We start from the raw sequence: 54,881 nt of genomic DNA on the forward strand, positions 1-54,881 counted from the left end.
CGCCAGATTTCGCCCCAACTGCAAGCGCCGATGTGATCACGCGCCCAACGCAGGATCGGCGCTTTAAGAAACATCCGTTCACCGATGAAACGATTGAAATATTCCGGATCGTGGTTGTTGAGGAACACGGCGTCTTCGAAGTCGCCCAGCGCGCCGGGCTTGCCGAAGCGGGTGTAGCCGTAGATCAGGCGATCGAAGCCGAAATCGGCCATGACAGCGCAATGCAGTTCCCAGACTCGGCGCACCGACGAGGCGCGTGCGAGTCCGTCAAGGTAGTCCAGAAGGTGAGCATCTCGACGCAAGCGTCCGCATCCAATTCTTATTTTGAAAAAGGTGTGCCACTTAATGCGGAATTCCCCATGCCGTGTCTAGGTGTTTGGCGAGCCCAACGCGGCGGGAGCTATGCGACACAGCGTCCGACTACCGTCCAAACGACTACCGTCCAAATATTACATAATACTGATTATGCGCAATACGTGGCCCATGTTGCAATCCCCCGGTGCGCCGCGCCTGTCACCCCGTCGGAAGGAAGACCGAGAAAGTGCTGCCCTGGCCCGGCTCGCTCTCGATCCGCAAGCGGCCGCGGTGACGATTGACGATATGCTTGACGATGGCCAGGCCAAGACCGGTGCCGCCCATACCGCGCGAGCGGTGGCTGTCGACCCGGTAGAAGCGTTCGGTGAGCCGGCCAAGGTGGCGCGCGTCGATCCCTTCGCCCTCGTCGCGCACGACGATCCGCAGGCCCGGACCGCGCAACAGCTGCGCGTGCTCGAGCCGCTCGAGCCTGACCTCGACCTGACCGGCCTCGCGGCCATACTTGATCGAGTTCTCGATCAGGTTGGTGAAAACCTGGGTGAGCTGATCGGGATCGCCCGGGGCCATGGCCACGGTGTCGCAGCCAATGACCGAGAGCCGCACCGCGCGTTGCGCGGCCTGCGGGGCAAGGCCGGTGACGGCACGGTTGAGCAATGCGGCCACGTCGACATCCGCTTCCGGCCGCATCCGCTCGACATCCTCGACCCGCGCGAGCGACAGGAGATCGTCGACCAGCCGGTTCATCCGCCCGGTTTCGCGCGCCATGATCTCGAGAAACCGGTCGCGCGCCTCGGCATCGTCGCGCGCCGGGCCGCGCAGGGTCTCGATGAAACCGGCGATCGCGGTCAGCGGCGTGCGCAGTTCGTGGCTGACATTGGCGACGAATTCCGAGCGCCGCTCGCCGGCTTCGGCCAGGTGGGTGACGTCTTCGAAGAAGACCAGCAGCCCCGCCCCCTGCCCCTCGGCGGCGCCCCCGATCGGCGAAATCGTCACCTTGTGCGTGGTGTCGCGCCCGGCGGCCCGGCCGATGAATTCGCCCACGGTGCGGCGTGATTCCCGGCTGGCGACCTCGATCCGGTCGATCAGCGTCGGCTGGCGGAAGACCGTGATGTAATGCCTCCCGAGGCAATCGGCGCCGAACAGCGCGGCGAGCCCCTCGTTCAACGCCATGATCCGCCCCTCGGCGTCGACATGGGCGCAAGGGATCGGGATCGCGGGGACGATATCGGACGGTGTGGTCATCGCTGGCTCCAAACTCGGGCAGACCATCGCCTCGGTTCGGGGGGCTGTAAAGCCTCGAATGAAAGGCGGCCGTCTGCTTCACTTTTGCGATACTTGTTCCACATCAATGTCGCTTTCTGATTGTAGTGCGATGAATGTGGCACAAAGAGCAGACACCCGCGACAGGACCGATGACCCAAGGGCGAAGAACACCAAGCCAGAGCAACCACGCAGGCAACTTCACAATGGCGGAACCAGCTGCCAGAACGCGGGTCGTGATCATCGGCGATGCCCTGCCCGGCGCGTGGCGGCATGACGATGCGCGCGATCCCGTCTTCGTCGCGTTCGACCAGATCCGCAGCGAGAGTTTCACCGCGCTCCGCCCCGACCTGATCCTGACCCCGCTCATGGACGAGGGCTTTGATTGTTTCGATGTCGCGATCGCCTTGCGCGAGACCGGCTACCGCGGCCGGTTGCGGGCGGTGGTCCGCTTCCTGCCCGATCCGGCGCTGGTCAGGCGCGAGATCGCCGCGATCTGCCCGGGTCTGGATTTCGACATCATCGTCACCGACCGGCCCGGCCCCAACCCGGTGCAGGGCGACCCAGATCAGTAGATCAGGTCGTCATCTCCGGAGCCGTGCTCGGCATAGTGCCGATGCAGCGTGCGCAGCGCGATCCGAAGCACGATCTTGCCCGACCGGGCCGGAAAATCGAGCTGGTCCTCGATCTCCTCCATGCCCCGCTCATGGCAGACCGCGAGCAGCACGCTCTCGGCAAGGTCGGGCCCGAGCGCGCGAATCGCGGCGGCGAGGCTTTGCTCGGCTTCGAGCCGGCGGGTCGGGCCGGCGCCGTTGACAACCCGGCCGGATGCGGTGCGCCCGGACACCAGCCGGCCCCAATCGCGGGTGAGGCCGCCGCCGATGCGAGCCAGTTCGTAACTCTCGCGAAACTTCAGCGCGGCGGCGATCAGCTCGGGCGGCAGGAAGGCGCTGCCGTCGGTCCTGCGGCGGCGGGCGAGCACGTGCAGCGGCGCGTCGGCGCCCACGGCCCGCTTGCGGGGTTCGGCGCGGCGCCGGGCCTGGGGGCGCGGCACCGGAGCGGCATCGGCGTCTTCCGCCAGCCCGGTGCCCGCGGCGCGGCGCGATTCGGCCTCCGCGATCCGGCGGATGGCTTCGGCCCGGCCCGCCGCGGTGATCGTGTACCGCGCGATCCGCCCCGAGGGTTCGCCCGCGATCAACTCGCGCAGAACCAGCGCCTCGGCGACCGGCCGGCCCACCACCGCCCGCCGCACCGGCCGGTCGCCGCCGGCATTGTGAACCACCACCGCATCCTCGACCCCTTGCGCGATCACCATCAGCGTGCGCGGCTCGAGCAGCGCCTTCAGGGCGCGCAGCATGTCGCGGGCGAGCGTCTCGTCGTCGATCGGGTCGAATTCGGGCATGGGGCTGTGATCCTGTGCTGGGAACGGGCGTGAAACTGCCCCCGCCCAGGTCCGCCACTGTCGGCCCAGCCGGGCCAGCGCGGTGTCCGTGAGCGGGTCGTCGCGCAGGGTTTCGGTTCGGCGGACCTGTCTCAGCACGGTGGAGGGATGGCATCCCGCGGCGCGGGCAAGGGCACGAATGCTCTCGCCGCCCTCGGTGTGGGCAAGATAGAGCCGCACCGGCCGTGGCAGCCAGTTCGGCAATCCGTCCCAACGGAGCGCACGCGTCGCGTTCGCCATGCCCTGTCCATCCCCCTGCTGGGCGCGCGCCTCGCGCTGTGCTGCCACACAACCTAAAGGCGAGTGCTCATCTTTCCTTAAGCCGATAATGGTTACCGATACGTTAACCGCAGACGATCCAACCGAGACTGGGGCCAATGTCCTAAGGGCGGATCAAGCCGGCGCACGGTGGAGGGCGGTTGCCCGCAACACCCGCTCAGGTTGTGCAATATGAGGCGAATCAACGAGAAAGGACCAGCCATGACCGATGTCACCGCCCTCCTCGCCGCGCTCCGCCGCCCACGCCTGCTGATCCGCGCCGCCCGGTTCGGACTGGCCGACTACAACCGCGAGCGCGACCTCAAGCGCCTCATGCATCTGCCGGCAGCCCCCGGCCCGCGCATCGCCGTCGACCGGCTTCTGCGGGCGGAAGCCGAGATGGAGACGCGCCGCAAACAGGGCGTGGCCGCCTATTCGCCGGCCCGCCACGTCGAGATCCTGATCGCCCTGATGGCCGAGGCGCGGCTGCTGCCCCGGCCCGGCCACGAAGCCTGAACCGCTCAGCTGAAACTGTCGGGCATCGAGGCCTTCTTCTCCTCGACGTAAGCCCTGAGCGCCTCGCGGATCCCCGGGTCGATCGCCGGCTCTTCGTAGTCAGCGAGAAGCTTCGCCACCCGCGCCGAGGCCAGCGTCATCGTGTCGGGCGCCCCGTCCTCGTACCAGGTCTCGTAGGGGCGATAATCGAGCAGGTCGGAGCGCCAGAACGCGCTCTTGAAATTGGCTTGGGTATGGGCGCAGCCGAGGTAGTGGCCGCCCGGCCCCACCTCGCGGATCGCGTCCATCGCCTGCGCCTCTTCGTCGACGACCACGCCGGCGGCCATCTTGTGCAGCGTGCCCAGCTGATCGGCGTCCATCACGAACTTCTCGAAGCTCGCCACCAATCCGCCTTCGAGCCAGCCGCAGGCGTGCAGCATGAAGTTCACCCCGGCGAGCAAGCCCATGTTGAGCGAGTTCGCCGATTCGTAACCGGCCTGCGCGTCGGGCAGTTTCGAGCCGGTGAAGCCGCCGGCGGAACGGTAGGGCAACCCGAGCCGGCGCGCGAGCTGGCCCGCACCATAGGTGATCTGGCTGGCTTCCGGTGTGCCGAAGGTGGGCGCGCCCGAGTTCATGTCGATCGAGGTGACGAAGGCGCCCATGATCACCGGCGCGCCGGGGCGCACGAGCTGGGAATAGGCCACCCCGGCCATCACTTCCGCAAGCACCTGGGTCAGCGTGCCCGCCACGCTCACCGGCGCCATCGCGCCGCCGACGATGAAGGGCGAGATGATGCAGGCCTGGTTCGCCGCGGCGTAGACCTCGAGCGCGCCCATCATGGTGGCGTCGAAGGTGAGCGGCGAATTGATGTTGATCAGGCTCACCATCACCGTGTTCTGGTCGACGAAATCCTCGCCGAACAGGATCTTCGACATCGCCACGCTGTCGGCGGCGCGCGAAGGCTCGGTGACCGAGCCCATGTAGGGCTTGTCGCTGAGCGTCATGTGGGCGAACAGCATGTCGAGGTGGCGCTTGTTCACCGCCACGTCGGTGGGCTCGCAGACCGTGCCGCCGGAATGGTGCAGCCATTTCGACATCTGTCCGAGGCGCACGAAGGTTTCGAAATCGGCCATGGTGGCGTAGCGCCGCCCGCCATCGATATCGCGCACGAAGGGCGGTCCGTAGACCGGGGCGAGCACCAGCCCCCTGCCCCCGATCTCGACCGATTTCGCCGGGTTGCGCGCGACCTGGGTGAAGCTCGAGGGTGCCGTGGCGCAGAGCTTGCGGGCCAGACCGCGCGGGATGTGCACCCGCTCGCCGCGCACGTCGGCCCCGGCCTGCCGCCAGCGCTCGAGCGCGGCGGGGTTCTCGGTGAAGACCACGCCGATCTCCTCCAGAATCGTCTCGGCGTTGTGCTCGATGATCTCGAGCGCGGCCTCGTCGAGGATCGGCAGATCGGGGATGCGGCGCAGGATCGGCGGCGTGCCGTCGATCCGCTTGGAGGTGCGCTCGGCCCGCCGCGCGGCCCCTCCGCCGCCTCGTGTCCGCTTGCGTGCTGCTGCGGTGTCGGTCATGGCTCACTCTCCCCGTGCCTGTCGGGAAAACATAACCCCGACGCGCCCCGTCGGTGCGGCGGGATTGCGGCATCTTGGGCGCGAAAACGACATGGGGGCAGCAATGACCAGGCCGGTGCGCCTGCGGCGGGCGGGGCAAGGGGGTCTGTCCGCCCCCCTCTGGCTGCGCCATTCACCCCCCCGAAGGTATTTCCGGACCCAAGAAGACCTGGGCCGAGAAGACACCCCCCGCGCCGGGGCACGGGGGGCTTCTCGGGTCACGGCCATCGGCTCCTCAGCCTGTACCGCGGCGCCAGAATGGCCCGTCGAGGTTAAGGTTTCGTTGCTTCTTGGGTCGAAAAATACCTTCGGGGGGTGAGCGCGTCAGCGCGAGGGGGGCGGACAGCCCCCCTTCCACCCTTGCCACGCGCCGCGCACGGCCCTAATCAGCGCTCATGACCCAGCATGATCGCCTCCTCATCATCGACTTCGGCTCCCAGGTGACGCAGCTCATTGCCCGCCGCCTTCGCGAGCTCAACGTCTACTGCGAAATCCATCCCTACCAGAACGTCACCGACGCCTTCCTCGAGGACTTCGCCCCGAAAGCGGTGATCTTCTCCGGCGGTCCGGCCTCGGTGATCGACGAAGGCTCGCCCCGTCCGCCGCAATCGGTCTACGATCTCGGCGTGCCGATCCTCGGGATCTGCTATGGCCAGCAGGTGATGATGGCCGACCTCGGCGGCAAGGTCGAGCGCGGCCACGGCACCGCCGAGTTCGGGCGGGCCTACGTTGCGCCGAAGAACGGCGAGATCGACCTGTTGTTCGGCTGGTTCCTCGAGGGCCGCGAGCAGGTCTGGATGAGCCACGGCGACCACGTGAGCGCCATCGCGCCCGGCTTCGAGGTCTACGGCACCTCGCCGAACGCCCCGTTCGCGATCACCGCCGATCTCGACCGGCGCTTCTTCGCGGTGCAGTTCCACCCCGAGGTGCACCACACCCCGAACGGCAAGACCTTCTACGAGAACTTCGTCCGCCTCGCCGGCTTCACCGGCGACTGGACGATGGACGCCTACAAGGAGGAAGCGATCCGCGCGATCCGCGCGCAGGTGGGCGACGCCCACGTGATCTGCGGCCTCTCCGGCGGCGTCGATTCCTCGGTAACGGCGGTGCTGTTGCACGAAGCGATCGGCGACCAGCTCACCTGCGTTTTCGTCGACCACGGTTTGCTCCGGCAGAACGAGGCCGAGGACGTGGTGCGGATGTTCCGCGATCACTACAACATGAAGCTGATCCATGCCGACGAGGCCGAGTTGTTCCTCGGCGAGCTGGACGGCGTGAGCGACCCCGAGACCAAGCGCAAGATCATCGGCCGGCTGTTTGTCGACGTGTTCCAGAAATACGCCAGCGAGATCGAGGGCGCCGCGTTTCTCGCCCAGGGCACCCTCTACCCCGACGTGATCGAGAGCGTGAGCTTCTCCGGCGGGCCGAGCGTGACGATCAAGAGCCACCACAACGTCGGCGGTCTGCCCGAGAAGATGGGGCTGAAACTGGTCGAGCCCCTGCGCGAGCTGTTCAAGGACGAGGTGCGCGCGCTCGGCCACGAGCTGGGGCTGCCTGCGAGTTTCATCGGCCGCCATCCCTTCCCCGGCCCCGGCCTCGCGATCCGCTGCCCCGGCGAGATCACCCGCGAGAAGCTCGAGATCCTGCGCAAGGCCGATGCCGTCTACATCGACCAGATCCGCAAGCACGGGCTCTACGACGAGATCTGGCAGGCCTTCGTGGCGATCCTGCCGGTGCGCACCGTGGGCGTGATGGGCGACGGGCGCACCTACGATTACGCCTGTGCGCTGCGGGCGGTGACCTCCGTCGACGGGATGACGGCGGATTACTACCCGTTCAGCCACGAGTTCCTCGGCGAAACCGCCACCCGGATCATCAACGAGGTGCCGGGGATCAACCGGGTCACCTACGATATCACCTCGAAGCCGCCGGGCACGATCGAGTGGGAATAAGCGGGCCTGACGGCGGCGCCAAGAAGTCTTTACCGAAGGAGAAGCCTATGAGCAGCCTCCGCAGGGTCGCCAACGTGCTTCGAACAGAGGGTGCAGCGGGCATCGGGAAACGGCTGCGTCGCCGCTGGCACCGGCTCATGCCCCCGAAAGTCGTCAAATCGGCCTATGGTATCGATCTATCGCCACGCTGGGGCGACAAGACGTTCGAGCTCTATGTGCGCGGCGCCTACGGACGGTTTCTTGCCGACCTCATTGAAAGGATCGACGAACCTTTCGTTTTTGTCGATATAGGTGCGAATCAGGGGCTCTATTCGATCCTCGCATCGCGCAATCAGAATTGCCGCCACGTCTATGCCTTCGAACCCGTCGACGACGTGGCCGGGACGTTCGACCGCAATATCGCGCTCAACAAGTGCCGCGGCATTACGCTCATCCGGAAGGCGATCTCCGACAGCGTGGGAAGCATCAACGTCGTCATGAAGCCCGGCCACTCAGGTGTCACGACGCTCCGCCGGGGGGAACAGAAAGATTCCGGCGCCGGAAAAGCCGTCGCCATCGCCACGATAGACGCCGAGGTGTTGAATGCGATTGTTCCGCGTCAGAATGCGCGGGTCGTGACGAAGATCGACGTCGAGGGTCACGAAGGCGTGGTGATCGAGCAACTCGCAGCCTGTGACGTGTTCGAAGATATCACCGATGTTTTCTATGAAGTCGACGAAAGATGGGTCTGCCCTGATACTCTGCAGGGATTCCTGACGGCCCGGGGTTTCACGCGGTTTCAGCAGATTGGCAAGGGTCGGCACTTCGATGTGCTGGCATCGCGGCCCGGACCCGATGCCGACATGCCGACATGACGCCGCGCTTCAGCCTCACCGGGCATTTCGATGTGCCTGCCGGCCGGGCCGATGCTATCGCGGCTGCCCTGCCCGGGCGTATCTTGTTCACCCGGGCCGAGGCGGGGTGCCTTGCGTTCCATGAGACGCCCGACCAGGAAGCGCCGGGATGCTACAAGGTCGCCGGGTTGTTCGAGAGCCGCGCCGCCTTCGAGGCGCACCAGGCCCGAACGGCGGCGAGCGACCGGAGGCGGATCGGCCAAGGCCTGCCCCGCGCATACGAAACCCGAGAAATCACCCCATGACCCCGACCATGCGCGCGGCGCTGTGGATGTCCGGGGCGATCGCCTCGTTCACCACCATGGCGTTGGCGGGGCGGGCCGTCAGCCTCGATCACGACACCTTCGAACTCATGCTCTACCGCTCGCTCGTGGGGCTGTTCATCATGATCGTGGTGATCGGTTTCAGGGGTGGGCCGGCGCGGATCGGGCGGCGGCATCTCGGGCTGCACCTGGTGCGCAACATCAGCCATTTCACCGGCCAGAACCTGTGGTTCTACGCGATCACCGTGGTGCCGCTGGCGCAGGTCTTCGCGCTCGAGTTCAGCGCGCCGCTGTGGGCGCTGGTGCTCGCGCCGATCTTCCTCAACGAGGCGATCACCCGCAGCCGCGCGCTGGCCGCGCTGGTGGGATTCGTCGGTATCCTCGTGGTCACCCAGCCGTTTTCGGCGCCGCTTACCCCGGGAGTGCTCGCGGCCGCCGGGGCGGCGATCGGCTTTGCCGGCTCGGCGATCTTCACCCGCCGGCTGACCCGCACCGAGAACGTGCTGAGCATCCTGTTCTGGCTTACCGCGATGCAGGCCGTGTTCGGCCTTGTCATGGCCGGGTGGGACGGCGACCTCGCCGCGCCGACCGCCGCCGCCCTGCCCTGGCTGGTGCTGATCGGCTTCGCGGGGCTGCTCGCGCATCTGTGCCTGACCTCGGCGCTTCGGCTCGCTCCGGCGGCCGTGGTGATGCCGGTGGATTTCGTCCGCCTGCCGCTGATCGCTGTGATCGGCTGGGTGTTCTACGACGAGGGGTTCGAGGCGGCGGTGCTGCTCGGGGGCGCGCTGATCATCGCCGCGAACTGGATCAACCTGCGCGTCGAGGCGCGGCGGCGATGAGGCGAAACCGCAGGTTCCGGGTCGCGCCCGCGCGCGCCGCGGGCTAGTCATTGCGCATGATACAGATGGCTCTCTCCCCGCGCGCCTGGGCGCTGCTTCTGGCGCTGTCGCTGATCTGGGGGTCCAGCTTCCTGACCACGACGGAACTTCTCGACGTGATGGCCCCGCTGCACGTGGTCACCCACCGGGTGCTCTGGGCCGCGGTGCTGCTTTGGGGATACGTGCTCCTGCGCCGGTTCCCTCTGCCGCGCGATGCGCGCACGCTGGGGGCGCTGTTCCTCATGGGCCTTGGCAACAACGCGGTGCCCTTCGCGCTTCAAGCCTTCGCCCAGACCACCATCGAGTCGGGCCTCGCCGGAATTCTCAACGCGACCACGGCGATCTTCGGCCCGCTGGTGGCGGCGATCTTTCTCGCCGACGAGCGGCTGCGCCCGGGCCGGGCCGCCGGGGTCGCGCTCGGGTTCGCCGGCATCGTCGTGGTGATCGGTCCGGCGGCGCTCTCGGGGATCGACCCGCGCTCGCTGGCGCAACTGGCCATGCTCGCCTCGACGTTGTCCTACGCGCTCTCGTCGGTTTGGGCGCGCCGGCATCTCGGGCATCTGCGCCCGGAGGTGGCGGCGCTCGGGATGCTCACCGCCTCCGCGCTGACCCTGCTGCCGCTGTCCTGGCTCGTATCGGGGCCGCTGCCGCTCGCCCTGCCCGGCCCGACCCTGGCAGCGATCGGCTATTACGCCGGCGTGGTCACCGCGCTTGCCTACCTGATCTATTATCAGCTCATCCGCACCGCCGGGGCCGGCAACACCATGCTGGTGACGCTCCTGATCGTGCCCGTCGCCGTCTCGCTCGGCGCCGTGGTCCGCGCCGAGGCCCTGCCGCTGTCCGCCTACGCCGGCTTCGGCCTGATCGCGCTGGGGCTGATCCTGATCGAGGGCCGGCTGCTGCGACGCCGCGCGCCCGGAAGGGTTTGACCACCTCGCGCCCGCCCGCTACTCAGGCGCGCAAAGGCATGGAGGCGGGGATGATCTACGAAAGCGCCGAGAACTGGCGCGCGGCGGGCGAGAAACGGGTGCTGTTGTTCGGCATGTCGGGGCTGGGCAAGACCTACCTTGCCAACCTGCTGCGCGACTCGGGCGGCTGGTTTCACTACTCGGTCGATTACCGCATCGGCACGCGCTACATGGGCGAGCACATCGCCGACAACTTCAAGCGCGAGGCGATGAAAAACCCGTTCCTGCGCGAGCTGCTGCTGACCGACAGCGTCTATATCGCCTCCAACATCACCTTCGACAATCTCGCGCCGCTCTCCACCTATCTCGGCAAGCCGGGCGATCCGGCCAAGGGCGGGTTGGCGTTCGACGAATATATGGCGCGCCAGGCGCTGCACCGCGAAGCCGAGGTGGCGGCGATGCTCGACACCACCCGCTTCATCGACCGCGCGCGCGAGATCTACGGCTACTCCAATTTCGTCTGCGACACCTCGGGTTCGATCTGCGAAGTGGTCGATCCCGAAGACCCGGCCGATCCGGTGCTCACCGAGCTTTCGGCGCATCACCTTATGATCTGGATCGAGGGAAGTGAGGCCCATACCGAGGAGTTGATCCGCCGCTTCGCCAAGGCGCCCAAGCCGATGTATTACCAGCCCGCCTTCCTCGAAGCCGCCTGGGACGATTACCTTGCCTCGCATGACGTGCGGCCCGACAAGGTTGACCCCGACGACTTCATCCGCGCCACCTACGCCCGCGCCCTGGCCCATCGCCAGCCGCGCTACGCCGCCATGGCGGACCACTGGGGCGTGAAGGTCTGCGCCGACGAGGTGGCCCGGGTCAAGACCGCCGAAGACTTCACCGAGCTCGTTGCCCGCGCCCTTGAGGCGCGCTGACCAAGAGCCCATTTCCGCCCGATCCCGCAAGCCGAGGACACAACGCATGCCGATCAAGATCCCCGCCACGCTTCCCGCCTACAACACCCTGCGCGAGGAAGGCATCATGATGATGCGCGAGGAGCAGGCCGAGAAGCAGGAAATCCGCCCGATGCGGATCGCGCTGCTCAACCTCATGCCGAAGAAGATCGAGACGGAAACCCAGTTCGCCCGCCTCATCGCCGCCTCGCCGCTGCAGGTGGAGCTGACGCTGGTGCGCCCGACCGAGCACATCTCGAAAACCACCAGCCAGGCCCATATCGGCGCGCATTACCTGCCGTTCCAGGAGATCAAGGACCAGAAGTTCGACGGCTTGATCATCACCGGCGCGCCGATCGAGCACCTCGATTACGAGGAGGTCACCTACTGGGACGAGATGCGCGAGATCATGGACTGGACCCAGACCAACGTGCATTCCACCTTCGGCGTCTGCTGGGGTGGCATGGCGATGCTCTACCATTTCCACGGCATCCCCAAGCACATGCTCGAGAAAAAGGCCTTCGGCTGCTACCCGCAGCGCAACCTCGCTCCGACCTCGCCGTTCCTGCGCGGGTTTTCCGACAATTTTGTCATCCCGGTGAGCCGCTGGACCGAGGTCAAGCAGGAAGACATCGACGCCCACCCCGGGCTGGTGCCGCTGCTCGGCTCGCCCGAAACCGGCGCCTGCCTGGTGGAAGACCCGGCCCACCACGCGCTCTACATCTTCAACCATTTCGAATACGACAGCGACACGCTGAAGAACGAGTATGACCGCGACGTGGCCAAGGGCGTGGCGATCAACGTGCCGATGAACTACTACCCCGACGACGATCCCTCGAAGCCGCCGCAGAACCGCTGGAAAAGCCACGCCCACCTGCTCTACGGCAACTGGATCGCCGAGATGTATCTCACCACGCCGTTCGAGGTCGACAGGATCGGCACGGTGACCGAGGACCGGCGCGGGTGAGACCTGGGCGGAGCGAAGGGCCTGCATGAGTATCGCCAGCACCGCGTTGATCGCCCTTGCCGGGCTGGGCGGCGCCACCCAGGTGCTCGCCGCGCGGCGCGAGGCGCGGGCGGCCCGGTTCACGCCGCCGGAGGGCGTTGACGTCGAGATCGAGGGCGCCCGGGTTCACGTCGCGGTGCTCGGCGAGGCCGGCCCCGATCTCGTCCTGATCCATGGCGCCTCCGGCAATACGCGCGATTTCACCTTTCGGCTCGCCGGCCGACTGGCGGAGCGATACCGCGTGTTCGTGGTCGATCGCCCCGGGCTCGGATGGTCCGATCCGCACCCGGAGGGGCACCGGCTGGACGCGCAGGCCCGGCTCCTGCAGGCGGCGGTTGCGCGGCTCGGGGCGGAGCGGCCGATCGTGCTCGGCCAGTCCTACGGCGGCGCCGTCGCGCTGGCCTGGGGCCTGACCCTGCCGGGCACGCTCGCCGCGCTGGTGACGGTGTCGGGCGTGGCCTACCCCTGGCCCACCGGGCTCGGCGCTTTCTACACCGTGCTTTCGCACCCGCTCGGGCGCGCGCTCGTCATCCCCGCGCTCACCGCCTTCGTGCCGCGCGCGCTGATCGCCGGCCAGATCGCCAAGGTCTTCGCGCCGCAACCGGTGCCGCCCGGCTACGTCGCGCATTTCGGCCCGGACCTGACCCTGCGCCGGGGCCAGATGCGCATCAACGCGATGCAGCGCCGCGTGTTGCCGGGCGAGATCGAGACGCTTTCGCCGCGCTGGACGGAGATCGAGGTTCCGATCGAGGTGATCCACGGCGACGCCGACCCGGTGGTGAGCCACGAACTGCACGCCGTCCAGCTCGCCCACCGCCACCCCGGGGCGCGGCTGACCACCCTGCCCGGCATCGGCCACATGCCGCACCACGTGGCGCAAGACGATGTGATCGCCGCCATCGATCGCGCCGCATTGCGCGCCAATGTGAAATAGCATTACATTGGGGCAAACAAGGAGGCAGGCATGACGTTACCCTTCGACGGCGCGATCTCGCGCTTCTACGCCGAAACCGCGCCGGAGCACGTGCGCGAGGCCATTGCCGAGGGCGAGAAGAAGGACATCATCACCGAGGCTTTCCCCTATGACCGCTGGCTGAAGAAGGACGACTACAAGGACCGCCTAGAGGCGCTCCAGCGTCAGCTCGTCAAGCTGCAGGCCGACGTGAAGGCAAGCGGCAAGCGCGTCGTGGTGGTGTTCGAGGGCCGCGACGCGGCCGGCAAGGGCGGCGCGATCAAGCGCTTCCGCGAGAACCTCAACCCCCGTGTCGCCCGCGTTGTGGCGCTGCCCAAACCCTCCGACCGCGAGGCGGGCGAGTGGTATTTCCAGCGCTACATCCGCCAGTTGCCCACCGCCGGAGAGATCGTGCTGTTCGATCGGTCGTGGTATAACCGCGGCGTGGTCGAAAAGGTGTTCGACTTTTGCACCGACGATGCGCGCGCCGCCTTCTTCCGGCAATTGCCCGAGTTCGAAGACATGCTCGCCGACGAGGGTATCCACTTCTTCAAGATCTGGCTCAACGTCAGCCGCGCCGAGCAGTTGCGCCGTTTCCTCGCCCGCGAAAGAGACCCGCTCAAGCAGTGGAAACTGTCGTGGATCGATGTTGAGGGGCTGAACCGCTGGGACGCCTACAGCGCGGCGATCCGCGAGACCTTCGCCCAGAGCCACCGGCTGCGCGCGCCCTGGACGGTGATCCGTGCCGACGACAAGTATCGCGCCCGCCTCGCCGCGATCGAAACCGTGCTGTCGGGGATCGACTTTGCCGGCAAGGATGCCGACGTCGCCACCCCGCCGGATCCGCTGATCGCGGGCGGGCCGGGCATCTGGAATGATTAGCGCGCGGCGCCATTCCCAACACGCCTTCAGCGCGGAACATGGCGCGCAGGGCGTGTTCGACGCGCGGCAGAGCGTGGCCCCCTTCGCAGGCAAAGCGCGTGCACGTCTCCGCGCCCTTCGGGGGCGTCAGAAGTTGCGCCTGACCGCGCTGCAATGGCTTGAAATGGAACCGCCATTCCCGCGCCAGTGCGCCTGGTCGGACAGGACAGCCGCCGAACCGGGGGGGTGGTGGTAATGGCTGCCGGCCCCAAGAAACGCGGCTACCATCACGGCAACCTGCGTCAGGCGCTGGTGGAAGCGGCGCTGGCGCTGATCGAGGAGAAGGGCCCCACCGGCTTCACGCTCTCCGAAGCCGCGAAGGCGGCCGGGGTGACGCCCGCCGCGGTCTACCGCCATTTCGCCGGCCGGGAAGACCTGATCGCCGAGGCGGCGCGGCAGGGTTTCGAGGTTTTCGCCGACCTGCTGGAACATGCCTATGAAACCGGCCGGCCCTCGCCGCTGGCCTCGCTGGAGGCCACCGGGCGGGCCTATCTCGCCTTCGCCCGGCGCTTTCCGGGGCACTACGTGGCGATGTTCGAAAGCGGGATCTCGGTGAACCGCGACCCCGATCTCGCGATCGTGGCCGGCCGCGCCCTTGGTGTGCTGGAGAAAGCCGCGGGCGAATTGATGGCGGAGTTGCCGGACGAGAAGCGCCCGCCCGCCCGCATGGTCTCGGCGCATATCTGGGCGCTGGCGCATGGCGTGGTCGAGCTGTTCGGACGCGGTGCGCCGGGCCGGACATCGCCGTTCCCGCCCGAGGACCTGCTCGAAAGCGGGATCGGGATCTATCTCAGGGGGCTGGGGTTGATCCGGCCCGACGCCTGAGAATGGTTCCGCGCCCGCCCGTCACCACCCTTGTGAACGCGCTCTCGTTCTACCGGCTGCTGGCCGCTCCGGTGATCGTCTGGGCCGCGCTTTCGGGCCATCGCGGGTTATTCGCGGTGCTCATGCTGGTCAGCCTCGCCACCGACGCGGCCGACGGCTTCCTCGCCCGGCGCTGGAAGCAGGAGAGCCGGCTCGGCGCCCGTCTTGATTCGCTGGCCGACAGTCTCACGCTGGGGGCGGGGCTTGTGGGGGTCTGGGTCTTCGAGCGCGCGCCCTTCCTCGAGTCGCCGGGCTGGCTGCTGATGTTCCTCGCGGCGCTCGGCGTCGCGACGGCGGTGAGCCTGGTGAAGTTCGGCCGGCTGCCCGCCTTCCACCTCTACTCGTTCAAGCTGGCCGACCTCGCGCTCACCGCCTTCTTCATCGCGGTGTTTCTCTACGATTTCCTGCCCTGGGCCTATGCGCTGTCGATGAGCCTCGCCACGCTGGCGGCGCTGGAGATCATCGCGGTGGCGCTGGTGATCGACCGGTTCCGCACCGATCTCAAGGGGCTCTGGTGGGTGCTGCGCGCGCGCCGCTGAGCCACGTGCGCAAGCGATCGCGCGATCGCGTGGCACGCCGCCGCGCGGCGGCGTCCGCCTAGCCCAGCAGACGGTGGGCCAGTTCCAGCCCCTCGACGAGCTTGTCGACCTCCTCGGTGGTGTTGTAGAGGCCGAAGCTCGCCCGCGCGGTGGCGGTGAGGCCGAGATGGGTCATCAGCGGATGGGCGCAGTGGTGGCCCGCGCGCACGGCGATGCCCTTCTGGTCGAGGATGGTGGAGATGTCATGGGCGTGGCCGGCGCCTTCGATCGTCATCGAGAAGATCGCGGCCTTGCCCGGCGCATCGCCCTGCACGTTGAGCCAGTTCATCTCCTTGAACCGTTCGCGGGCATAGCTCGCCAGCCGCGCCTCGTGCGCGGCGACATTGTCCATGCCGAGCTCCATCAGGTACTCGAGCGCCACGCCGAGGCCGATGGTCTGCACGATGCCAGGGGTGCCGGCCTCGAACATCATCGGCGGATCGTTGTAGCTCACCGCCTCGCGTGAGACCTCGCGGATCATGTCGCCGCCCCCCATGAAGGGGCGCATCTCGGCCATACGTTCGCGCTTGATGTAGATCGCGCCGGAACCCGAGGGGCCGTAGAGCTTGTGGCCCGTCACCGGGTAGAAGTCGCAGCCGATCTCCTGCACGTCGACGGGCATGTGCACCGCGCCCTGGCTGCCGTCGACCAGCACCGGCACGCCCTGCGCCTGCGCGCCCTCGGTGATCCGCTTCACGTCGACCACCGTGCCCAGCACGTTCGACACGTGGGTGACCGCCACGAGCTTGGTGCGCGGGGTGATCGCGGCGATCACCTTCTCGGCGTCGAGCGAGCCGTCGGGCTCGGTCTCGACCCAGACCAGCTTCACCCCCTGGCGTTCGCGCAGGAAGTGCCACGGCACGATGTTGGCGTGGTGTTCGGCCACGCTGAGCACGATCTCGTCGCCCTCGCCCATGCGCGGCATCGCCCAACCATAGGCCACGAGGTTGATCGCCTCGGTGGTGCCCGAGGTGAAGACGATCTCCTCCTCCGAGCCCGCGCCGAGGAAGCGCGCCATAATCCCGCGCACCGCCTCGTACTTGTCGGTGGCGAGGTTCGAGAGGTAGTGCAAGCCCCGGTGAACATTGGCGTATTCTTCCGAATAGGCCTTCGTCACCGCCTCGATCACCGCGCGCGGCTTCTGCGCCGAGGCGCCGTTGTCGAGGTAGACCAGCGGCTTGCCGTTGACCTCGCGGGCGAGGATCGGGAAATCGCCGCGGACCTTGTCGATGTCATACATCAGAACTCTCCCGTCTCGGTCGGCACGCCCACACCGATGATCGCCAGCACGATGGAAAACACCACCATCGCCGCGAACATGGTCAGAAGGATGCCGACGAACACCATGCCGGCGTTGTTGAAGCCATGCATCTCGGCGATGAAATGGCTCAGGATCCAGAACGTCAGCACCAGCCCGATCACCCAGAGCAGCATCGCCAGCCCCGGCGCGAAGAGGCCCAGCACGAGGATTCCGATCTCGATGTTCAGAAGCACGAAATGCAGCCAGATCACCGTGAGCATGGCCTGGTCGAAGCTGCCGGTGCCGCCGGCCATCCGGCCCACCCAGTAGATGCCGAAGACCGTGAGCACCGAGATCGACGCCTGGGCAATGCCGGTGACAAGGGGGTTGGCGAACAAGCCGCCGAAGGCTTCGGGATCGGTGGGAAACAGGACCGAGGCGATCACCCCGAGGATGGTGGTGACCACCAGGATCAGTGCCAGGATCTGCCAAAGCACCGCCCGCGACAGATCGAGGTTCTGCACGTCGCGCGCCACCTTGCGCGGTTCCGGCACGGTCTGCAACGCCATGCCAAAGAGATAGCCCCACTCGAGTTTCATGACCGCTCCACCGTCCACAGGTTGAGCGACCAGTGCACCACGAAGGCGGCGAGTGCAACCACGCCGGTCACGGTCAGCTGCGCACCGGGGCCGATGAAGCCCGCGACGAGGCCCCACAGCAACCACAGCGGGCTGGCAACCAGCAGCGCCCAGAACAGCGCGAAGCGCGCGCCGTAGCCGCTCCCCTGCCCGCCTATTGCGCGGGCGGCGAGGTGGCTCAGGCTTCCCAGCGCGTAGGCCACGAGCGGCACGATGAAGAGCCAGCCCAGCAGCGCGCCCCCGGCCAGCATCTGGAACTCCTGCCCGGTCTCGAACGCCTCGCGCTGCAGCCGGGGCCATTGCGCAACGAAGATCAGGAGGCAGGCCGCCATCAGAACCGCGAGCGCGCGGTCTTCACGCGGGGTCGTGCCGACGCGGGCTTCGAACACCGCGCGCGGCGCCACGTAAGCGCGCAGGATGTCGCTGGCGACGCCCACCCTCAGCCGCGCCGCCTTCGCAGCCAGGCCTCGAGCCGGCCGGTGATGTCTTCGGCAACGGCCCCGTCCTCGATCTCGGCGATGGCATCGGCGAGGAAGGCGAGCACCAGCAGGTCGGTCGCTTCCGGCTCCGGCACACCGCGCGAGCGAAGATAGAACAGCCCCTCCTCGTCGATCGCGCCGGAGGTCGAGCCGTGGCTGCAGGCCACGTCGTCGGCGTAGATCTCGAGCTCGGGCTTGGCCAGGAACTGGCTGTCTTCGTCGAGCAGCAGCGATTGCGATTTCTGGTAGCCGTCGGTCTTCTGCGCGCCGGGTTTGACCAGGATCTTGCCCTGGAACACGCCGACGGCGCCATTGCGCAGCACCTTCTTGAACACCTGGCGGCTTTCGCAGCGCAGCGCGTCATGGGTGACGAACACGGTATCGTCATGGTGGAACGGGGCGCGCGCGCCGTCGCCCATCGCGGCGCCCGCGATATGGGCCAACGCGTCGTCGCCGCGCATCTCCACCACGCATTCGTTGCGGGTGAGCCGGCCGTTCACGGTGAGGGTGAAGCTCTTGAAGGTGCTTTCGCGCCCGAGCCGGGCGAAGATATGGGTGATCGCCTGTCGCTCGTGGTCACGCCCCTGGGTGCGGACGTGGTGAAAGGCCGCGCCGTCGCCGACCTCCACTTCGAGCACCTGGTTGAGCCGGGCGGCCGAGGGGCCGTTTTCGAGCAGCGTCAGGTCGGCCCCCGGTTCGAGCCGGACCACGTGGTGCACCAGCCCGTCAGAGGTTTCGTCGCCGTGACGGTAGATCAGGTTGACCGGGCGCGCGGCCTTGCCGGTGACGCGGATCACCAGGCCCTCGCGCGCGAACGCGGTGTTGAGCGCGGCAAAGGGGCGCTCGACCGGGCTCTGCCCGCTGGTCTCGAGCACGCCGTAGAGATCGCGCGCCCAGTGGATATCGGCACCGGCGGCCTCTTCCAGCCGCTCGATCTCGATCCCGGCCAATTCGAGCGGGTCGGAGGCCTCGGCATCGAACACGCCGTCGACGAAGACGATCTTCAGCCGGTCGATCTGGCCGAACACCGGCGCCTCGCCGCCATGGTCGAACACCGCCGCGGGCAGCGGATCGGGGGCGTTGAGCGTCGTCGGCCGGGTGAAGCGCCAGTATTCGTCGCGCGGGGCCGGCAGGCCCATCGCTTCGAGCCGGGCCAGCGCCGCCTTGCGCGTCTCCGTCGCCCACTTGCCGCCCTCGGGCAGCGCGTGGCCCGCGAGCCGTTCGGACAGTGCGTCGAGCTTGGGTTGAGCCACCGCCGCCATCATGCCGTCTCCGAAAGGATGTCGGCGTAGCCGTTGTGCTCGACCTCGAGCGCGAGATCCGGCCCGCCGGTCTTGATGATGCGGCCATTGGACATGATGTGCACCACGTCGGGCACGATATGGTCGAGCAGGCGCTGGTAATGGGTGATGACGAGGAAGCTGCGGCCGGCGTCACGCAGCGCGTTCACCCCGTCGGACACCAGCTTCATCGCGTCCACGTCGAGACCGGAATCGGTTTCGTCGAGGATGCACATCTTCGGCTCGAGAAGCGCCATCTGCAGGATCTCGTTGCGCTTCTTCTCGCCGCCCGAAAAACCCATGTTGACCGGGCGCTTGAGCATGTCGGCGTCGATCTTGAGCGTCTTGGCCTTCTCGCGCACCAGCTTGAGGAAGTCGGCGGCGCTCATTTCCTCCTGCCCGCGCGCCGTGCGCTGCGCGTTGAGCGCGGTGCGCAGGAAGGTCATGTTGCCGACGCCGGGGATCTCGACCGGGTATTGAAACGCGAGAAACAGCCCCGCCGCCGCGCGTTCCTCGGGCTCCATGTCGAGCAAGTCGGCGCCGTCGAGCGAGGCGGAGCCATCGGTCACCACGTAGCCGTCACGGCCGGAGAGCACGTAAGACAGCGTCGACTTGCCCGAGCCGTTCGGCCCCATGATCGCGTGAACCGCGCCATCGGGCACCTCGAGGTCGACGCCCTTCAGGATCGCCTTGTCTTCTTCTTCAAGTTTGACGTGCAGGTTATTGATTTTCAGCATGTTCATACCTTGTCTTTGCGCGGCCGGAGGCCGGTTGTTCGTTGCCGGGCGACGCGGGTTCGCGCCTCAGCGCCGGCGCACTTTCGGGTAACAGGTCGGCCCTTCTATCTCGGCGCGCACCGGCTCGGGGCGCGCGACGTGGCGGCGCCAGCCCAGCGTCATCGCCGTGGCCAGGGCGGCCACCAGGAACACGATGCTTGTCCAGATCGCCAACATCAGCCCACACTCCCTTCAAGCGAGATCGCCACCAGTTGCTGCGCTTCCATGGCGAATTCCATCGGCAGCGCCTGCAGCACCTCGCGGGCGAAGCCGTTGACGATGAGCGCCACCGCCTCTTCCTCGTCCATGCCGCGGCTGCGGCAGTAGAACATCTGGTCTTCGTCGACCCGCGAGGTCGTCGCCTCGTGTTCCACCCGGCTCGAGTTGTTCTTCACCTCGATGTAGGGCACGGTATGCGCGCCGCAGGTGCCGCCGATCAGAAGGCTGTCGCACTGGGTGTAGTTGCGGCTGTTGGTGGCCTTGGGGTGCATCGAGACGAGCCCGCGATAGGTGTTTTGCGCCACCCCCGCCGAGATGCCCTTGGAGACGATCCGGCTCTTCGTGTTCTTGCCGAGGTGCACCATCTTGGTGCCGGTATCGGCCTGCTGGTGGTTGTTGGTGATCGCGATGGAATAGAACTCGCCCTGGCTGTCGTCGCCGCGCAGCACGCAGGAAGGGTATTTCCACGTCACCGCCGAGCCGGTTTCCACCTGCGTCCACATCACCTTGGCGCGGTCGCCGCGGCAATCGGCGCGCTTGGTGACGAAGTTGTAGATGCCGCCCTTGCCGTTCTCGTCGCCGGGGAACCAGTTCTGAACGGTGGAATACTTCACCTCGGCGTCTTCGAGGATGACGATCTCGACCACCGCGGCGTGAAGCTGGGCCTTGTCGCGCTGCGGCGCGGTGCAGCCTTCGAGGTAGGAGACGAAGGAGCCCTTGTCGGCGATGATGAGGGTGCGCTCGAACTGGCCGGTGTTTTCGGCGTTGATCCGGAAATAGGTCGAAAGCTCCATCGGGCAGCGCACGCCGGGCGGGATATAGACGAACGACCCGTCGGAAAACACCGCCGAGTTGAGCGTGGCATAGAAGTTGTCGGACTGCGGCACGACCGAGCCGAGGTATTTCTTCACCAGCTCGGGGTGCTCGCGGATCGCTTCCGAGATCGAGCAGAAGATCACCCCGGCCTGCTCGAGTTCCTTCTTGAAGGTCGTGCCGACGGAAACGCTGTCGAACACCGCGTCGACGGCAACCTTGCGATCGGAATTCGCGCCGTCGGCGGGCACCTCGTCGGCCCCCTCGACACCGGCGAGAATCATCTGTTCTTTCAGAGGGATACCGAGTTTTTCGTAAGTCGCGAGCAGCTTCGGATCGACATCGTCGAGCGACTGGGGCTTGGTCTCCATGCTCTTCGGGCGGGCGTAGTAATACTGGTCCTGGAAGTCGATCTCGGGGTAGTCGACCATCGCCCATTCGGGCTCTTTCATCTCCAGCCAGCGCCGGTAAGCCTGGAGGCGCCAATCGGTCATCCATTCCGGCTCTTCGTTCTTCCGGCTGATCAGCCGCACGATATCCTCGGTCAAGCCCTTGGGGGCGTAATCCATCTCGATATCGGTTTCCCAGCCGTACTTGTATTTCTCGCCCAGCGAGCGAACGGCCTCGACGGTATCCTCCTCGACACCTTCCTTGATGACCACGTCGTCAATCCCAGCCATGTCTCGCCTCTCCTTCAACTTCAACGCACCCGCGCACGGGCTTGAAATTTCTCGTGTTCCCGGCGCCACGCATCCACGAAGCGCAGAACCTCGTCCTCCGACGTCTGCGGCCCGATCGAAACGCGGATCGCGCTCGCCGCCGCCGCGTCATCAAAGCCCATGGCCTTGAGCGCGCGACTGGCACGGACCTTGCCCGAGGAACAGGCGGAGCCCGCCGAAACGGCGAACCCCGCCAAGTCCATCACCATCACTTGTGTCTCCCCTTTCCACCCCGGGGTGATGAAACACGAGGTGTTCGGGAGCCTGTTCGCGTCTTTCCCGACAAAAATAGTCTCTTTTGTGGATTCGGCAACATTTTTTTCTAGAATATTTCTAAGTTCGGCCACGCGATCCCATTCTCCGGCCTCCAGATCGCGCGCCGCTGCTTCGGCCGCGGCCCCGAAACCCGCGATTCCTATGAGGTTTTCCGTGCCCGAGCGCCGCCCCATCTCCTGACCGCCGCCGCGGATGCCGGGTTCGACGTTCAGCCCGCGCCGCAGGATCAACGCGCCGATCCCCTTCGGCCCGCCGATCTTGTGGGCCGAGATCAGCGCCATGTCGGCGCCCGACCAGTTGAAGGCGAAGGGGATCTTGCCGAAGGCCTGTGTCGCATCGGTGACGGCGAGGCCCTCGGGCAAAGTCTGGATCACCCCGGTCTCGGAATTGGACAGTTGCAGCGTGGCGCGCGCCGGGTCGGGCACCGTCACCCGGCCCTGGGCATCGCAAGCCAGCGTTTCCTCGCACCAGGCCCGGACGGCGTCATGTTCAACCCCGGCGCAGGCAAGGCCGCGCCCGGCCAGCGCCAGCGCCGCCGCTTCCGTCGCGCCGGAGGTGAAGACGATATCCGCCCCCTCGGCGCCGACCGCCGCGGCCACCTGCCGGCGCGCCTTCTCGATCAGCGCCTTGGCCGCGCGCCCCTCGGCATGAACGCTGGAGGGGTTGCCCGCCAGTTCCATCGCCGCGAGCATGGCTGCCTGCGCCTCGGGCCGCAGCGGCACCGTGGCGTTCCAGTCGAGATAGCTGCGCGCCACCCCGGGCCTCAGGCCTCGTCCTCGGCGGGTGCATGCACCTCGTCGACGACATGGAAGATCGACGGCACCGCCGGACAGGGCGCGAGCTCGTTGTGCACGATGTCGGAAAGCCGGGTCTGGTGCAGGAAGACGTAGACATGCGCCGAGAGCCCTTCCCACAGCCGGTTGGTGAGGCTCTGGGCCTTCGAGCCGGAGCGCGCACCCGAAGCCCCTGCCCCGGTGTGCATCGCGCTCACCGTCTCGTCGACCGCTTCGAGCACCTCCGACACCCGGATCTCGGCGCAGGGCTTGGCGAGGCGATAGCCGCCGCCCGGCCCGCGCACGCTTTCGACCAGCCCCGCCCGGCGCAGTTTCACGAACAGCTGTTCGAGGTAGGGCAGCGAGATATTCTGGCGCTGCGACAGATCGGTGAGCGAAAGCAGCGTGCCGTCGTCCTGCATCGCAAGATCGGAAAGCGCTACCATCGCGTAGCGGCCCTTGGTGGAAAGCTTCATGCCCATACCCCTCGGAACATTGACGTTCGGCCCCCTCGCCAATATGTGAACAAGGACGCCTTCTCCGCTCACGCGGCGGGAATGGAACCGTATTAGGGTGCCCGACTTTTTCCGTCAAGAAATGCGGGCTTGAGGAGAGACCGAGAAAATATGCCCGAGGTGATTTTTCCCGGCCCCGAGGGCCGGCTCGAAGGCCGCTACCACGCGCAGCGTGAGAAGGACGCGCCGATCGCCATCGTCCTGCATCCGCATCCGCAGTTCGGCGGCACGATGAACAACAAGGTTGTCTACAACCTGCACTATGCCTTCCACCGGATGGGCTTCAACGTGCTCAGGTTCAACTTCCGCGGCGTCGGCCGCAGCCAGGGCGAGTATGACCAGGGCGTGGGCGAGTTGTCCGATGCCGCCTCCGCGCTCGATTACCTGCAGTCGATGAACCAGAACGCCAAGCACTGCTGGGTGGCGGGGTTCAGCTTCGGGGCCTGGATCGGGATGCAACTGTTGATGCGCCGCCCGGAGATCACCGGGTTCATCAGCGTGAGCCCGCCGGCCAACATGTATGATTTCTCCTTCCTGGCGCCCTGCCCGGCGTCGGGGCTGATCATCAACGGCACCGCCGACCGTGTGGCGCCGCCGGCCGATACCCATGCCCTCGTCGACAAGCTGCACGAGCAGAAGGGCATCACCATCACCCATACCGAGGTCGAGGGCGCGGGCCACTTCTTCGAGAACGATCATCTCGACACGATGCTCAGCGCGGTCGATGGCTACGTGCGCCGCCGCCTCACCGAATCCACGCGCTGACAGAGGAACGGGAGAACGACATGGGGCTTCAGGACGACGTTGCCGACAAGCTCGCGCAGGAGGTGCTCGCGCTGGTGGCCGAAACCGGCGACGAGGAGGTGGTGGAAGAGATCAAGAAAGTGATCGGCACGTCCTCGACGACGCTCGAAGAAGCCTACATGACGGCCGTGCGGGTGCGGCGCGCCGAAGGCCGGGCGCTCGCCTTGCTCGAGCAGAAGCGGCGCGCCCACGCCGGCGGCTGAGGCCGCCCGCAGGGGTTCTGCGCCGCGCCGACGCGCTCCGGGCCTGCGTCACAGCCGGTAGAGCGCCGCGAATTTCTCCTCGAGGTAATCGAGCAGCGGCGCCTCGTCGGGGGCTTTGCCGCAGGCGCGGGTGATCAGCTCCTTCGGCTCGTAGAGTCCGCCGTGGCGCTGCACGCGCTCGCCAAGCCAGGCGGTGACCCTGCCGGCGTCGCCCCGCGCGAGGTGCTCGTCGAGATCGGGCATCTCCGCGCTCATCGTCTTGTAGAGGCAGCCGGCGTAGACATTGCCGAGCGAGTAGGTCGGGAAATAGCCGAACAATCCCACCGACCAGTGCACGTCCTGCAGGCAACCGTGCGAGGCCTTGTCGACCGCCACGCCGAAATCGGCCTCGAAACGCGCGTTCCAAGCCTCTTCCAGATCCGCCACCGCGAGCTTGCCCGCGATCATGTCGCGTTCGAGGTCGAAGCGCAGAAGCACGTGGAGGTTATATTGCACCTCGTCCGACTCGGTGCGGATATAGCCCGGGTGCAGCCGGTTGGCGGCGCGCCAGAAGCTTTCCGCGTCGGCCACGTTCATCTCGCCGAAGGCGACCCGGAAGCGCTCGAACAGCCAGCCGGTGAAGGCCTGGGAGCGGCCGAGCTGATTTTCATAGATCCGGCTCTGGCTCTCGTGCACACCCATCGACACGCCCTGTCCCAGCGGCGTCAGCAGGTGGGCGCGGTCGATGTTCTGCTCGTAACAGGCGTGGCCTGTCTCGTGGATCGTGGAATAGACCGCGCCGAACGGGTCGGTCGGGCTGGTGCGGGTGGTGATCCGCACGTCGAGCCCCGAGCCGGAGGAGAACGGGTGCACCGCCTTGTCGACCCGGCCATGCGCCATGTCGTAGCCGAAGGCGCGGGCGAGATCGCGGGTGAGCTTCATCTGCGCCTTTTCGTTGAACTTGCCGGTGAGCGGCTCGGGCTGGTGCTCCGCCCCCAGAACCCGATCGCGCAAGGCCACCAGCCGGGGGCGCAGCGCCGCGAACATCGCCTCCAGTTCCGCCGCGCTGGCGCCGGGCTCGTAATCGTCGAGCAGCGCGTCGTAGGGGTCGCCCCCGGCGGCCAGCGCCTGTGCTTCGTCGCGCTTGAGCGCCACGATCCGCGCCAACGTCGGCGCGAACCCGGCGAAATCGTCGGCCGCGCGCGCCTCGGCCCACAGGCCCTGCGATTCCGCCGTCACCCGGGCCAACTCGCCCGCGAGCGCCACCGGCACCCGGGTCTGGCGATCGAAGCGGCGGCGGATGTGGCGCAGGTTGGCCTGCCCCACCGGATCGAGGCTGGCCGCGTCGATCGACTGCAACCACTCGCCCACCCGCGGATCGGTGTGGCGGGCGTGCAGCACGTGGCTGAGCGCCTCGGCCTCCTCGGCCCGCTGCGGCGCCGCGCCGCGCGGCATCACGGTTTCCTGGTCCCAGCCGAGCCTGCCGGCGATCTGCTCCAGCGCCTGGGTCTGGCGCTCGAAGGCCATCAGGTCGTCATAATGGCTCATGCTTTCTCTCCCCGGCCCCGGACCGATTGCGCCGGCGGATAGCCCGCGCGGAACCGTGCCACGAGAACCACCACCCAGGCAAGGATCGCCCCGGCCTGGTGGGTGATCGCCACGTGCAGATGCGCGCCGTTGAGAACGGTGACGATCCCCAGCACCATCTGCGCCACCAGCACCACCGCGGCCACGGTGAAGCCGGTGCGCACGGCCCGCGAAGCCGCGCCGCGCGAACGCAGGAACGCCACCAGCGCGAAGATGATGAGCAGGTAGCCCACCACCCGGTGGATGAACTGCACCAGACCGGGATTTTCGAAGAAGTTGCGCCACAGCGGCTCGATGTCGAAGGGATCGGGCGGGATGATCTGCCCCGCCATCAGCGGCCAGTCGGTGTAGCTGCGGCCGGCGTCGATCCCCGCCACCAGTGCCCCGAGCACGATCTGCAGCAGGGTGAAATGCATCAGGCCGGTGCCGAGTCCGAACAGGCGCGTCTCGCGCAGCCGCCGCGCCTGCAACAGCTCGGCCTGCGTCCGCGACAGTTCGAGTACGCCCCAGGCCAGCAGGCCGAGGATCACGAAGGCCAGCCCGAGGTGAATCGCCAGCCGGTAGGAGGCCACCGAGGTGCGGTCGCCGACGAGGCCGGAGGCCACCATCCACCAGCCCACCGCGCCCTGCACCCCGATCAGCACGCCGATGGCGAGCAGCCGCCGCGCCCAGCCCGCGGGTATCCGGCCCGCGGCCCAGAAGCCGAGGAACCCCGTGATCCAGACCAGCCCGATGATCCGGCCGAGGAAGCGGTGCCCCCATTCCCACCAGAAGATCACCTTGAACTCGTCGAGCGTCATCGCGTGGTTCACCAGCCGGAACTCCGGCGTTTCCTGGTACTTGGCGAAGGCCAGCGCCCAATCCTCCGGGCTCAGCGGCGGCAGGGTGCCGATCACCAGCGCCCACTCGGTGATCGAAAGACCGGACTCGGTCAGCCGGGTGAGGCCGCCGACAAGGATCATCACCACGACCAGCGCGAAGAGCGCGACGAGCCAGGCCCGGATCGCCTTGCGCGCACCGAGCGCGCCGCCCTTGTCGATCATGCCGGTTTGCGGTGGCTTGCGCTGGTCCGTGCCCGCCTCGTCCACCTCCTGGAATATGCTGCGCTTGCCTGCCATGGCTCCCCCCTTTCGCGGTTGCGGCGATATTTACGGAGCGGGGCGGGAATGCCAAGGCACGAATGCGCGAAATCGCCCGTCCCCGGGCGGATCGGGGCGGAAAAACCGCGCCCCTCCATTGCACCCAAAGGCTTGTGGGTGGTATAAGCGGCCGACCCATATCCTGTGTGTCCTCGACGCGCGAAACCACAGCAAGAACAATACGGCGGACAACGTGAACGACACCCCGGAAAGACCTGGAATGCCTGGCGAAACCCCTCCCGAGCGCCCCGTCCACGACGGCCCCTCGATCTCGATCGAGCAGGAAATGCGCACCTCCTACCTCGATTACGCGATGAGCGTGATCGTGAGCCGCGCCATTCCCGACCTGCGCGACGGTCTGAAACCGGTGCACCGGCGCATTCTTTACGCCATGCACGAGGGCGGCAACAGCCACGACAAACCCTATCGCAAGTCCGCCCGCGCGGTGGGCGACACGATGGGCAAGTATCACCCGCACGGCGACAGCGCGATCTACGACGCGCTGGTGCGGATGGCGCAGGATTTCTCGATGAGCCTGCCGCTGCTCGATGGCCAGGGCAACTTCGGCTCGATGGACGGCGACCCACCGGCGGCCATGCGTTACACCGAAGTGCGCATGGACAAGCCGGCGCAGGCCCTGCTCGAGGATATCGAGAAAGACACCGTCGATTTCCAGGACAACTACGACGGCAAGGACAGCGAGCCCACCGTGCTCCCGGCCCGCTTCCCCAACATGCTGGTCAACGGCGCCGGCGGTATCGCCGTGGGCATGGCCACCAACATCCCGCCGCACAACCTCGGCGAGGTGGTCGACGCCACGCTGGCGCTGATCGAGAACCCCGATCTCGATTCGATGCAGCTGATGGAGTGGATCCCCGGCCCCGATTTTCCCACCGGGGCGCTGATGCTCGGCCGGTCCGGCGCGCGCAAGGCCTATGCCGAGGGGCGCGGCTCGGTGATCATCCGGGCGAAAACCCGGATCGAGGAGATCCGCAAGGACCGCTACGCCATCGTCGTCGACGAGATCCCCTACCAGGTCAACAAGGCCACGATGATCGAGAAGATGGCCGATCTCGTGCGCGAAAAGAAGCTCGACGGCATCTCGGCGATCCAGGACGAGAGCGACCGCGTCGGCGTGCGGGTGGTGATCGAACTCAAGCGCGACGCTACGCCCGAGGTGGTGCTGAACAAGCTGTTCCGTTTCACCCCGCTGCAAACCTCCTTCGGCTGCAACATGCTGGCGCTCAACGGCGGCCGCCCCGAGCAGTTCACGCTGCGCGATTTCCTGAGCTATTTCATCAGCTTCCGCGAGGAAGTCGTGGCGCGGCGCACGGCCTTCCTGTTGCGCAAGGCGCGTGAGCGCAGCCACGTTCTGGTCGGCCTCGCGGTGGCGGTGTCGAACGTCGACGAGGTGGTGGCGACGATCCGCAGCTCGACGGACGCCGCCGAGGCGCGCGAAAAGCTGATGACCCGGCGCTGGCCGGCGGGAGAGATCGCGCCCTTCATCGCGCTGATCGACGACCCGACCCACAAGATGAACGACGACGGCACCTACAACCTGTCGGAAACCCAGGCCCGCGCGATCCTCGACCTGCGGCTGCAGCGCCTCACCCAGCTGGGGGTGAAGGAAGTCACCGACGAGCTCGAGGACCTGGCAGCGAAGATCAAGGACTACCTCGATATCCTGCGCTCGCGCGAACGGATCATGGCGATCATCTCCGACGAGTTGCGCGCGGTGAAGGACGCCTACGCCGTGCCGCGCCGCACCGAGATCGTCGACTGGTCGGGCGACATGGACGACGAAGACCTGATCGAGCGCGAAGACATGGTGGTGACGATCACCCAGTCGGGCTGGGCCAAGCGCACGCCGCTGGCCGATTTCCGCGCCCAGCGGCGCGGCGGCAAGGGCCTTTCCAGCATGGCCACCAAGGAAGAAGACGTGGTCACCACGCTCTTCGTGGCCAATACCCATACTCAATTGTTGTTCTTCACCACCGACGGCATGGTCTACCGGCTCAAGTGCTGGCGCCTGCCGCTCGGCGGACGCACCGCGCGCGGCAAGGCGATCGTCAACATCCTGCCGATCCCGCAGGGCGTGAGCATCGCCGCGATCATGCCGGTGGACGCGCCGGAGGAGGAGTGGGGCAATCTCCAGATCGTCTTCGCCACCTCCACCGGCGACGTGCGGCGCAACGCGCTGTCGGATTTCACCAACGTGATGCGCAACGGCAAGATCGCGATGAAACTGCCCGAGGGGGTCGAACTGGTGAACGCCCGGATCTGCACCGAGGACGACGACGTGATGCTGGTCACCGCCTCCGGCCGCGCGATCCGCTTCCCCAGCACCGACGTGCGGGTGTTCCAGGGCCGCTCCTCCACCGGCGTGCGCGGCATCCGCCTGCGCTCGCCCGATGACCGGGTGGTGTCGATGGCGGTGATCCGCCATTTCGAGGCCAGTTCCGACGAACGCGCCGCCTATCTCAAGATGCGCCGCGCGCTGGCCGGGGCCGACGACGAGGGCGCCGAAGACGAACCCGTGGGCGATATCAGCCCCGAGCGGTTCGAGGAGATGCGCGCCGCCGAAGACCTCATCCTCACCATCACCGAAGCCGGCACCGGCAAGCTGTCGTCGAGCCACGATTACCCGGTGCGCGGTCGTGGCGGCCAGGGCGTGCAGGCCGCCGACAAGGCGATGCGCGGCGGCGAGCTGGTCGCGGCCTTCCCGGTCGGGATGGACGACCAGGTCATGCTCGCCACCTCCACCGGCCAGTCGATCCGCTGCCCGATCGAGGGGATCTCGTTCCGCTCGCGCGGCGCCGGCGGGGTGAAGGTGTTCAACACCGGCCCCGGCGAAAAGGTGGTCTCGGTGGCCTGGATCGCCGAGAAGGATGACGACGTGGACGAGGCGGAGGCCGAAAGCGAAGGCTGAGGCGCGGGCCCGGCTTCTTGGGTCGGCAAATACCTTCGGGGGTGAATTGGCCTTGAGGCCAAGAGGGGGCGGATAGCCCCCTTCCCTTTCCCGCCGCGCTCGCCTACATCCCGGCCATGACCGAAACACTCCATATCGTCGGCGGCGGCATGGCCGGATCCGAGGCCGCCTGGGTCGCCGCCCGGGCCGGGCTCGACGTGGTGATCCACGAGATGCGCCCCCGCGTCGCCACCTTCGCGCACCAGACCGGCAAACTCGCCGAGATGGTCTGTTCCAATTCCTTCCGCTCCGACGACAGCGAGCAGAACGCCGTGGGCCTGCTGCACTGGGAGATGCGCGCGGCGGGATCGCTCACCATGGAGGCCGCCGATACCCACCGCCTGCCCGCGGGCGGCGCGCTCGCGGTCGACCGGGAGGCGTTCTCGCAATTCGTCAACGACCGGCTGCGCGGGCTGCCCAACGTCACCGTCGTGGATGAAGAGATCGCCGCGCTGCCCGGCGAGGGCCACTGGATCTTCGCCACCGGGCCGCTCACCTCCGAGGCGCTCGGGCGCGCGATCATCGCCGAGACCGGCGCCGAGCGGCTCGCCTTCTTCGACGCCATCGCCCCGATCGTCTATGCCGAGAGCATCGACATGAGCGTGGCCTGGGCGCAATCGCGCTACGACAAGGGCGAGACCGAGGACGAGCGCCGCGCCTACCTCAACTGCCCGATGGACAAGGCGCAGTACGAGGCCTTCATCGACGCGCTGCTCGCCGCCGAGAAGACCGAGTTCCACGACGGCGAAACCGCCAGCTATTTTGACGGCTGCCTGCCGATCGAGGTGATGGCCGAGCGCGGCCGCGAAACCCTGCGCCACGGGCCGATGAAGCCGGTGGGGCTGACCAACGCGCACAAGCCGGATGAAAAGGCCCACGCGGTGGTGCAGCTGCGGCGCGATAACGCTTTGGGCACGCTCTACAATATCGTCGGTTTCCAGACCAAGATGAAATACGGCGCCCAGGCGGAGGTGTTCCGGATGATCCCCGGTCTGGAGAGCGCCAGCTTCGCCCGCCTCGGCGGCATTCATCGCAACACCTTCATGAACTCGCCCACCCTGCTCGACGCCGAGATGCGGCTGAAATCGAAGCCCAATATCCGCTTCGCCGGGCAGGTCACCGGGGTGGAGGGCTACGTCGAATCCGCCGCCATGGGCCTGCTCGCCGGGCGCCTCGCGGTGGCCGAGATCACCGGCCGAAGCCTGCCGCCGGTGCCGCCGACCACCGCGGTGGGCGCGCTGGTGAGCCACATCACCGGCGGCGCCGAGGCCAAGACCTTCCAGCCGATGAACGTGAACTTCGGCCTGTTCCCCCCGGTCGAGGGCCTGAAAGCGGGGCGTCGCGGGCGGCGCGACCGCTACAAGGCCTATACCGACCGCGCCAAGGCCGATTGGCAGGGCTGGCTCGCGGCCGGCGTCTGAGGATTTCGCCGCGCTGCGCGCGCCGACCCGGGCGGGGGGCGCTGCCCCCCGTGCCCCCCGAGGTATTTTGGCCAGGATGAAGGAGAATGCGGGCGTCTTGCTGTCGCCGGGGTTCGCCCGTAGCTTCAGGTCATGATCACCCGCTTCGCCCCCTCGCCCACCGGGCTTCTGCACCTCGGCCACGCCTTCTCGGCGCTGACCGCCTGGGACATGGCGCGCGCTGAGGGGGGCGTCTTTCTGCTCCGGATCGAGGATATCGACGGGCCGCGCTGCCGCCCCGAGTTCGAGCACGCGATCGACGACGATCTGCATTGGCTCGGCCTCGACTGGCCGGTGCCGGTGATGCGCCAGTCCGAGCGGCTGCCGGCCTACGGCGATGCGCTGGCCCGGCTCGCGGAGATGGGGCTCACCTACCCCTGTTCCTGCACCCGCGCCGACATCCGCGCCGCGCTCGCCGCCCCGCAGGAGGGCGCAAGCGGCCCCGATGGTCCGCCCTATCCCGGAACCTGCCGGGGCCGCGCGATGGCCAGTCACCGGCCGGGCGACGCGATCCGGCTCGACATCGCCCGCGCCGTGGCCGTGACCGGGCCGGTGCGGTTCGAGGAGAGCGGGCCGGGGCGCGCGGGGCGGCAGGCATACCGGCCGGACGAGATGGTTGCCAACATCGGCGACGTGGTGCTCGCGCGCAAGGATATCGCCACCTCCTACCACCTCTCGGTGGTCGTCGACGACGCGGCCCAGGGCATCACCCAGGTGGTGCGCGGCGAAGACCTGTTCGCCGCCACGCCGCTGCACGTGTTGCTCCAGCGCCTGCTCGAGATGCCCACCCCGCGCTATCATCACCACCGCCTGATCCGCGACGAGACCGGCAAGCGCCTTGCCAAGCGCGACGACGCGCGCGCGATCCGGGCCTACCGCGAGGCGGGCGCGACGGTGGCGAGCCTGCGCGCCATGCTCGGGCTGTGAGCGCCCCCGGCGCTCACGCCATCGGCTCCATGATCACCACCTCGGCGCCATCGCGGATCGCGGTATAAAAGCACGAGCGGCGGTTGGTGTGGCAGGCCGGGCCTTCCTGCGCGACCCGCACCAGGAGCGCGTCGCGGTCGCAGTCGATCCGCATCTCGACCAGGGTCTGGACGTGGCCCGAGGTTTCGCCCTTGATCCAGAACGCCTGCCGGGAGCGGCTCCAGTAGGTGACGCGGCCGGTTTCGAGCGTTTTGGCGACGGCTTCGGCGTTCATCCAGGCGAGCATCAGCACCTCGCCGGTGGCGGCCTCCTGCGCGATCACCGGCACGAGGCCCGCCTCGTTGTAACGCAAAGTTGCGGGATCGAACCCCATGGCATTCCCTTTCCAAATCCGTGCCCGACCTCTATCTAGGACCTGCAGACCCGAGGGGAAACCCATGACCGACCAAAGCCTCGAACAGCTCTACTCCAAGCGAATCCTCGCGCTCGCCGCCGACATACCCCATGCCGGCAAGCTCGCCACGGCGGCGAGCCACGCGCGCAAACGCTCGCCGCTCTGCGGCTCGACGGTGAGCGTCGATCTCACCCTCGCCGATGGCAAGGTGGCCGAGTTCGCCCAGAACGTGAAGGCCTGCGCCCTCGGCCAGGCCTCGGCCGCGGTGCTCGGCGGGCAGGTGATCGGGCTCGACCGCGCCACCATCGCCGCCGGGCGGGACGCGCTCGAGGCGATGCTGAAGGAAGACGGCCCCACCCCGCCGGCGCCGTTCGACGCGCTCGAGGCCCTGCGCCCGGCGCGCGATTACAAGAACCGGCATCCGTCGATCCTGCTGGCCTGGGACGCCACCCTCGACGCCTTCGACGCGGCCTCGGCCGAGACGGCGGCCGGGGCGCGTTAACCGGGAAGAAACCCGGACCGGGCCAGACTGCGCGGGGAATCAGGAGGCCCCGCGTGCAACACGACCCCCTTATCACTCCCGCGCCCGATGCGCGCCTGTCGGGTCTTGCCCGCAGGGCAGCTGACCTCGGCTTCGAAATCGTCGAGGTGTCCGCCAACCTCGACCGGGTGGACGAGATCGCGGCCCGGCAACGCGAAACGATCGAGGAGGTCACCACCACGATCGACCGGCTGACCGGCGCCAGCGCACGCATGGCCGAGAGCATGGCCGCGGTCACGGCCGAGACCCGCGTCTCGCTCGAACAGGCCAATGCCGCGGAAGCCTTGATCACCAGCAATCGCACCAACGCCGTCGACATCGGCGCCCGGGCCCGGGCGCTGGCCGACGAGATGACCGAAATCCGCGAGTCGCTCGACGCGGTCACCGGATCGAACGCCGAGATCTCCGCCATCGCCGCCCAGGTCAACATCCTCGCGATCAACGCCAAGATCGAAGCGGCGCGCGCCGGCGACGCCGGGCGCGGCTTCGCGGTTGTCGCCGAGGCGATCAACGAGCTATCGGCGCGCACGGCCCGCGCCGCCGAGGTTATCGGTGAGCGGATCTCGGTGATGGCCGAGCGGGTGCTCGAAATGCAGGCGAGTTCGGGCGATGTCGTCGATCTCGCCGGCGACGTGGCCGACCGGGCCGGGTCGGTGCACGAAGCGGTGCGTTCGGTGTCCGAGGCAAGCGCGGCGAGCGCCACGCGCGCCGATGATCTCACCCGGCACCAATCCGCCGTGGCGGCAGCCTTCGAGCAGTTTCGGGCCGTGTTCTCAACCATCGGCGCGGGGGCCAATACCGCCTCGGCGACGATTTCGGAGGCCTCGAAAACCATGCACAGGCTGACGAACCACGCCGAGGCGATGGTGCAGGCCACTGTGTCGCTCGGCGGCGGCACCCGGGATCAGCCGTTCATCGAGCGGGTGCAGGCCGACGCCGCGCGGATCGGCGCCGCCTTCGAGGCCGCGCTGGAAAAGGGGGAGATCGAGGCCGCCGCGCTGTTCGACCATCGCTATACACCGATTCCCGGCACCGACCCCGAGCAGTTCATGGCCCCGTTCACCGCGCTGGCCGACCGGTTGCTTCCCGCGATCCAGGAGGCGGCGCTCTCGCTCGACCCGCAGGTCGTGTTCTGTGCCGCCGTCGATGTGAACGGCTACCTGCCGACGCATAACCGCAAGTTCTCGCAGCCGCAGAGGCGCGATCCGGTGTGGAATGCCGCCCATGCCCGAAACCGCCGGATGTTCGACGACCGGGTCGGCCTCAAGGCCGGGCGCAACACCGCGCCGTTCCTGGTCCAGGTCTACCGGCGCGACATGGGCGGCGGCGAATACGCGATGATGAAGGATGCCTCCGCCCCGATCATGGTGAACGGGCGGCACTGGGGCGGGCTGCGGCTGGCCTACCGCATCCCCTGAAAAAAACCGCCGCGCTCCGGGGGGAGGCGGCGGCCAGTGGTGCGGTCGGTTCCAGGTGCCCGGCCGGGACAGTAGGCAGGGGCCGGGTGGACAGGTGGCGGTGGGGGCCGCCGGCATCGCGGACAGACGATGCGGGAACCGGGAAAACCGCAGGCAGAATTCGGTCAGATCATCCCGGGCAGGTGCAGCCCGCCGTAGAGCACCACCATCAGGCCGAGGCCTCCGGCAATATCCTGCCAGATCGTGGCCGAGGATCGGGACAGAACGGACTTGATCTCTTTCAGCATGTCAGGCTCCTGCTCTCGGGGCGCCGGTGTTCCGGCTGTGTTCTCTTGTTAACCTTTTGTTCTCACAAATGGCCCGGGCTTGTAAAGAACTTTTTGAGAACAAAGCGGAACTTTCAGGGATTTTCGATTAACCCACTGAAATCAAACGAATCCCCTCGTCCTGCCGCATCAACCACAGCAGAACGCGCGCCGCCTCGCCGCGCTGCGAGGTCAGTTTCGGGTCTTCCCGCAACAGGTTGCGGGCATCGGTCTGGGCAACCGCCATCAGCCCGGCCTGGGTTTCCAGATCGCCCACCCGAAAGCGCGGCAGGCCCGATTGCGCCGTGCCGATCAGGTCCCCCGCGCCGCGCATGGCGAGATCCTCCTCGGCGATGCGAAAGCCGTCTTCGGTCTCGCGCAGGATCTGCAATCGCCGCGCGCCTCCCTCGGTGAGCGGGGCCTGGTAGAGCAGAAGGCAGGTGCTTTCCGCCGCGCCCCGGCCGACGCGGCCGCGCAACTGGTGCAATTGCGACAGCCCGAAATGCTCGGCGCGTTCGATCACCATGATCGAGGCATTGGGCACGTCCACCCCCACCTCGATCACCGTGGTCGCCACCAGCACCCCGGTTTCACCACGCTGGAAGGCGGCCATCGCCGCGTCGCGCTCGGCGGGCGCCATTTGGCCATGCACCAGCCCGACAACGCCCTCGCCCAGTTCCGCGCGGAGCGCCTTGAACCTCTCTTCGGCCGCAGTGAGTTCCGAAACCTCGCTTTCCCCGACCAGCGGGCAGACCCAGTAGGCCTGTCGCCCCTCCGCCGTGGCGCGCTTGAGCCGCGCGACCACCTCGGCGATGCGCGCGGTCGAGATCAGCGCGGTGGCGATCGGCTTGCGGCCCGGCGGCTTCTCGTCGAGCAGGCTCACGTCCATATCGCCGTATTGCGCCAGCGCCAGGGAGCGCGGGATCGGCGTGGCCGTCATCACCAGCACATCCGTCACCGTGCCCTTGGCGCCGAGACGCATCCGCTCGGCCACGCCGAACCGGTGCTGCTCGTCGACCACCGCGAGGCGCAGATCGTGATAGGCCACGTCGTCCTGGAACACCGCGTGGGTGCCGACGAGAATCTGGATATCGCCGCGTTCGAGTGCGGCGAGCTTGGCGCGCCGCTCGGCGCCCTTGTCGCGCCCGGTCAGCAGTTCCACCACCACTTCCGCCGCCTCGGCCAGCGGCTGGAGCGCGGCGAGATGCTGGCGCGCAAGGATCTCGGTGGGCGCCATCATCACCCCCTGCCCGCCCGCCTCGACGGCGACGAGCAAAGCCATGAAGGCCACCAGCGTCTTGCCGGCGCCGACGTCGCCCTGCAACAGCCGGTTCATCCGCAGACCCGCCCCCATGTCGGCGGCGATCTCCTCCATCGCCCGGGATTGCGCCCCCGTCGGCGCATAGGGAAGTGCCGCCAGCACCTTCGCGCGCAGCCGCCCGTCGCCCTGGCTCACCCGTCCCTTGCCGCGCCGCACCCGCGCACGGGCGAGCGCCAGAGTGAGCTGGTGGGCGAAAAACTCGTCATAGGCCAGCCTGCGCCGCGCCGGGGCCTGCGGCGAGAGATCGTCGGGCCCTTCCGGGCTGTGCGCCACCGCCACCGCCTCGTGCCACGCCGGCCAGTGCTCGCGTGCCAGCAGCGCCGGATCGACCCATTCCGCCAGCGGCTTGACCCGGGCCAGAACCTCGCCCACCGCGCGCAGCATCAGCCGCTGGGTGACCCCGGCGGTGAGGTGATAAACCGGCTCGAAATCGGGGATATGGTCGGACTGGCCCGGGCGCAGGATGTAGTCGGGATGCACCATCTGGGCGACCCCGTCGAACAGCTCCACCTTGCCCGACACCACCCGTCGCTGGCCGGTGGGGAGTTGCCTGGTCAGCCAGTCGCCCGAGGCGTGGAAGAACACGATCTGGAAGGTGGTGAGCGCGTCGCGCACCTCGACGCGGTAGGGCCCGTTGCGGCTGCGTGGCGGGATGTGGCGGCCGACCTCGACATCGACGGTCACCGTGGCGGGCGGGGTCACCTCCTGCACGCTGGCGCGAAACCGCCGGTCGACCCCGCTGTAGGGCAAGGCGAACAGAAGGTCGCGCGGATGGGTGATCTCGAGCGCGGCGAAGGCGCGGGCGGTTTTCTCGCCGACGCCGCCCAGCGTTTCCAGTTCCGCGAACAGCGGGAACAGGATCTCGGGCCGCCCCGTCATGCTGCCCCGATCAGCGCGAGCCAGCCATCTTCGTCGATCGTCTCGACCCCCAGCTCGGCCGCCTTCTTCGCCTTCGACCCGGCCCCCGGACCGGCGATCAGCAGATCGGTTTTCGCGCTCACCGAGCCCGCCACCTTCGCCCCCAGCGCCTCGGCCCGGGCCTTGGCCTCGGCTCGCGTCATCTTCTCGAGCGTGCCGGTGAAGACGAGGGTCTTGCCGGCGACGGGGCTGCCCGTGCTGTCGGGCCGCGCCTCGGGCTCGATCTCGAGTTCGGCCACCAGCCGGTCGATCGAGGCGCGCTCGGCATCCTGGTGGAAGGTGGTGACCAGCGCGCGCGCCATCGTCGCGCCGACACCGTCGATGCTCATCAACTCGTCCCAGGCCGCGCCCGTGCCCGGCTCGGCCCCGGTCATCGCCGCCTCGAAGGCCTCCCAGGTGCCGTAATGGCGCGCGAGCAGCCCCGCCGCGCTTTCGCCGACGTGGCGGATGCCGAGCGCGAAGATCACCCGCTTGAACGGGATGCGGCGGCGCGCCTCGATCGCGGCGAACAGGTTCGCGGCGGATTTCTCGCCCCAGCCCTCGCGGTTCTTCAACTTGGCGAGGTTCGCCGCGTCGCGCGCCTCCAGGGTGAAGATATCGGCCGGTTCGCGGATCGGCAGAACCTCGTCGTGGTAGAACATCTCCACCTGTTTCGCCCCCAGCCCCTCGATGTCGAAGGCGCCGCGCGAGACGAAATGCTTCAGTTTCTCAACCGCTTGCGCGGGGCAGATCATGCCGCCGGTGCAACGGCGCACGGCGTCGCCCTCCTCGCGCACGGCCTCGGAACCGCATTCGGGGCAGGTGGTGGGAAAGGCGAAGGGTTCGGTCCCGGCGGGGCGCTTCCCTAGGTCCACGTCCGAGATCTTCGGGATCACGTCGCCGGCGCGGTAGACCTCGACCCAGTCACCGACGCGGATATCCTTGCCGCCCCGGATCTCGTTGCCCTTGGAATCGCGCCCTGCGATGTAATCCTCGTTGTGCAGGGTGGCGTTCGACACCACCACGCCGCCGACGGTGACCGGGTGCAGCCGCGCCACCGGGCTGAGCGCGCCGGTGCGGCCCACCTGGATGTCGATCCCCTCGAGCCAGGTCCAGGCCTTCTCGGCGGGAAACTTGAAGGCGATGGCCCACCGCGGCGTGGTCGAGCGGTAGCCGAGCCGGGCCTGAAGGCCGAGATCGTCGACCTTGTAGACCACGCCGTCGATGTCATAGGGCAGCGTTGCGCGCTGCGCCTCGATGTCGGCGTAATGCGCCAGCATCTCGTCGCGGCTCTCGCACCGCTTGGTGAGCGGGTTGGTGGCGAAGCCGAGCGCTGCGAGACGGGCGATCGCGTTCCATTGGGTTTCGGCCAGCGGGGCGCTGACTTCGCCCCAGGCATAGGCGAAAAACCGCAGCGGCCGGGCGGCGGTGATCGCCGGATCGAGCTGGCGCAGCGACCCGGCGGCGGCGTTGCGCGGGTTGGCGAAGGTCTTCTGGCCGCGCGCCTCCTGGCGCTCGTTCAGCGCGGCGAAATCGGCGTGGCTCATGTAGACCTCGCCGCGCACCTCCAGCACATCGGGCGCATCCGTGAGAACCTGCGGAATCTCGGCGATGGTGCGGGCGTTGGCGGTGACGTTCTCGCCCTCGGTCCCGTCGCCGCGCGTGGCGGCCTGCACCAGCCGCCCGCCCTCGTAGCGCAGCGAGAGCGAAAGACCGTCGATCTTGGGTTCGGCGGTGTAGGCCAGCGGCGCATCCGGCGCGAGACCGAGAAAGCTGCGCACGCCCTCGTCAAAATCGGCGAGGTCTTCCGCATCGAAGGCATTGGCGAGCGAGAGCATCCGCTGCGCGTGGCGCACCTTGGCGAAACCGGGGGCGATTTGCGCGCCCACCACATCGGTGGGGCTGTCGGGGCGCTTCAGATCGGGAAACCGGGCCTCGATCTCGGCGTTGCGCTGCTTGGCGGCGTCATATTCCGCGTCGGAGATCTCCGGCGCGTCCTCGGTGTGATAGGCGCGGTTCGCCCGGTCGAGCAGCGCGGCCAGCCGTGCAAGCTCGGCCTCGGCCTGCTGCGCGTCGAGCTTTGCCACAGCGATGGAAGAAAAATCACGCTCGGCCACGTCATCCCCCGGATCTTGCCTCCCTCCGGGTTTAGGCCCCGCCCCCCGCTCCGTCCAGTCTGAACCGCGGCCGCTGGCACAAGCGCCGGCCCACGCCGGCCAGCCGCGGCGGGCGCCAGGGTCGGGGCACCTGCCCGCGCTCGCTCTCGCGGCGAAGGGCCAGGGCGATACCCCGCGGCGTCAGGCCCCCATCGCGAGCGGGCTGTCGATCTCGTCGGGCTCGGGATCGCGCAGCACGTAGCCGCGCCCCCAGACCGTTTCGATGTAATTGTCGCCGCCCGTCGCGGCGGCGAGCTTCTTGCGCAGCTTGCAGATGAACACGTCGATGATCTTGAGTTCGGGCTCGTCCATCCCGCCGTAGAGGTGATTGAGGAACATCTCCTTGGTCAGCGTGGTGCCCTTGCGCAGGCTCAGCAGTTCGAGCATCTGGTATTCCTTGCCGGTGAGATGCACCTGCTTTCCCTCGACCTCGACCGACTTGGCATCGAGGTTCACCGCGATCTTGCCGGTGGCGATCACCGATTGCGCGTGCCCCTTGGAGCGGCGGATGATGGCATGGATCCGCGCCACCAGTTCCTCGCGGTGGAATGGTTTGGTCATGTAATCGTCGGCGCCGAACCCGAAACCCTTCAGCTTGTCCTCGGTATCGTCGGAGCCGGTGAGGATCAGGATCGGCGTGTCGATCCGGGCCGCGCGCAACTGGCGCAGAACCTCCATCCCGTTCATGTCGGGCAGGCCGAGATCGAGCAGGATCATGTCGTAATCGTAGAGCTTTGCGAGGTCGACGCCCTCTTCCCCGAGGTCCGTGGCATAGACGTTGAGGTTCGCGTGGGTGAGCATCAGCTCGATCGAGCGCGAGGTGGTGGGGTCATCTTCCACGAGCAGGATGCGCATGGGCTTGTCTCCGCTATCAATCCGTTCTGTTGGTAAACACCTTGGCGGGTAAAGGTTAACGGCCCGTTACCGTTGCGGAACTTTTAGCGAAAACAATCTAAGGTTGTCTATACCTCTGCACCTGCGTGGCCTTCAACGCCGCCTCGCCGTGCCGTTCCACCGCCTGCTGCCAGGCGGCGAACTCCTCCTCCGACAGGCCGTAGGTGGCAAGCGCCTCGGCCAGGGGAATCAGGCCATGAACCACACCGCGCACCACCGCGGCCTTGCGGCTGGCGACCCATCGCCGGGTGTGCGCAGGGGGCAGGTCCGCCCGCGTCATCATCGTGCCGTCGGGCAGGCGCACCGCACGCGGTCCATCGACTTTTTTCAGATACATCGGGCTGTCCCTCGTCGTCTGTGCCGGCGACAATCACGAAATCGGGTTAAGGCCCGGTGAAGCCCGGCCTTGTTGTTACGTCGAATTTTCCTATATTGCGTCGTTCACAGCGCGAGCCGAACCATGACCATGAGCCTCACCGAAACACCCCTGAACTCGCTGGGCCTGCCCAAGGCCCCGGCCGAGACCCGCGTGGTCGTGGCGATGTCGGGCGGGGTGGATTCCTCGGTCGTGGCGGCGATGCTGAAGGACGAAGGCTACGACGTGGTCGGCGTCACGCTGCAGCTTTACGATCATGGCGCGGCGCTGGCGAAGAAAAACGCCTGCTGTGCCGGGATCGACATTCACGATGCCCGCCGCGTGGCCGAGGAAATGGGCTTTCCCCATTACGTGCTTGATTACGAGAACATCTTCCGCGAGGCGGTGATCGACGAATTCGCCGACAGCTACCTCGCCGGCGCCACGCCGGTGCCCTGCATCCGCTGCAACGAACGGGTCAAGTTCAAGGACCTGCTCGCCACCGCGCGCGATCTCGATGCCGATTGCATGGCCACCGGGCATTACATCCAGCGCTTCGAGGGCCGCGACGGCCCGGAACTGCACAGCGCCGCCGACCCGGCGCGCGACCAGAGCTATTTCCTGTTCTCCACCACGCCGGAACAGCTCGACTTCCTGCGCTTCCCGCTCGGGCATCTGAAAACCAAGGACGAAACCCGGGCGCTGGCGCGCCGCTTCGGCCTCGAAGTCGCCGACAAGCCCGACAGCCAGGACATCTGCTTCGTGCCGAACGGGGATTACGCCAGCGTGATCGAGAAGCTGCGCCCCGGTGCCGGCGCGCCGGGCGAGATCGTCGATACCGAGGGCCGGGTGCTCGGCCGCCACGAAGGCGTGATTCACTACACCATCGGCCAGCGCCGCGGGCTCGGGATCGGTGGCCTCACCGAGCCGCTCTACGTGGTGAAGCTCGATGTCGACAACGCCAGGGTGATCGTCGGGCCGAAGGAGTTGCTGGCCACAAGGATCGTGCCGGTGCGCGAGATCAACTGGCTGGGCGACGCCCCCTTCACCTCGCGGCCCGAATGGCGCCTGTCGGTGAAGGTGCGCTCGACCCGCCCGCCGCGCGAAGCCGTGGTCCGGCCGATCTCGGAGACCGAGGCGGAGGTGGAACTGCTTGCGCCGGAAGAAGGCGTGAGCCCCGGCCAGGCCTGCGTGTTCTACGCGCCCGAGGGCAGCCGGGTGTTCGGTGGCGGCTGGATCTGGAAGGGCCGCAGCGCCTGACCCGCTCTTTTCGGGTCAGGAAAAAACCGGCCCTGCCCTCAGGCCCCGCCGGCCAGGTCGATCATCGCCGAGAACTCGGCCTGGCACGCCACCTGGCCGTCGACCGTGGCCTTGCCGGCGAACTTCCACACCTTCGAACCGGGGCCGCCGCGCAGCGTGGTGATTTCCATCTTGAGCACGTCGCCCGGCACCACCTTGCGGCGGAACTTCACCCCGTCGATGCCCATGAAATACACCAGCGCGTTCTTGCCCACCAGATCGAGGCTGAGCGCCACCATCACCGCCGAGGTCTGCGCCATCGCCTCGACGATGGTCACCCCCGGCATGATCGGCGCCGCGGGGAAATGGCCTTGGAAATGCGGCTCGTTCACGGTGACCATCTTGATCCCCACGGCGCTTTCGTTGGCGACGATATCCTCGACCCGGTCGACGAAGAGGAACGGGTAGCGGTGCGGAATGCAGCGCTTGATCAGGTCGATATCGGCCGTGGTGGGCACGTCGGTCATGTCTGTCTCCTCGGGCATGGGCCGGATCAGTCCCCGGTCGGGGTCGCGGGGGCGGGAATGCTGTCGAGCGGCGCGACGGGGTCGGGCTCGGCCGGCGACTCGGGGGCGTCGACGTCGCGGCCATCGCCGAGCACCGCGTCGGACCGAGCGATCGCCTCGTCGGTGATATCGACGTCGGCGGCGCTGAGCAGGATCGCCCGACGGTCAAGGATCAGCACCGCGCCGCGCTCGCGGACGATGGTTCCCAGGATCGGGCCGATCCGGTCGAAGAAGGTGGCCTGTGCATCCTCGATCTGGCGGCGCAGGTTGGCCTCGGCGGCCTCGCGTTCCTGACGCAGCGCCTGAACCTTTTCGTCGAAGGCGCGGGCGAGTTCGCGGAAAGCCTCAGGCTCGAGGGTTTCCCGTTGCTGGGTGAGGTTGCGCTCTTCCTCCTCGAGCGCGGCTTCGATCTTGCGCGTCTCCGCCGCCATCGCGCTCGACGCCGCCTCCAGCTCGCGGTTCACCCTCTGCCCGAAGTCTGTTTCTGCGAAAAGCCGGTCGCGATCCACGGTCAGGATCGGCGAGATCACCCGCCCAAGCGCCTGCGCCTGCGCCGGCCCGGCGGCCGGCAGGCAGAACACGAGCGTCAGGAGAAGCGCCAGCGCGCGGGGAAACCCAAGCCAGCCGCCCATCGGATGCCGCTCAGAAGCCGGTCGAGATCGACACGCCGAAACGCTGCTCGACATCGTAGGCCTGCTTGCGCACCGGGTAGGCATAGGAGAAGCGCAGCGGGCCGATCGGGGTATCCCAATACAGCGCGGCACCGACCGAGGCGCGCAGATAGAAATCGTCATCCACCCCCGGCGAGTTGTCGAGCCCGAAGACCGAGCCGACATGGCCGAAGACGCCGGCGGAAATGCCGTATTCCTCCGGCAGCCCGATCGGGAATTGCGCCTCGAGCCGCGCGGCGCCGAAGTAGTTGCCGCCGAGCGCGTCATCATCCGTCGCCGCAAGGTCGCGCGGCCCCATGCCGGAGCCGGCGAAGCCCAACACCTGGTCGGGGCTCATCATGAAGCGGTCGACGATCCGCGAGCCGTTGCCGCCCACGCTGACCAGCGCCCCGCCTTCGACGGTGGCCGAGAGGGTGATTTCCTCGTTCATCGCCTTGGTGGTGAAGTTGGCCAGTGCCGTGCTCTTCACATACTGGTTGTCGGCGCCAAGCCCGCCGACGTCGCCGGTGAACCGCGCGAAGAAGAAACTCGGGCTCGCCAACCCGTCGCGACGGGTGTCGTAGGTGTAGGTGAAGCCGCCGCCGCCGCCGAACTGCAGGCCGCGCGCCTCTTCCGCGAGGATCGTCGCCGAATCGCCGGTGTAGTTGTAGATGTCCGAAAGTTCGCCCTTGCCGCGCACCCGGAGGCGCCCGGTTTCGCTGAGCGGGAACTCCAGCGACAATTCGGCATTGCCCGACCGGGTGTCGAACAAGCCGCTCGCCCAGGTCGTCTCGTTGTACATCGCGTTGACGCCGAGGCGCAGATCGCGCCCGAACAGGTTCGGTTCGGCGAAGGCGAAACCATAGGTGCGCTTGTCGAGGCCACCCGAGAAATCGATGCTGAGATACTGGCCGCGGCCAAGGAAGTTGCGTTCGGAGAACGACAGCATGAAGCCAATGCCCTCGCCGAGCGCGTAGGTGCCGCCGACCGAGAACGAGCCGGTGCCCTGTTCTTCGACGTCCACGTCGACAACAACGGTGTCGGGCGAGGTGCCCGGGCGGGCCTGCACGTCGACGTTGGCGAAATACCCCAGTGCCCGGATCCGCTCCGCCGCGGCGCGAATGGCGCGCGGGTTGAACGGGTCGCCCTCAACGGTGGTGAACTGGCTGCGCACGACCCGGTCCAGCGTGGTGGCGTTGCCTTCGATGTCGATCCGCTCGACGACGATTCGCGGGCCGCGCACGATCGCGAACTCGATGTCGAGCGTGCCGTCGCGCTCGTTGCGTGTCACCCGCGGGTCGACGCGCACGAAGCCGTAGCCCTGCTGCTGCGCTTCCTTTTCCATCCGCGCGATGGCGCGTTCCACCACCGCCGGGTTGTAGGTGCTGCCGGAGCCGATCCGCGCAAGGCCCTCGAACCCGGCCGCGTCGATACCCTCGACCTCCGAGACCGTGGTGATCTCGCCGAAGCTGAACTTCTGGCCTTCGCGGATCTCGTAGCTGACGAAATAGGCGTCTTCTTGTGCCGGCACTTCGGAGGTGACCGCCACGGCGTCGAAATCGACGTAGCCGCGCGAGGCGTAGAAATCGCTCAGCAGCTGTTTGTCGAATTCCACCCGGTCGGGATCGAACGTGTCGTTCGAGATCAGGAAGCGCAGGATGCCGGCCTGTTTCGATTCGATCACCCGGCGCAGGCGGCCGTCGGAGAAGGCGCGGTTGCCGGTGAAGGTGATGCGTTCGATGTCGGAGTTCTTGCCCTCGACCACTTCGAACACCAGGTCGACCCGGTTCTGCGGCCGGCGAATGATGCGCGGGGTGACCTGAGCGGCGATCCGGCCCTTTTCGCCATAGGCCTCGGCGATCGTCTGCGCGTCGCGCTCGGCCACCGCCGGGTTGAACACGTAGCGGGCCCGCGATTGCAGCAGTTCGAGCAGCTCGTCGTCCTTGAGCCGCTTGTTGCCCTCGATGTTGATCCGGTTGATCAGCGGGAACTCGGTGACCTTCACCACCAGCGTTGCGCCGCGCGGGATGATCTCGACCTTGTCGAACAGCCCCGAGGCCACCAGGCGCTGGTAGGCGTCGTTCAATTCGCCCGCGCTCACCTGCTCGCCCCGGCCGAATCCGAGGTAGCTCATCACCGTGCTGGCCTGAATCGCGTTAAGCCCCTCGATCTGCACCGAGTTGAACGCGTAGCTCTGCGCATGGCCTACCCCGGGGAACGCAACCGAAGCCGCTGAAAATCCGAGGAAAACGGCCATCACCGCCGGTTTCAGAACCGAAGTGGAGAGAAGCGCTTTACGGGCTTCGACGTGCCGCTCGTTATACGTCATGTTGTTGTCACCCACACAGACATCCCAGTCCCTTGTGTCGATACCGGTAAAGGGCGCGCGAGTCAAAGCGTCTCAAGAGAAAGGCGCGCAAGCTGTTGCCGCGCGCCCATAATCAATGTTTGCAAGTTCCGCGCCGGGGGTCGCCCCGGCCACGCCTCAGTTCAGCAGGTTGCCGACGTAGGAGCCCGCGACGAGCGCGAAAGCGATGGTCGCGCCGTAAAGCAGGCGATCCCAGTTGAGGTTCATCAGAAGGGAAAGGCTGCGATAGCCTTGCTGCACATGTTCCATAAGTCCGCTCCGGTTTCGAGGTGCCGTCACACCGCCGAATCTGCGTGCCGAATGTGACGGCAGACGCCCCGAAATTGGGCATTTTCGAGGCATCGGGGCATGGGATCAACAGGTGAGGTCGTTGAACAGCCCCAGCATCATGATGCCCAGCACCAGCGCCAGGCCGAGCATCGTCAACAGGCTCAGCACCCGGTCCGACGGCGCGCGCCCGGTGAGCGCCTCCCAGGCGTGGAACATCAGGTGGCCGCCGTCGAGCACCGGGATCGGGAACAGGTTGAGAAGCCCGATCGCGGTAGAGAGCACGGCGACGAACCAGATGAAGTTGCCCACACCCTGGCTGGCCGCCTCGCCCGAGGTGTCGGCGATGGTGATCACGCCGCGCAGGTTGCACGACGAGATCGCGCCGGTGATCATGTGCCAGATCCCCGACAGCGAGGCGCGAATGATGTAGGCCACCTGCCCCGCCCCGGCCGAGATCGCCTCGCCGACGCCGGGCCGGTCGGTCGCGGGTTCGAACACCAGCCCGCCGGAAACGCCGATCAGCCAGCGGGTTTCATAGCTGCCGTCGGCCAGCGGCAGATCCACCCGGCGCGGCGCAAGCGTCAGCTCGATTCGCTCGCCGCCCCGGTTGATCCCGAGCGCGATTTCGGCGCCGTCACCGGTGCTGACGATCTCGCGCAGGTCTTCGAAGGTGGCCACCGGCTGGCCGTCGATGGTTTCGATCAGGTCGCCCACCTTCAGCCCCGCGTCGGAAGCCGCCGATTGCGGGTTCACGCCATCGACGATCGGCGGATAGGGGTGGAGCGCCTCGATCCGGGTTTCCACCCCGTCGCGGCGCACCGTCCATTCCAGCGGGCTTTGCGCCGGCAGGTCTTCGACGAAGGCGCCGAACCCCTCCAGCGTGGGTGTTTCACGTCCGGCGATGGCGAGAATCTCGTCGCCCGGTTGCAGCGTGCCCTCGAGGCCCGCCACCGGCTTGAGCTTGGCCACCGTCAGCGGATCGGAGGCCACCCCGGTCCAGAACGCCATCACGGTGAAGATCACCGCCGAGAAGATGAAGTTGATCACCGGCCCCGCCGCCACCGTGGCCGAGCGCGCCCAGAGCGGCGCGCCGTGCAGGGTGGCGCGGCGCTCGGCCGCGTCCATCTCTCCCAGCGCCGCTTCGTCGGCCGAGCCGGAGGCGGCGTTGGCGTCGCCGTGGAACCGCACGTAACCGCCGATAGGCAAGGCCGCGATCTGCCAGCGTGTGCCGCGCTTGTCGGTGCGGCTCATCAGCACCGGGCCGGCGCCGATGGAGAACACGTCGGCCTTGATGCCGGACCAGCGCCCGACGATGTAATGGCCGAATTCATGCACGAAGACGATCGGGATCAGCGCCAGAAGAAAGGCGATGATGGTCAGCGCAAGGTTGCCGAATGACGGAATCAGGCCTGCCAGATCCACGAATGCCTCCTGTCTGCCGGGCTCAGGCCCCGGTCTCGATGATGTTGCGTGCGGTCATGCGTGCCATGTCGTCCGCGGCGCGCACGTTATCAAGAGTAATCTCGGCATGAATAAGGCCATGGTCGGCTGACAAGCGCGTGAGCACCTCCTCGACCACCTCAGACATCCGCACGAAATTGATCCGCCCGGCGATGAACCCGTCGAGCGCCGTTTCCTTGGCGGCGTTGAACACCGCGCCCGAAAGGCCACCCTCGGCCATGACCTCGCGCGCCAGCCTGAGCGCCGGCCAGCGCCGCTCGTCGGGGGCGCGAAACTCGAGTCTGCCGATCTGCGCCAGATCGAGCCGGTCAACCGGCACGTGCCGCCGCGCGGGCCAATGCAGCGCGTAGCCGATGGCGTGGCGCATGTCGGCCGGGCCGACGTGAGCCATCAGCGCGCCGTCGTTGAAGCCGACCAGCGCATGCACCAGCGATTGCGGATGCACCAGAACCTCGATCTTCTCCGGGTCCACCCCGAAGAATTCACGGGTTTCGATCAGTTCCAGCGCCTTGTTGAACATCGAGGCCGAATCGATGGTGATGCGCTGGCCCATGTCCCAGTTCGGGTGCGACGAGGCCTGTTCCAGTGTCGCCTCGGCGAGCTTCTCGAGCGGCCAGTCGCGGAACGCGCCGCCGGAGGCGGTGATGATGATCCGCTCGACGGCGTCGATCTCTTCGCCCACCAGCCCCTGGAACACCGCCGAATGCTCGCTGTCGACCGGCAGCAGGCGCGCGCCGTGCTTGCGGGCCGTGGCCAGCACCAGCGGCCCGGCGGTGACGAGGCTTTCCTTGTTGGCCAGCGCCAGCGTCGCACCTTGTTCGAGCGCGGCCAGCCCCGGCGGCAGGCCGGCGGCGCCAACGATGGCGCTCATCACCCAGTCGGCCGGACGGCGCGCGGCCTCCTCGATCGCAGCCTCGCCCGCGGCGGCCTCGATCCCGGTGCCCGCGAGCCGCGCCCGCAGCTCCTCCAGGTTTTCCTCGTGCGCCGTCACCGCCACCTCGGCCCCAAGCGCCCTGGCCTGCTGCGCCAGCCGGGCGACGTTGTGCCCGCCGGTCAGCGCCACCACCTCGTAGGCCTCCGGATCGCGGTGGATCAGGTCGATCGTGCTTTCGCCGATCGACCCGGTGGCGCCGAATATGGAAATGCGTCGCGTCATGCGATCCAGACCAGGTGGATGAAGGTGAGGATACCGGCGAGCGCGGCGGCAGCGACCAGCGCGTCGAGCCGGTCGAGAAAGCCACCGTGGCCGGGGATCAGGGCGGAAGCGTCCTTGACTCCGGCGCGCCGCTTGATCGCGCTTTCGGCGATGTCGCCCATCTGCCCGGCGAAGGCGAGGCCGATGGCGGCGGCAGCCCCCGGCAGCGCCGCACCCTGCCCGGCAAAGACGAGCGCCCCAAACAGGCCTGCGCCGATCCAGCCCGCGACGGTGCCCGACCAGGTTTTCTTCGGGCTGACCCTTGGCCAGAACTTCGGCCCGCCGAGGAGACGGCCGGCGAAATAGCCCAGGATGTCGGAGATCGCGACGATGGCGACGAGGATCGCCACGCCGACCACGCCGAATTCGCGCAATGCGTAAACGAGAAAGAGCGCGCCGATCAGCACCATCGGCGCGTAGCCCGCCCAGATCCACCGGCCCGAGCGCAGGTTGACCACGCCTGCAAGCACCGCGAGGCCCAAGCCGGCGGCCGCGCCGGCCAGCACCCGGCCCGCCATCAGGCCGGTCTCGGCCTCCTGTGGCGGCGGCACGCCGAGCCCGCCGGTGAGGGCCACCGCGAGTGCTGCGGGCAGCAGCAGCGGCGCGAAGGTGAGCGAGATCCGTCGCACCGTGGCGATGCCCGGCTCGCAGAGCGCCGCCAGTTCCCAGAACATCACCAGGGTGACGGCGAGCACGAAGAGGCTCCAGCCGAGCGACCCGCTCATCAGCGCCAGCGCAACAACCGCCAGCATCACCACGGCCGAGATCAGGCGGGCGGAGAGATCCCCCCAGGCCGATGCCTTGTCAGGCATTCCTGGCTCCGCCGAAGCGCCGGTCGCGCCCGGCGTAGCCGGCAACGACCTCGCCGAACACGTCGGGGCTGAAATCGGGCCAGAGGGTTTCGATGAACTCGTATTCGGCATAGGCCGATTGCCACAGCAGGAAGTTGGAAATCCGCGCCTCGCCGCTGGTGCGGATCACCAGGTCGGGATCGGGCAGCAGGCAGGTGTCGAGGTATTTCGGCAAGGTTTCCTCGTCGATGCTCTCGGGGTCGAGCCGGCCGGCCGCCACGTCCTGCGCCAGCCGCTTTGTGGCGCGCGCCACCTCGTCGCGCCCGCCGTAGTTGATCGCCACGGTGAGGTTTACCCGCGTGTTGTCTTCGGTGAGGGCTTCGAGATCGTCCATCATCCGCACGAGGCTTTTCTCCAGCTTCACCCGGTCGCCGATGAAGCGCACACGCACGCCGTTGTCCTTCAGATCACGCGCCTGGCTGGTGATGTAGCGGCGAAACAGGCTCATCAGCCCGGCCACCTCGGTTTGCGTGCGCTTCCAGTTCTCGGTCGAGAAGGCGAAGATGGTGAGGTATTCGACGCCCAGATCGGGGCAGGCCTCGACGATCTCGCGCACCCGCTTGGCCCCGGCGTGGTGGCCGAACAGCCGCGGCCGTCCGCGGCTCTGCGCCCAGCGACCGTTGCCGTCCATGATGATCGCCACGTGGCGTGGCCCGCTGCCCGCCTCGGGCTGCGCGCCTGTCTCGGACCGGTTGCTGGTAGGTTCGAACAAATCTCTCTCCTTGCGGGCGGGCCGGGGCGGCGCCCTCAGACCTGCATGATCTCTTCTTGCTTGTGGTCGAGCATCTGGTCGACCTTGCCGACGAAGGTGTCGGTGAGTTCCTGGATCGAGTCCTGCCAGAATTTCTGGTCGTCCTCGCTCATCCCGTCCTTGTTCTTCTTGAGCTGGTCCATGCCGTGATGGCGCACGTTGCGCACCGCCACGCGGGCCTGCTCGGCGTATTGCGCGGCGACCTTGGTCAGCTCACGGCGACGCTCCTCGTTCAGCTCCGGGATCGGCAGCATGATGATCGTGCCGTTGGTCTGCGGGTTGATGCCGAGGCCCGATTCCATGATCGCCTTCTCGACCTTCTGCACCAGCGACTTGTCCCAGACGTTGATCGTCACCATCCGCGGCTCGGGCACGTTCACGGTGCCGACCTGGTTGATCGGGGTAAGCGCGCCGTATGCGTCAACGTGGATCGGCTCCACCATCGTCGCCGAGGCCCGGCCGGTGCGCAGGCTGGCGAATTCGTGTTTCAAAGCGTCGAGTGCACCGTTCATCCGGCGCTCGAGATCGTCGAGGTCAAGCTCGAATTCCTGATCGGCCATGGGTCTGCCCTTCTTGCTGGCGGCTCACGCGCGTTCGCCGTGGTATAGCCGCAACTTTACGGAGATGTATAGGGTTGCGAGAGGTTTTCCGCCACCGCCCCCGCCTTGTGGCGGGAATGCGCCAAGCGGTCGGCGCACCTATCCCGAAACGGTGGTATAGGTGCCCTCGCCGGCGAGAATGCCGCGAAAGCCGCCGGGCTCGTCGAGGCTGAAAACGATGATCGGCAGGTTGTTGTCGCGGGCCAGGGCGATGGCGGAGGCGTCCATCACCCCGAGCCGCTTGGCCAGCGCCTCGTCGAAACTGACGCGGTCGTAGCGGGTGGCGTCGGCATGTTTGGCCGGGTCCTTGTCGTAGACGCCGTCCACCTTGGTGCCCTTGAAGATCGCCTCGCAGGCCATCTCGGAGGCGCGCAGGGTGGCCGCCGTATCGGTGGTGAAATAGGGGTTGCCGGTGCCGGCGGCGAAGATCACCACGCGTTTCTTTTCGAGGTGTCGCACGGCGCGGCGGCGGATGTAGGGCTCGCAGACCTCGTCCATCCGGATCGCCGAGATCACCCGGGTGAACACCCCGAGCCCCTCCAGCGCCGATTGCATCGCCAGCGCGTTCATCACCGTGGCGAGCATGCCCATGTAATCGGCGGTGGTGCGTTCCATCCCCTGCGCCGAGCCCTGCAGGCCGCGGAAGATGTTGCCGCCGCCGATCACCATGCAGATTTCCACCCCCATCTCGTGCACGCTCTGCACCTCGCGGGCGATGCGCTGCACCGTCGGCGGATGCAAGCCGTAGCCCTGATCGCCCATCAGCGCCTCCCCCGAGATCTTAAGCAACACGCGCTTGTATCTGGTCCGGGGAATGTCGCTCGGGGTGTCGGTCTCGGTCATCGTCCTGCCATGGTTTTGGGGTTTCGCGGCAAGATGTCGCAAAACCCCGTAGGGAGCAAGGCGCGAATGGCGCGCGGGGCTTGGCGCGGGCCGCCCCCTGCCCCATGTTGGCGGCAAAACAGGACCGCCCATGGATTTCGACATCGCCAGCCTAGACCCGGCCCTGCCCGTGCTCATTGCAGGGCCCACCGCCAGCGGCAAATCCACGTTGGCGCTGACGATCGCGCGCGCCCAGGGCGGGGTGGTGGTGAATGCCGACGCGCTGCAGGTCTTCGCCAACTGGCGCGTGCTCACCGCCCGGCCGGATGCCGCGCAGGAGGCCATCGCGCCGCACGCGCTTTACGGCCACGTGCCGGGCGACAGCGCCTATTCCGTCGGTCACTGGCTGCGCGATGTGGCGCCGCTGCTGGCCGGCGGTGCACGGCCGATCATCGTCGGCGGCACCGGGCTCTATTTCTCGGCGCTCACCGAGGGGCTGGCCGAGATCCCGCCGACCCCCGACGCGGTGCGCGCCGAGGCCGATGCGCGGCTCGCCCGCGAGGGGCACGGGGCGATGCTCGCCGAGCTCGACGGCGCAACTTCTGCGCGAATCGACGTGCTGAACCCGGCCCGCGTCCAGCGCGCCTGGGAGGTGCAGCGCGCCACCGGGCGCGGCCTCGCCGCCTGGCAGGATGCCACGCCGCCGCCGCTGCTGCCGCTGGACCGCACCCAGGCGCTGGTGATCGACGCCCCGCGCGACTGGCTGCGCGACCGCATCGCGCGCCGATTCGACGCGATGCTCGCCGCCGGCGCGCTCGACGAGGCCCGCGCCAACCTCGACGGCTGGTCCGACGCCCTGCCCTCGGCCAAGGCGATCGGCGCGCGTGAGCTGATCGCGCACCTGCAGGGCGCCCTCAGCCTCGACGAGGCCCGCGCCCGCGCGATCACCGCCAGCCAGCAATACGCCAAGCGCCAGCGCACCTGGTTTCGCGCCCGAATGGGCGATTGGCAGCGGATTCCGGTCGGCGCGTCACTGTGACCATTGGGTAACAGTCGCGAAACGGAAACAGCTTATCCACAGCAAATGCCCGCCGCCTGTGGATAACCTGCGCGACACTTCGCCCGGAATCGGCTAGGCAGATCGGGTGCGCTTCAAAAGAACTGAAAATCAACAGGGACAGCTGCCACGCCCATGACCCGAACCTTCGCCTCTCCGTTCCGCGTTATGCCACTCGCCCGACTTGCCAAGGGTGGCCGATGGCGCACCGAGGCGATGCGCAGTTACGGCGCGCCGGTGCTCTTGTGGTTCACCCGCGGCCAGGGCCGGATCACCCTCAACGGCAAGACCGCCGGTTACACGGCGCATAACTGCGTGTTCATTCCCGCCGGCACGATGCACGGTTTCGAGATGAACAACGCCGTGGCCGGCATGATCGTGGTGTTCCCGCCGGGGCTGGAACAGGAGCTGTCGCTGCCCGAGGAGCCGGTGCACCTGCGCCTCACCGACGCCGAGCAGCACATCGAGCTCAACCGCCTGATCGACGCGATCCAGACCGAGCTGGAACACGGCGCGGCGGCATCCGAGCGCGCGCTGATCAGCCACGCCGGGCTGTTGTCGGTCTGGCTTGAACGCCAGATCGGCGAGGACGAGGTCGAAACCCCGCGCGAAGACGCCACCACCCGGCTCGCCGCCGCCTTCGCGGCGCTGGTGGAACAGGACTTCCACTCGGCCAAGACGGTGCGCGACTATGCCAAGGCGCTGGGTGTGACCCCGACCCACCTCAGCCGGGTCTGCAACAAGGCCTGCGGCCGCCCCGCCTCGGCGATTCTCGCCGACCGGGTGCATTACGAGGCCCGGCGCCTGCTCACCGAAACCCACCTGCCGGTGAAAGACATCGCTACCGCGCTGGGCTTCGCCTCGCCGGCCTATTTCACCCGCGCCTTCGCACAACATACCGGCCGCAGCCCCTCGCAGTTCCGCCGCCGCGGCTGAGGCCGCGCGGTTTCCGATGCGGAAACCGGCACGAATTGCGCTGCGCAATTCGTCTCGAAATCCGACACGGATTTCGCCCCCTTCCCCGCTCCAGTCGCGCTTAGCTTACGTGACGGATCGGCAGCCGGTCTGCCGATCCTCGCTGATCACCACGTTAGTCGTTGCATTTGCAACGGTCTGGCGCTATGATCCGGGGATCAACACAAGGGAGCGCGCACCATGAAAATCGAACAGATCCACCACGTCGCCTATCGCTGCAAGGATGCCAAGGAGACGGTCGAATGGTATCGCGACATGCTGAACATGGATTTCATCCTCGCCATCGCCGAGGACCACGTGCCCTCGACGCATGAACCCGATCCCTACATGCATGTCTTCCTCGATGCCGGCCAGGGCAACGTGCTCGCCTTCTTCGAACTGCCGACCAAGCCCGAAATGGGCCGCGACCCGAACACGCCGAAATGGGTCCAGCACATCGCCTTCAAGGTGAAGGACCGCGACGAACTGATTGAATTCAAGGAACATCTCGAGAAAAACGGCGTCGAGGTCCTGGGCGTGACCGATCACTCGATCTTTCACTCGATCTATTTCTTCGATCCCAACGGCCACCGGGTCGAACTCGCCTGCCCCGATCCCGAGGAAGAGGCGATGCTGAAAAAGCTCGACGCGGTGAAATGGGACATGCTGGAGGAATGGTCGCGCACCAAGAAAGCGCCGCGCCACGCCGACTGGATGCACCAGAAGGAATTGTCGGATCTCGACTGACGGGGTCGCCCGGCCTCAGCCGCCGAGGATCGCCGTCACGTAGCCCTGGGTTTCCTTGTAGGGCGGGATGCCGTCGTGCTTCACCACCGCCTCCGGCCCCGCGTTATAGGCCGCGAGCGCCAGCCGCCAGGAGCGGAAGCGTTCGTACTGGGCGCGCAGGTAGCGCGCCCCGCCATCGAGGTTTTCCAGCGGGTCGTGCGGGTTCACGCCAAGCCGGGCGGCGGTGTCGGGCATCAGCTGGGCGAGGCCGATGGCGCCCTTGTGGCTCTCGGCTTTCGGGTTCCACCCCGATTCCTGCTGCACGAGGCGCAGGAAAAGATCGCCGGGAATGCCATGCCGCCGGGCCGCGGCGCGCGCCGGTTCGAGATATTCGCCTTTGTATTTGCCGGCGTAGCGCGGGATCGCCCCGTCCCGCGCGGCGGGGTCGTAATCCGGGGTCAGCCGCGCCGAGTAGCGATATTGATCCGCCGCACGCCCGTCGAGCACCTTGAGCGCGCTCTCGAAGCCCGAGCGGCCCGACGACGAGGAAAACAAAGTCTCCGACGCGGCCGGAACGGCGAAGGCGAGGCTGAAGATCGTGGCGGCAAAGGCAAGGCGCTTCATGCGGACCCCCGGACGTGAACGAAGAGCAGATTAGACGATTTCGAGCGGTCCCGCCAGAGCCTGCCAGACGCCCTGCGCCACGCCGCCCCGGGCTCACACGGAATTTAACCTTTCCTTCACCGTGG

At 67.5% G+C, this 54,881-nt stretch carries 56 protein-coding genes (1 of these 56 cut by a window edge); 24 read left to right on the plus strand and 32 right to left on the minus strand.

The window, feature by feature from the left end:
* A protein-coding gene (locus IEW01_RS07445) for a helix-turn-helix transcriptional regulator (protein WP_229738141.1) crosses the window boundary here: on the minus strand, positions 1-245 show its 5' portion. Its footprint begins 472 nt before the window's first position; only the first 245 of its 717 coding nucleotides appear in the window; it begins with the start codon at positions 243-245; its stop codon lies off the left edge, out of view.
* 268 nt (positions 246-513) lie between these two features.
* A complete protein-coding gene (locus IEW01_RS07450; RefSeq protein WP_188526985.1) occupies positions 514-1,557 on the minus strand; it encodes a sensor histidine kinase in 1,044 nt (347 codons plus the stop codon).
* 224 nt (positions 1,558-1,781) lie between these two features.
* On the opposite strand from IEW01_RS07450, the gene IEW01_RS07455 reads away from it, so the two are divergent.
* Positions 1,782-2,150 carry a hypothetical protein gene (locus IEW01_RS07455; protein ID WP_188526986.1) on the plus strand — a complete coding sequence of 123 codons (369 nt, stop codon included), beginning with the start codon at positions 1,782-1,784 and terminating at the stop codon, positions 2,148-2,150.
* Here the strand turns inward: IEW01_RS07455 and IEW01_RS07460 are convergent.
* Positions 2,144-3,256: a DUF6456 domain-containing protein gene (locus tag IEW01_RS07460; protein WP_188526987.1), complete on the minus strand. Its 1,113-nt coding sequence runs from the start codon at positions 3,254-3,256 to the stop codon at positions 2,144-2,146. The two genes, IEW01_RS07455 and IEW01_RS07460, sit on opposite strands and share 7 nt — an antisense overlap.
* A 240-nt stretch (positions 3,257-3,496) precedes the next feature.
* Between IEW01_RS07460 and IEW01_RS07465 the strand changes: the two genes are divergently transcribed.
* Positions 3,497-3,790 (plus strand): DUF6477 family protein, encoded by a 294-nt coding sequence (locus tag IEW01_RS07465; protein ID WP_188526988.1) that lies wholly within the window; start codon positions 3,497-3,499, stop codon positions 3,788-3,790.
* A gap of 5 nt (positions 3,791-3,795) precedes the next feature.
* On the opposite strand, the gene IEW01_RS07470 is transcribed toward IEW01_RS07465, so the two are convergent.
* A complete protein-coding gene (locus tag IEW01_RS07470) occupies positions 3,796-5,343 on the minus strand; it encodes a trimethylamine methyltransferase family protein (protein WP_188526989.1) in 1,548 nt (515 codons plus the stop codon).
* A 434-nt stretch (positions 5,344-5,777) separates the two neighbouring features.
* On the opposite strand from IEW01_RS07470, the gene guaA reads away from it, so the two are divergent.
* The 11 genes from guaA to IEW01_RS07525 all read left to right on the plus strand — a co-directional run bounded on the left by guaA (position 5,778) and on the right by IEW01_RS07525 (position 15,508).
* Positions 5,778-7,334, plus strand: coding sequence for a glutamine-hydrolyzing GMP synthase (guaA, locus tag IEW01_RS07475; protein ID WP_188526990.1), 1,557 nt, complete (start codon positions 5,778-5,780; stop codon positions 7,332-7,334).
* Between the two features lie 47 nt (positions 7,335-7,381).
* Positions 7,382-8,188, plus strand: a complete 807-nt coding sequence (locus IEW01_RS07480) for an FkbM family methyltransferase (protein WP_188526991.1) — start codon at positions 7,382-7,384, stop codon at positions 8,186-8,188.
* Complete coding sequence (locus IEW01_RS07485; RefSeq protein ID WP_188526992.1) at positions 8,185-8,472, plus strand: putative quinol monooxygenase; 288 nt, start codon at positions 8,185-8,187, stop codon at positions 8,470-8,472. The genes IEW01_RS07480 and IEW01_RS07485 overlap by 4 nt, the downstream gene beginning before the upstream one ends.
* Complete coding sequence (locus IEW01_RS07490) at positions 8,469-9,329, plus strand: DMT family transporter (RefSeq protein WP_188526993.1); 861 nt, start codon at positions 8,469-8,471, stop codon at positions 9,327-9,329. The genes IEW01_RS07485 and IEW01_RS07490 overlap by 4 nt, the downstream gene beginning before the upstream one ends.
* A gap of 65 nt (positions 9,330-9,394) precedes the next feature.
* Positions 9,395-10,297: a DMT family transporter gene (locus tag IEW01_RS07495; protein ID WP_229738142.1), complete on the plus strand. Its 903-nt coding sequence runs from the start codon at positions 9,395-9,397 to the stop codon at positions 10,295-10,297.
* A gap of 50 nt (positions 10,298-10,347) precedes the next feature.
* Positions 10,348-11,208 carry an ATPase gene (locus tag IEW01_RS07500; protein ID WP_188526995.1) on the plus strand — a complete coding sequence of 287 codons (861 nt, stop codon included), beginning with the start codon at positions 10,348-10,350 and terminating at the stop codon, positions 11,206-11,208.
* Between the two features lie 46 nt (positions 11,209-11,254).
* Complete coding sequence (locus IEW01_RS07505; RefSeq protein WP_188526996.1) at positions 11,255-12,193, plus strand: homoserine O-succinyltransferase; 939 nt, start codon at positions 11,255-11,257, stop codon at positions 12,191-12,193.
* Positions 12,194-12,218: 25 nt separating this feature from the next.
* Entirely contained in the window at positions 12,219-13,166 is a 948-nt protein-coding gene (locus tag IEW01_RS07510) for an alpha/beta fold hydrolase (protein WP_188526997.1), read from the plus strand.
* Positions 13,167-13,196: 30 nt separating this feature from the next.
* Complete coding sequence (ppk2, locus tag IEW01_RS07515; RefSeq protein ID WP_188526998.1) at positions 13,197-14,066, plus strand: polyphosphate kinase 2; 870 nt, start codon at positions 13,197-13,199, stop codon at positions 14,064-14,066.
* 234 nt (positions 14,067-14,300) lie between these two features.
* A complete protein-coding gene (locus tag IEW01_RS07520; RefSeq protein WP_188526999.1) occupies positions 14,301-14,930 on the plus strand; it encodes a TetR/AcrR family transcriptional regulator in 630 nt (209 codons plus the stop codon).
* 2 nt (positions 14,931-14,932) lie between these two features.
* Positions 14,933-15,508, plus strand: a complete 576-nt coding sequence (locus tag IEW01_RS07525) for a CDP-alcohol phosphatidyltransferase family protein (protein WP_188527000.1) — start codon at positions 14,933-14,935, stop codon at positions 15,506-15,508.
* Between the two features lie 58 nt (positions 15,509-15,566).
* On the opposite strand, the gene IEW01_RS07530 is transcribed toward IEW01_RS07525, so the two are convergent.
* The 9 genes from IEW01_RS07530 to iscR form a co-directional block, all read right to left on the minus strand.
* Positions 15,567-16,787 carry a cysteine desulfurase gene (locus IEW01_RS07530; RefSeq protein ID WP_188527001.1) on the minus strand — a complete coding sequence of 407 codons (1,221 nt, stop codon included), beginning with the start codon at positions 16,785-16,787 and terminating at the stop codon, positions 15,567-15,569.
* Positions 16,787-17,386 carry a YIP1 family protein gene (locus tag IEW01_RS07535; RefSeq protein ID WP_188527002.1) on the minus strand — a complete coding sequence of 200 codons (600 nt, stop codon included), beginning with the start codon at positions 17,384-17,386 and terminating at the stop codon, positions 16,787-16,789. Before IEW01_RS07535 ends, IEW01_RS07530 begins: the two co-directional genes overlap by 1 nt.
* Complete coding sequence (locus IEW01_RS07540; protein ID WP_188527003.1) at positions 17,383-17,862, minus strand: YIP1 family protein; 480 nt, start codon at positions 17,860-17,862, stop codon at positions 17,383-17,385. The genes IEW01_RS07535 and IEW01_RS07540 overlap by 4 nt, the downstream gene beginning before the upstream one ends.
* A gap of 2 nt (positions 17,863-17,864) precedes the next feature.
* Complete coding sequence (locus IEW01_RS07545) at positions 17,865-19,166, minus strand: SufB/SufD family protein (protein WP_188527004.1); 1,302 nt, start codon at positions 19,164-19,166, stop codon at positions 17,865-17,867.
* Positions 19,166-19,921 (minus strand): Fe-S cluster assembly ATPase SufC, encoded by a 756-nt coding sequence (gene sufC / locus IEW01_RS07550; RefSeq protein WP_188527005.1) that lies wholly within the window; start codon positions 19,919-19,921, stop codon positions 19,166-19,168. Before sufC ends, IEW01_RS07545 begins: the two co-directional genes overlap by 1 nt.
* Before the next feature lie 66 nt (positions 19,922-19,987).
* On the minus strand, positions 19,988-20,137 hold the full coding sequence (locus tag IEW01_RS07555; protein ID WP_188527006.1) for a hypothetical protein: 150 nt from the start codon (positions 20,135-20,137) through the stop codon (positions 19,988-19,990).
* Positions 20,137-21,672 carry a Fe-S cluster assembly protein SufB gene (gene sufB / locus IEW01_RS07560; protein WP_188527007.1) on the minus strand — a complete coding sequence of 512 codons (1,536 nt, stop codon included), beginning with the start codon at positions 21,670-21,672 and terminating at the stop codon, positions 20,137-20,139. The genes IEW01_RS07555 and sufB overlap by 1 nt, the downstream gene beginning before the upstream one ends.
* A gap of 20 nt (positions 21,673-21,692) precedes the next feature.
* Positions 21,693-22,742 carry a cysteine desulfurase family protein gene (locus IEW01_RS07565; protein WP_188527008.1) on the minus strand — a complete coding sequence of 350 codons (1,050 nt, stop codon included), beginning with the start codon at positions 22,740-22,742 and terminating at the stop codon, positions 21,693-21,695.
* 8 nt (positions 22,743-22,750) lie between these two features.
* Positions 22,751-23,236, minus strand: a complete 486-nt coding sequence (gene iscR / locus IEW01_RS07570) for a Fe-S cluster assembly transcriptional regulator IscR (protein WP_188527009.1) — start codon at positions 23,234-23,236, stop codon at positions 22,751-22,753.
* A 150-nt stretch (positions 23,237-23,386) separates the two neighbouring features.
* Between iscR and IEW01_RS07575 the strand changes: the two genes are divergently transcribed.
* Entirely contained in the window at positions 23,387-24,040 is a 654-nt protein-coding gene (locus IEW01_RS07575) for an alpha/beta hydrolase (RefSeq protein WP_188527010.1), read from the plus strand.
* 20 nt (positions 24,041-24,060) lie between these two features.
* Positions 24,061-24,282: a hypothetical protein gene (locus IEW01_RS07580; RefSeq protein WP_188527011.1), complete on the plus strand. Its 222-nt coding sequence runs from the start codon at positions 24,061-24,063 to the stop codon at positions 24,280-24,282.
* Positions 24,283-24,330: 48 nt separating this feature from the next.
* On the opposite strand, the gene IEW01_RS07585 is transcribed toward IEW01_RS07580, so the two are convergent.
* Positions 24,331-25,809: a carboxypeptidase M32 gene (locus tag IEW01_RS07585; RefSeq protein ID WP_188527012.1), complete on the minus strand. Its 1,479-nt coding sequence runs from the start codon at positions 25,807-25,809 to the stop codon at positions 24,331-24,333.
* Positions 25,806-26,966: a heme A synthase gene (gene ctaA / locus IEW01_RS07590; RefSeq protein ID WP_188527013.1), complete on the minus strand. Its 1,161-nt coding sequence runs from the start codon at positions 26,964-26,966 to the stop codon at positions 25,806-25,808. Before ctaA ends, IEW01_RS07585 begins: the two co-directional genes overlap by 4 nt.
* 241 nt (positions 26,967-27,207) lie before the next feature.
* Here ctaA and gyrA point away from each other — a divergent pair, with 241 nt between their 5' ends.
* The 3 genes from gyrA to gluQRS all read left to right on the plus strand — a co-directional run bounded on the left by gyrA (position 27,208) and on the right by gluQRS (position 32,342).
* A complete protein-coding gene (gene gyrA, locus IEW01_RS07595) occupies positions 27,208-29,916 on the plus strand; it encodes a DNA gyrase subunit A (protein WP_188527014.1) in 2,709 nt (902 codons plus the stop codon).
* A 116-nt stretch (positions 29,917-30,032) separates the two neighbouring features.
* On the plus strand, positions 30,033-31,376 hold the full coding sequence (gene trmFO, locus IEW01_RS07600; RefSeq protein WP_188527015.1) for a methylenetetrahydrofolate--tRNA-(uracil(54)-C(5))-methyltransferase (FADH(2)-oxidizing) TrmFO: 1,344 nt from the start codon (positions 30,033-30,035) through the stop codon (positions 31,374-31,376).
* A gap of 132 nt (positions 31,377-31,508) precedes the next feature.
* Positions 31,509-32,342 carry a tRNA glutamyl-Q(34) synthetase GluQRS gene (gluQRS, locus tag IEW01_RS07605; protein ID WP_188527016.1) on the plus strand — a complete coding sequence of 278 codons (834 nt, stop codon included), beginning with the start codon at positions 31,509-31,511 and terminating at the stop codon, positions 32,340-32,342.
* A gap of 13 nt (positions 32,343-32,355) precedes the next feature.
* On the opposite strand, the gene hisI is transcribed toward gluQRS, so the two are convergent.
* Positions 32,356-32,715 carry a phosphoribosyl-AMP cyclohydrolase gene (gene hisI, locus IEW01_RS07610; protein ID WP_188527017.1) on the minus strand — a complete coding sequence of 120 codons (360 nt, stop codon included), beginning with the start codon at positions 32,713-32,715 and terminating at the stop codon, positions 32,356-32,358.
* A 64-nt stretch (positions 32,716-32,779) separates the two neighbouring features.
* On the opposite strand from hisI, the gene IEW01_RS07615 reads away from it, so the two are divergent.
* A complete protein-coding gene (locus IEW01_RS07615) occupies positions 32,780-33,238 on the plus strand; it encodes an iron-sulfur cluster assembly scaffold protein (protein ID WP_188527018.1) in 459 nt (152 codons plus the stop codon).
* A 53-nt stretch (positions 33,239-33,291) separates the two neighbouring features.
* The gene (locus tag IEW01_RS07620) at positions 33,292-34,695 is read left to right on the plus strand and encodes a methyl-accepting chemotaxis protein (protein WP_188527019.1); all 1,404 of its coding nucleotides are present in this window, start codon (positions 33,292-33,294) and stop codon (positions 34,693-34,695) included.
* Between the two features lie 164 nt (positions 34,696-34,859).
* Here IEW01_RS07620 and IEW01_RS17755 read toward each other — a convergent pair whose 3' ends face one another.
* From IEW01_RS17755 to sciP, 5 genes are all read right to left on the minus strand, one after another.
* Positions 34,860-34,982 (minus strand): hypothetical protein, encoded by a 123-nt coding sequence (locus IEW01_RS17755; RefSeq protein WP_268236806.1) that lies wholly within the window; start codon positions 34,980-34,982, stop codon positions 34,860-34,862.
* A gap of 127 nt (positions 34,983-35,109) precedes the next feature.
* Complete coding sequence (recG, locus tag IEW01_RS07625; protein ID WP_188527020.1) at positions 35,110-37,200, minus strand: ATP-dependent DNA helicase RecG; 2,091 nt, start codon at positions 37,198-37,200, stop codon at positions 35,110-35,112.
* Positions 37,197-39,305 (minus strand): NAD-dependent DNA ligase LigA, encoded by a 2,109-nt coding sequence (gene ligA / locus IEW01_RS07630; protein WP_229738143.1) that lies wholly within the window; start codon positions 39,303-39,305, stop codon positions 37,197-37,199. Before ligA ends, recG begins: the two co-directional genes overlap by 4 nt.
* A 210-nt stretch (positions 39,306-39,515) precedes the next feature.
* Positions 39,516-40,229, minus strand: coding sequence for a response regulator transcription factor CtrA (gene ctrA / locus IEW01_RS07635; protein WP_188527022.1), 714 nt, complete (start codon positions 40,227-40,229; stop codon positions 39,516-39,518).
* Positions 40,230-40,326: 97 nt separating this feature from the next.
* On the minus strand, positions 40,327-40,605 hold the full coding sequence (sciP, locus tag IEW01_RS07640; protein ID WP_188527023.1) for a CtrA inhibitor SciP: 279 nt from the start codon (positions 40,603-40,605) through the stop codon (positions 40,327-40,329).
* A 129-nt stretch (positions 40,606-40,734) separates the two neighbouring features.
* On the opposite strand from sciP, the gene mnmA reads away from it, so the two are divergent.
* On the plus strand, positions 40,735-41,883 hold the full coding sequence (gene mnmA, locus IEW01_RS07645; protein ID WP_188527402.1) for a tRNA 2-thiouridine(34) synthase MnmA: 1,149 nt from the start codon (positions 40,735-40,737) through the stop codon (positions 41,881-41,883).
* A 38-nt stretch (positions 41,884-41,921) separates the two neighbouring features.
* Here mnmA and fabZ read toward each other — a convergent pair whose 3' ends face one another.
* The 10 genes from fabZ to pyrH all read right to left on the minus strand — a co-directional run bounded on the left by fabZ (position 41,922) and on the right by pyrH (position 51,416).
* Positions 41,922-42,389, minus strand: coding sequence for a 3-hydroxyacyl-ACP dehydratase FabZ (gene fabZ / locus IEW01_RS07650; protein WP_188527024.1), 468 nt, complete (start codon positions 42,387-42,389; stop codon positions 41,922-41,924).
* 26 nt (positions 42,390-42,415) lie between these two features.
* Positions 42,416-43,060, minus strand: coding sequence for an OmpH/Skp family outer membrane protein (locus IEW01_RS07655; protein ID WP_188527025.1), 645 nt, complete (start codon positions 43,058-43,060; stop codon positions 42,416-42,418).
* 10 nt (positions 43,061-43,070) lie between these two features.
* On the minus strand, positions 43,071-45,407 hold the full coding sequence (gene bamA / locus IEW01_RS07660) for an outer membrane protein assembly factor BamA (RefSeq protein ID WP_188527026.1): 2,337 nt from the start codon (positions 45,405-45,407) through the stop codon (positions 43,071-43,073).
* 156 nt (positions 45,408-45,563) lie between these two features.
* Positions 45,564-45,695: a hypothetical protein gene (locus IEW01_RS17760; RefSeq protein WP_268236807.1), complete on the minus strand. Its 132-nt coding sequence runs from the start codon at positions 45,693-45,695 to the stop codon at positions 45,564-45,566.
* 105 nt (positions 45,696-45,800) lie between these two features.
* Positions 45,801-47,138: an RIP metalloprotease RseP gene (rseP, locus tag IEW01_RS07665; protein ID WP_188527027.1), complete on the minus strand. Its 1,338-nt coding sequence runs from the start codon at positions 47,136-47,138 to the stop codon at positions 45,801-45,803.
* A 22-nt stretch (positions 47,139-47,160) separates the two neighbouring features.
* Entirely contained in the window at positions 47,161-48,333 is a 1,173-nt protein-coding gene (gene dxr / locus IEW01_RS07670) for a 1-deoxy-D-xylulose-5-phosphate reductoisomerase (protein WP_188527028.1), read from the minus strand.
* Positions 48,330-49,184 (minus strand): phosphatidate cytidylyltransferase, encoded by an 855-nt coding sequence (locus tag IEW01_RS07675; RefSeq protein WP_188527029.1) that lies wholly within the window; start codon positions 49,182-49,184, stop codon positions 48,330-48,332. Before IEW01_RS07675 ends, dxr begins: the two co-directional genes overlap by 4 nt.
* Positions 49,177-49,935, minus strand: coding sequence for a polyprenyl diphosphate synthase (uppS, locus tag IEW01_RS07680; RefSeq protein ID WP_268236808.1), 759 nt, complete (start codon positions 49,933-49,935; stop codon positions 49,177-49,179). The genes IEW01_RS07675 and uppS overlap by 8 nt, the downstream gene beginning before the upstream one ends.
* 35 nt (positions 49,936-49,970) lie before the next feature.
* Positions 49,971-50,534, minus strand: coding sequence for a ribosome recycling factor (gene frr, locus IEW01_RS07685; protein ID WP_188527030.1), 564 nt, complete (start codon positions 50,532-50,534; stop codon positions 49,971-49,973).
* A 138-nt stretch (positions 50,535-50,672) separates the two neighbouring features.
* The gene (gene pyrH, locus IEW01_RS07690) at positions 50,673-51,416 is read right to left on the minus strand and encodes a UMP kinase (RefSeq protein ID WP_229738144.1); all 744 of its coding nucleotides are present in this window, start codon (positions 51,414-51,416) and stop codon (positions 50,673-50,675) included.
* A gap of 130 nt (positions 51,417-51,546) precedes the next feature.
* On the opposite strand from pyrH, the gene miaA reads away from it, so the two are divergent.
* From miaA to IEW01_RS07705, 3 genes are all read left to right on the plus strand, one after another.
* Positions 51,547-52,434: a tRNA (adenosine(37)-N6)-dimethylallyltransferase MiaA gene (gene miaA / locus IEW01_RS07695; protein ID WP_188527031.1), complete on the plus strand. Its 888-nt coding sequence runs from the start codon at positions 51,547-51,549 to the stop codon at positions 52,432-52,434.
* Positions 52,435-52,620: 186 nt separating this feature from the next.
* Positions 52,621-53,388 carry an AraC family transcriptional regulator gene (locus tag IEW01_RS07700; RefSeq protein WP_229738145.1) on the plus strand — a complete coding sequence of 256 codons (768 nt, stop codon included), beginning with the start codon at positions 52,621-52,623 and terminating at the stop codon, positions 53,386-53,388.
* A 219-nt stretch (positions 53,389-53,607) separates the two neighbouring features.
* Positions 53,608-54,153: a VOC family protein gene (locus tag IEW01_RS07705; protein WP_188527033.1), complete on the plus strand. Its 546-nt coding sequence runs from the start codon at positions 53,608-53,610 to the stop codon at positions 54,151-54,153.
* Between the two features lie 15 nt (positions 54,154-54,168).
* Here the strand turns inward: IEW01_RS07705 and IEW01_RS07710 are convergent, their stop codons facing one another.
* Positions 54,169-54,756: a lytic transglycosylase domain-containing protein gene (locus tag IEW01_RS07710; protein WP_188527034.1), complete on the minus strand. Its 588-nt coding sequence runs from the start codon at positions 54,754-54,756 to the stop codon at positions 54,169-54,171.
* Positions 54,757-54,881 lie beyond the last annotated feature (125 nt).

The organism is Sinisalibacter lacisalsi, assembly GCF_014640115.1.
Classification (GTDB): Bacteria; Pseudomonadota; Alphaproteobacteria; order Rhodobacterales; family Rhodobacteraceae; genus Sinisalibacter; species Sinisalibacter lacisalsi.

Excerpts from the sequence above, each read along its gene's own strand:
- IEW01_RS17760 (WP_268236807.1), bottom strand. The coding sequence starts at position 45,695 with ATGGAACATGTGCAGCAAGGCTATCGCAGCCTTTCCCTTCTGATGAAC.
- IEW01_RS07705 (WP_188527033.1), top strand. The coding sequence starts at position 53,608 with ATGAAAATCGAACAGATCCACCACGTCGCCTATCGCTGCAAGGATGCC.
- sciP (WP_188527023.1), bottom strand. The coding sequence starts at position 40,605 with ATGTATCTGAAAAAAGTCGATGGACCGCGTGCGGTGCGCCTGCCCGAC.
- IEW01_RS07450 (WP_188526985.1), bottom strand. The coding sequence starts at position 1,557 with ATGACCACACCGTCCGATATCGTCCCCGCGATCCCGATCCCTTGCGCC.
- IEW01_RS07470 (WP_188526989.1), bottom strand. The coding sequence starts at position 5,343 with ATGACCGACACCGCAGCAGCACGCAAGCGGACACGAGGCGGCGGAGGG.
- bamA (WP_188527026.1), bottom strand. The coding sequence starts at position 45,407 with ATGACGTATAACGAGCGGCACGTCGAAGCCCGTAAAGCGCTTCTCTCC.
- IEW01_RS07490 (WP_188526993.1), top strand. The coding sequence starts at position 8,469 with ATGACCCCGACCATGCGCGCGGCGCTGTGGATGTCCGGGGCGATCGCC.
- IEW01_RS07675 (WP_188527029.1), bottom strand. The coding sequence starts at position 49,184 with ATGCCTGACAAGGCATCGGCCTGGGGGGATCTCTCCGCCCGCCTGATC.
- pyrH (WP_229738144.1), bottom strand. The coding sequence starts at position 51,416 with ATGACCGAGACCGACACCCCGAGCGACATTCCCCGGACCAGATACAAG.
- IEW01_RS07525 (WP_188527000.1), top strand. The coding sequence starts at position 14,933 with ATGGTTCCGCGCCCGCCCGTCACCACCCTTGTGAACGCGCTCTCGTTC.
- gluQRS (WP_188527016.1), top strand. The coding sequence starts at position 31,509 with ATGATCACCCGCTTCGCCCCCTCGCCCACCGGGCTTCTGCACCTCGGC.
- IEW01_RS07545 (WP_188527004.1), bottom strand. The coding sequence starts at position 19,166 with ATGGCGGCGGTGGCTCAACCCAAGCTCGACGCACTGTCCGAACGGCTC.
- recG (WP_188527020.1), bottom strand. The coding sequence starts at position 37,200 with ATGACGGGGCGGCCCGAGATCCTGTTCCCGCTGTTCGCGGAACTGGAA.
- IEW01_RS07495 (WP_229738142.1), top strand. The coding sequence starts at position 9,395 with ATGGCTCTCTCCCCGCGCGCCTGGGCGCTGCTTCTGGCGCTGTCGCTG.
- IEW01_RS07500 (WP_188526995.1), top strand. The coding sequence starts at position 10,348 with ATGATCTACGAAAGCGCCGAGAACTGGCGCGCGGCGGGCGAGAAACGG.
- dxr (WP_188527028.1), bottom strand. The coding sequence starts at position 48,333 with ATGACGCGACGCATTTCCATATTCGGCGCCACCGGGTCGATCGGCGAA.
- IEW01_RS07615 (WP_188527018.1), top strand. The coding sequence starts at position 32,780 with ATGACCGACCAAAGCCTCGAACAGCTCTACTCCAAGCGAATCCTCGCG.
- IEW01_RS07700 (WP_229738145.1), top strand. The coding sequence starts at position 52,621 with ATGCCACTCGCCCGACTTGCCAAGGGTGGCCGATGGCGCACCGAGGCG.
- sufC (WP_188527005.1), bottom strand. The coding sequence starts at position 19,921 with ATGCTGAAAATCAATAACCTGCACGTCAAACTTGAAGAAGAAGACAAG.
- gyrA (WP_188527014.1), top strand. The coding sequence starts at position 27,208 with ATGCCTGGCGAAACCCCTCCCGAGCGCCCCGTCCACGACGGCCCCTCG.
- IEW01_RS07710 (WP_188527034.1), bottom strand. The coding sequence starts at position 54,756 with ATGAAGCGCCTTGCCTTTGCCGCCACGATCTTCAGCCTCGCCTTCGCC.
- trmFO (WP_188527015.1), top strand. The coding sequence starts at position 30,033 with ATGACCGAAACACTCCATATCGTCGGCGGCGGCATGGCCGGATCCGAG.
- IEW01_RS07505 (WP_188526996.1), top strand. The coding sequence starts at position 11,255 with ATGCCGATCAAGATCCCCGCCACGCTTCCCGCCTACAACACCCTGCGC.
- iscR (WP_188527009.1), bottom strand. The coding sequence starts at position 23,236 with ATGAAGCTTTCCACCAAGGGCCGCTACGCGATGGTAGCGCTTTCCGAT.
- guaA (WP_188526990.1), top strand. The coding sequence starts at position 5,778 with ATGACCCAGCATGATCGCCTCCTCATCATCGACTTCGGCTCCCAGGTG.
- ppk2 (WP_188526998.1), top strand. The coding sequence starts at position 13,197 with ATGACGTTACCCTTCGACGGCGCGATCTCGCGCTTCTACGCCGAAACC.
- IEW01_RS07460 (WP_188526987.1), bottom strand. The coding sequence starts at position 3,256 with ATGGCGAACGCGACGCGTGCGCTCCGTTGGGACGGATTGCCGAACTGG.
- IEW01_RS07655 (WP_188527025.1), bottom strand. The coding sequence starts at position 43,060 with ATGGGCGGCTGGCTTGGGTTTCCCCGCGCGCTGGCGCTTCTCCTGACG.
- IEW01_RS07535 (WP_188527002.1), bottom strand. The coding sequence starts at position 17,386 with ATGAAACTCGAGTGGGGCTATCTCTTTGGCATGGCGTTGCAGACCGTG.
- IEW01_RS07485 (WP_188526992.1), top strand. The coding sequence starts at position 8,185 with ATGACGCCGCGCTTCAGCCTCACCGGGCATTTCGATGTGCCTGCCGGC.
- IEW01_RS07510 (WP_188526997.1), top strand. The coding sequence starts at position 12,219 with ATGAGTATCGCCAGCACCGCGTTGATCGCCCTTGCCGGGCTGGGCGGC.
- IEW01_RS07520 (WP_188526999.1), top strand. The coding sequence starts at position 14,301 with ATGGCTGCCGGCCCCAAGAAACGCGGCTACCATCACGGCAACCTGCGT.
- fabZ (WP_188527024.1), bottom strand. The coding sequence starts at position 42,389 with ATGACCGACGTGCCCACCACGGCCGATATCGACCTGATCAAGCGCTGC.
- mnmA (WP_188527402.1), top strand. The coding sequence starts at position 40,735 with ATGAGCCTCACCGAAACACCCCTGAACTCGCTGGGCCTGCCCAAGGCC.
- ctrA (WP_188527022.1), bottom strand. The coding sequence starts at position 40,229 with ATGCGCATCCTGCTCGTGGAAGATGACCCCACCACCTCGCGCTCGATC.
- IEW01_RS07555 (WP_188527006.1), bottom strand. The coding sequence starts at position 20,137 with ATGTTGGCGATCTGGACAAGCATCGTGTTCCTGGTGGCCGCCCTGGCC.
- IEW01_RS07455 (WP_188526986.1), top strand. The coding sequence starts at position 1,782 with ATGGCGGAACCAGCTGCCAGAACGCGGGTCGTGATCATCGGCGATGCC.
- sufB (WP_188527007.1), bottom strand. The coding sequence starts at position 21,672 with ATGGCTGGGATTGACGACGTGGTCATCAAGGAAGGTGTCGAGGAGGAT.
- hisI (WP_188527017.1), bottom strand. The coding sequence starts at position 32,715 with ATGGGGTTCGATCCCGCAACTTTGCGTTACAACGAGGCGGGCCTCGTG.
- IEW01_RS07465 (WP_188526988.1), top strand. The coding sequence starts at position 3,497 with ATGACCGATGTCACCGCCCTCCTCGCCGCGCTCCGCCGCCCACGCCTG.
- miaA (WP_188527031.1), top strand. The coding sequence starts at position 51,547 with ATGGATTTCGACATCGCCAGCCTAGACCCGGCCCTGCCCGTGCTCATT.
- IEW01_RS07585 (WP_188527012.1), bottom strand. The coding sequence starts at position 25,809 with ATGAGCCATTATGACGACCTGATGGCCTTCGAGCGCCAGACCCAGGCG.
- IEW01_RS07580 (WP_188527011.1), top strand. The coding sequence starts at position 24,061 with ATGGGGCTTCAGGACGACGTTGCCGACAAGCTCGCGCAGGAGGTGCTC.
- IEW01_RS07530 (WP_188527001.1), bottom strand. The coding sequence starts at position 16,787 with ATGTATGACATCGACAAGGTCCGCGGCGATTTCCCGATCCTCGCCCGC.
- IEW01_RS17755 (WP_268236806.1), bottom strand. The coding sequence starts at position 34,982 with ATGCTGAAAGAGATCAAGTCCGTTCTGTCCCGATCCTCGGCCACGATC.
- ctaA (WP_188527013.1), bottom strand. The coding sequence starts at position 26,966 with ATGGCAGGCAAGCGCAGCATATTCCAGGAGGTGGACGAGGCGGGCACG.
- IEW01_RS07480 (WP_188526991.1), top strand. The coding sequence starts at position 7,382 with ATGAGCAGCCTCCGCAGGGTCGCCAACGTGCTTCGAACAGAGGGTGCA.
- frr (WP_188527030.1), bottom strand. The coding sequence starts at position 50,534 with ATGGCCGATCAGGAATTCGAGCTTGACCTCGACGATCTCGAGCGCCGG.
- IEW01_RS07575 (WP_188527010.1), top strand. The coding sequence starts at position 23,387 with ATGCCCGAGGTGATTTTTCCCGGCCCCGAGGGCCGGCTCGAAGGCCGC.